Source organism: Streptomyces sp. CB00316 (genome assembly GCF_001905595.1).
GTDB lineage: Bacteria > Actinomycetota > Actinomycetes > Streptomycetales > Streptomycetaceae > Streptomyces.
Genome location: NZ_LIXI01000001.1, coordinates 1 through 57,671, shown reverse-complemented (window position 1 = coordinate 57,671; position 57,671 = coordinate 1). Strand labels below are relative to the sequence as shown.

Annotated in this window: 37 protein-coding genes (1 of these 37 running past the window's edge); 18 read left to right on the top strand and 19 right to left on the bottom strand. The window is 72.2% G+C overall.

Features of this window, described 5'->3' with window-relative positions; genetic code table 11:
* Positions 1-1,493: the 5' portion of a serine/threonine-protein kinase gene (locus tag AMK21_RS00185; RefSeq protein WP_073872793.1), read on the bottom strand. The gene continues 178 nt to the left of window position 1, outside the view; the window shows 1,493 of its 1,671 coding nt (coding positions 1-1,493); its start codon is at positions 1,491-1,493; its stop codon lies beyond the left edge, outside the window.
* 537 nt (positions 1,494-2,030) lie between these two features.
* Between AMK21_RS00185 and AMK21_RS00180 the strand changes: the two genes are divergently transcribed.
* The 5 genes from AMK21_RS00180 (at position 2,031) to AMK21_RS00160 (ending at position 12,161) form a co-directional block, all read left to right on the top strand.
* Complete coding sequence (locus AMK21_RS00180; protein ID WP_073872789.1) at positions 2,031-5,699, top strand: FHA domain-containing protein; 3,669 nt, start codon at positions 2,031-2,033, stop codon at positions 5,697-5,699.
* Between the two features lie 310 nt (positions 5,700-6,009).
* Positions 6,010-7,371, top strand: coding sequence for an ABC transporter substrate-binding protein (locus AMK21_RS00175; RefSeq protein WP_073872785.1), 1,362 nt, complete (start codon positions 6,010-6,012; stop codon positions 7,369-7,371).
* 97 nt (positions 7,372-7,468) lie between these two features.
* The gene (locus AMK21_RS00170; protein ID WP_073874163.1) at positions 7,469-8,755 is read left to right on the top strand and encodes a carbohydrate ABC transporter permease; all 1,287 of its coding nucleotides are present in this window, start codon (positions 7,469-7,471) and stop codon (positions 8,753-8,755) included.
* Between the two features lie 100 nt (positions 8,756-8,855).
* Complete coding sequence (locus AMK21_RS00165) at positions 8,856-9,734, top strand: carbohydrate ABC transporter permease (protein ID WP_073872781.1); 879 nt, start codon at positions 8,856-8,858, stop codon at positions 9,732-9,734.
* Positions 9,735-9,920: 186 nt separating this feature from the next.
* Positions 9,921-12,161, top strand: coding sequence for a bifunctional glycosyltransferase/CDP-glycerol:glycerophosphate glycerophosphotransferase (locus tag AMK21_RS00160; protein WP_073872778.1), 2,241 nt, complete (start codon positions 9,921-9,923; stop codon positions 12,159-12,161).
* Between the two features lie 12 nt (positions 12,162-12,173).
* Here AMK21_RS00160 and AMK21_RS00155 read toward each other — a convergent pair whose 3' ends face one another.
* From AMK21_RS00155 to AMK21_RS00130, 6 genes are all read right to left on the bottom strand, one after another.
* Complete coding sequence (locus AMK21_RS00155) at positions 12,174-13,316, bottom strand: glycosyltransferase (RefSeq protein ID WP_073872774.1); 1,143 nt, start codon at positions 13,314-13,316, stop codon at positions 12,174-12,176.
* Positions 13,313-16,159 (bottom strand): bifunctional glycosyltransferase/CDP-glycerol:glycerophosphate glycerophosphotransferase, encoded by a 2,847-nt coding sequence (locus AMK21_RS00150; RefSeq protein WP_073872770.1) that lies wholly within the window; start codon positions 16,157-16,159, stop codon positions 13,313-13,315. The genes AMK21_RS00155 and AMK21_RS00150 overlap by 4 nt, the downstream gene beginning before the upstream one ends.
* Positions 16,156-19,641: a bifunctional glycosyltransferase/CDP-glycerol:glycerophosphate glycerophosphotransferase gene (locus AMK21_RS00145; RefSeq protein WP_073872766.1), complete on the bottom strand. Its 3,486-nt coding sequence runs from the start codon at positions 19,639-19,641 to the stop codon at positions 16,156-16,158. The genes AMK21_RS00150 and AMK21_RS00145 overlap by 4 nt, the downstream gene beginning before the upstream one ends.
* Before the next feature lie 234 nt (positions 19,642-19,875).
* Positions 19,876-20,775: a TylF/MycF/NovP-related O-methyltransferase gene (locus tag AMK21_RS00140; RefSeq protein ID WP_199863074.1), complete on the bottom strand. Its 900-nt coding sequence runs from the start codon at positions 20,773-20,775 to the stop codon at positions 19,876-19,878.
* Positions 20,776-20,786: 11 nt separating this feature from the next.
* The gene (locus AMK21_RS00135; protein WP_073872762.1) at positions 20,787-21,563 is read right to left on the bottom strand and encodes a methyltransferase domain-containing protein; all 777 of its coding nucleotides are present in this window, start codon (positions 21,561-21,563) and stop codon (positions 20,787-20,789) included.
* A 40-nt stretch (positions 21,564-21,603) separates the two neighbouring features.
* Entirely contained in the window at positions 21,604-22,791 is a 1,188-nt protein-coding gene (locus AMK21_RS00130; protein ID WP_073872759.1) for a CDP-glycerol glycerophosphotransferase family protein, read from the bottom strand.
* Between the two features lie 101 nt (positions 22,792-22,892).
* Between AMK21_RS00130 and AMK21_RS00125 the strand changes: the two genes are divergently transcribed.
* Positions 22,893-26,432, top strand: coding sequence for a bifunctional glycosyltransferase/CDP-glycerol:glycerophosphate glycerophosphotransferase (locus tag AMK21_RS00125; protein WP_073872755.1), 3,540 nt, complete (start codon positions 22,893-22,895; stop codon positions 26,430-26,432).
* 71 nt (positions 26,433-26,503) lie between these two features.
* Positions 26,504-27,736: a hypothetical protein gene (locus tag AMK21_RS00120; protein ID WP_073872752.1), complete on the top strand. Its 1,233-nt coding sequence runs from the start codon at positions 26,504-26,506 to the stop codon at positions 27,734-27,736.
* Between the two features lie 13 nt (positions 27,737-27,749).
* Here the strand turns inward: AMK21_RS00120 and AMK21_RS00115 are convergent, their stop codons facing one another.
* The gene (locus AMK21_RS00115; RefSeq protein ID WP_199863073.1) at positions 27,750-28,358 is read right to left on the bottom strand and encodes a TetR/AcrR family transcriptional regulator; all 609 of its coding nucleotides are present in this window, start codon (positions 28,356-28,358) and stop codon (positions 27,750-27,752) included.
* Positions 28,359-28,512: 154 nt separating this feature from the next.
* On the opposite strand from AMK21_RS00115, the gene AMK21_RS00110 reads away from it, so the two are divergent.
* Both AMK21_RS00110 and AMK21_RS00105 read left to right on the top strand, forming a co-directional pair.
* Complete coding sequence (locus AMK21_RS00110; protein ID WP_073872749.1) at positions 28,513-29,466, top strand: ABC transporter permease; 954 nt, start codon at positions 28,513-28,515, stop codon at positions 29,464-29,466.
* Positions 29,459-30,244 carry an ABC transporter ATP-binding protein gene (locus tag AMK21_RS00105; protein ID WP_073872746.1) on the top strand — a complete coding sequence of 262 codons (786 nt, stop codon included), beginning with the start codon at positions 29,459-29,461 and terminating at the stop codon, positions 30,242-30,244. The genes AMK21_RS00110 and AMK21_RS00105 overlap by 8 nt, the downstream gene beginning before the upstream one ends.
* A 123-nt stretch (positions 30,245-30,367) precedes the next feature.
* On the opposite strand, the gene AMK21_RS00100 is transcribed toward AMK21_RS00105, so the two are convergent.
* Positions 30,368-35,380 (bottom strand): NAD-glutamate dehydrogenase, encoded by a 5,013-nt coding sequence (locus tag AMK21_RS00100; protein ID WP_073872743.1) that lies wholly within the window; start codon positions 35,378-35,380, stop codon positions 30,368-30,370.
* Between the two features lie 440 nt (positions 35,381-35,820).
* Here AMK21_RS00100 and AMK21_RS00095 point away from each other — a divergent pair, with 440 nt between their 5' ends.
* Positions 35,821-36,390: a DJ-1/PfpI family protein gene (locus AMK21_RS00095; RefSeq protein WP_073872739.1), complete on the top strand. Its 570-nt coding sequence runs from the start codon at positions 35,821-35,823 to the stop codon at positions 36,388-36,390.
* A gap of 51 nt (positions 36,391-36,441) precedes the next feature.
* Here the strand turns inward: AMK21_RS00095 and AMK21_RS00090 are convergent, their stop codons facing one another.
* Positions 36,442-37,119: an HAD family hydrolase gene (locus AMK21_RS00090; RefSeq protein WP_073872736.1), complete on the bottom strand. Its 678-nt coding sequence runs from the start codon at positions 37,117-37,119 to the stop codon at positions 36,442-36,444.
* A 56-nt stretch (positions 37,120-37,175) separates the two neighbouring features.
* Complete coding sequence (locus AMK21_RS00085) at positions 37,176-37,682, bottom strand: DUF6912 family protein (protein WP_073872733.1); 507 nt, start codon at positions 37,680-37,682, stop codon at positions 37,176-37,178.
* A 276-nt stretch (positions 37,683-37,958) separates the two neighbouring features.
* Here AMK21_RS00085 and AMK21_RS00080 point away from each other — a divergent pair, with 276 nt between their 5' ends.
* Entirely contained in the window at positions 37,959-38,405 is a 447-nt protein-coding gene (locus AMK21_RS00080; protein ID WP_073872731.1) for an Rv3235 family protein, read from the top strand.
* 68 nt (positions 38,406-38,473) lie between these two features.
* On the opposite strand, the gene secA is transcribed toward AMK21_RS00080, so the two are convergent.
* Positions 38,474-41,290 carry a preprotein translocase subunit SecA gene (gene secA / locus AMK21_RS00075; RefSeq protein WP_073872729.1) on the bottom strand — a complete coding sequence of 939 codons (2,817 nt, stop codon included), beginning with the start codon at positions 41,288-41,290 and terminating at the stop codon, positions 38,474-38,476.
* Between the two features lie 240 nt (positions 41,291-41,530).
* Between secA and AMK21_RS00070 the strand changes: the two genes are divergently transcribed.
* On the top strand, positions 41,531-42,142 hold the full coding sequence (locus AMK21_RS00070; protein WP_073872726.1) for a GNAT family N-acetyltransferase: 612 nt from the start codon (positions 41,531-41,533) through the stop codon (positions 42,140-42,142).
* A 95-nt stretch (positions 42,143-42,237) separates the two neighbouring features.
* Positions 42,238-43,425: a winged helix-turn-helix domain-containing protein gene (locus AMK21_RS00065; protein ID WP_073872723.1), complete on the top strand. Its 1,188-nt coding sequence runs from the start codon at positions 42,238-42,240 to the stop codon at positions 43,423-43,425.
* 24 nt (positions 43,426-43,449) lie between these two features.
* Here the strand turns inward: AMK21_RS00065 and AMK21_RS00060 are convergent, their stop codons facing one another.
* From AMK21_RS00060 to mtnA, 7 genes are all read right to left on the bottom strand, one after another.
* Positions 43,450-44,202 carry a response regulator gene (locus AMK21_RS00060; protein WP_073872720.1) on the bottom strand — a complete coding sequence of 251 codons (753 nt, stop codon included), beginning with the start codon at positions 44,200-44,202 and terminating at the stop codon, positions 43,450-43,452.
* Positions 44,203-44,388: 186 nt separating this feature from the next.
* Positions 44,389-45,078 carry a ribosome hibernation-promoting factor, HPF/YfiA family gene (gene hpf / locus AMK21_RS00055; protein ID WP_073872717.1) on the bottom strand — a complete coding sequence of 230 codons (690 nt, stop codon included), beginning with the start codon at positions 45,076-45,078 and terminating at the stop codon, positions 44,389-44,391.
* Between the two features lie 329 nt (positions 45,079-45,407).
* Entirely contained in the window at positions 45,408-46,136 is a 729-nt protein-coding gene (locus AMK21_RS00050) for a ComF family protein (protein ID WP_073872713.1), read from the bottom strand.
* A 108-nt stretch (positions 46,137-46,244) separates the two neighbouring features.
* The gene (locus tag AMK21_RS00045; RefSeq protein ID WP_073872710.1) at positions 46,245-48,071 is read right to left on the bottom strand and encodes an LpqB family beta-propeller domain-containing protein; all 1,827 of its coding nucleotides are present in this window, start codon (positions 48,069-48,071) and stop codon (positions 46,245-46,247) included.
* 34 nt (positions 48,072-48,105) lie between these two features.
* Positions 48,106-50,133 (bottom strand): MtrAB system histidine kinase MtrB, encoded by a 2,028-nt coding sequence (gene mtrB, locus AMK21_RS00040; RefSeq protein ID WP_073872706.1) that lies wholly within the window; start codon positions 50,131-50,133, stop codon positions 48,106-48,108.
* A gap of 1 nt (position 50,134) precedes the next feature.
* Positions 50,135-50,824 carry a two-component system response regulator MtrA gene (mtrA, locus tag AMK21_RS00035; RefSeq protein WP_007448372.1) on the bottom strand — a complete coding sequence of 230 codons (690 nt, stop codon included), beginning with the start codon at positions 50,822-50,824 and terminating at the stop codon, positions 50,135-50,137.
* Between the two features lie 4 nt (positions 50,825-50,828).
* Entirely contained in the window at positions 50,829-51,971 is a 1,143-nt protein-coding gene (gene mtnA, locus AMK21_RS00030; RefSeq protein ID WP_079181037.1) for an S-methyl-5-thioribose-1-phosphate isomerase, read from the bottom strand.
* Between the two features lie 140 nt (positions 51,972-52,111).
* Here mtnA and AMK21_RS00025 point away from each other — a divergent pair, with 140 nt between their 5' ends.
* The 5 genes from AMK21_RS00025 to AMK21_RS00005 are packed head-to-tail and all read left to right on the top strand — an operon-like array spanning position 52,112 to position 57,583.
* Entirely contained in the window at positions 52,112-53,320 is a 1,209-nt protein-coding gene (locus AMK21_RS00025; RefSeq protein WP_073872702.1) for a hypothetical protein, read from the top strand.
* A gap of 4 nt (positions 53,321-53,324) precedes the next feature.
* A complete protein-coding gene (locus AMK21_RS00020) occupies positions 53,325-54,014 on the top strand; it encodes a DUF4129 domain-containing protein (protein ID WP_073872699.1) in 690 nt (229 codons plus the stop codon).
* On the top strand, positions 54,011-55,243 hold the full coding sequence (locus AMK21_RS00015) for a DUF4350 domain-containing protein (RefSeq protein WP_073872695.1): 1,233 nt from the start codon (positions 54,011-54,013) through the stop codon (positions 55,241-55,243). Before AMK21_RS00020 ends, AMK21_RS00015 begins: the two co-directional genes overlap by 4 nt.
* Complete coding sequence (locus tag AMK21_RS00010) at positions 55,240-56,259, top strand: AAA family ATPase (protein WP_073872689.1); 1,020 nt, start codon at positions 55,240-55,242, stop codon at positions 56,257-56,259. Before AMK21_RS00015 ends, AMK21_RS00010 begins: the two co-directional genes overlap by 4 nt.
* 10 nt (positions 56,260-56,269) lie before the next feature.
* Positions 56,270-57,583: a DUF58 domain-containing protein gene (locus AMK21_RS00005; protein ID WP_073872687.1), complete on the top strand. Its 1,314-nt coding sequence runs from the start codon at positions 56,270-56,272 to the stop codon at positions 57,581-57,583.
* Positions 57,584-57,671 lie beyond the last annotated feature (88 nt).

Below are 57,671 nucleotides of genomic sequence, written 5' to 3'. Positions count from 1 at the left end.
GTGAACAGGCAGCCCTTGAGGCAGCCGAGACCGGGGATGCGCATCGGGCTGGAGCTGCGCTGCCTCGGCGGACGCGGCTCACGCGGCGGGCGCGGGGCCGGCTGCTGGGGCTGCTGCGGCTGCGGGGGCGCGTACTGCTGGCGCTGGGGCTGCTGCGGGGCCTGGTAGCGCTGCGGCTGTTGCTGGTGCTGCTGCGGGTACTGCTGCTGGAGCGGCTGCTGCCGGTGCTGCGGGGGCTGCTGCTGCCGCTGGGAAGGCTGCGGGGGCTGCTGACGCTGGGGGCGGCGGCGCAGGGGGTCCTGGCTGGGGTCCAGGTACTGCACCTGCGTCTGCTCGTTGCGGTCGCGGGCCGCCTGGAGCTGCGACTGCCAGGGGTGCGGGCCGTCCGGCTGCGGCGGCCCGTCGGGGCGCTGCGGTACGGGCGGCATGACGGCCGTCGGGTCGGCGTGGCCCTGGTTGCCGCCGGGGCCGCCGGTCTGCGGGAGCACGCTGGTGGCGGCGCCGGGGTCGTACGAGCCCGCGTTGCTCGGCAGGACCTGGGTGGGGTCGGCGGCGCCGGGGGTCTCGGGGACGGCCGTGGGCGCCGGGTCGGGGGCGAGCAGGGCGCCCACCCCTTCGGCGGCGGCGATCTGGGCCGAGTTCGCGTGGACGCCGATGCCGGCGGCGACCGTACGCAGGCCACGGGCCAGGTTCTCGGCGCTGGGCCGCTGGTCCGGGTCCTTGCGCAGGCAGCGCTCTATGACCGTCCACAGCGGTTCAGGGACGGTGGAGGGGCGGCGGGGCTCCTCGCTGAGGTGCCGGTGCAGGACTTCGAGGGCGGTGCCCCCGGCGAACGGCGGGCGGCCGGTGACCAGCTCGTACAGCAGGATGCCCGCGCCGTAGATGTCCACGGCGGAGGTCTGCGGGCGGCCCTCGGCGGACTCCGGCGCCACATAGGCGGGGGTGCCGACGAACTCGTGCGTCCGGGTCAGGCCCGGGGAGTCGGCGAGCCGCGCGATGCCGAAGTCGGTGAGCATCGGGGTCATGCCGCCGTCCCGCTCGTCGAGCAGCACGTTGGCCGGCTTGAGGTCGCGGTGGACGACGCCGTCGGCGTGGCTGGCGGCGAGCGCGTCGGCGATCTGCGCGGTGAGCAGCGAGGCGGCGACCGGGGTGAGCGGGCCGTTCGCCCGCAGGTAGCGGTGCAGGTCGGGACCGTCGATCAGGTCCATCACCAGGGCGAGGAGATCGCCCTCGACGACCAGGTCGCGGGTGCGCACGATGTTCGGGTGCGTGAGCCGCAACAGGACCGAGCGCTCCCGCAGGAACCGCATCACGACATCGGCGTCGTTGGCGAGCTCCTCCTTGAGGACCTTGATCGCCACGGTCTCGCCGGGCTGACCGGCGACGGCCGCCTCGGCGCCCGCGGTCTCCCGCTGGCGGGCTCGCCAGACGGTGCCCGTGGCGCCGCGTCCGAGCGGCTCCTCGAGCAGGTACTTGCTGCCTACCGGCCGCACGTCATGCGCTCCCTGCTGATCGTGGTGCTTGCGGTCCCCCCGGGCCCGCCCGGATGTTCCGGGGCCGACGCTCCGGCCCATGTTCCGGCCCACTCTAATGCCGCTGGACAAGGGGCCGGGATGTCGTTGGACAAGGGGTTCGGGGGTCGCGTTTCGGGGGAAGACGCGCGGACCGGACAGATGGTTGCCGCGCGGGGTCGACGCTCGGGAATCCACGACTCGCACAACAGTGCGCACGCTCGTCCGGATACCCGTCCGGAATGCACCGGACCATGCTCGTCACACCGTCCTGAGCGGCCGGAACCGGACGCAAGCCGGCACTTTTGCACCCACAGCCGACCATTCAAGATCATTTAAAGGTGACCGCCGGGCGTGTTGTCAGTGGCAGGTGCGAGGATGCCTCCAAGGACGGATCTGACGGGTCGGGAGCCCGGGGTCCGTGACGACCTGTACGGACGACCTGTCCGTGCCGGGTGGGGGGAATCACAGGGCCTTTCCCCTGCCGGGCACCCCGCGCAGAAGGGACCGCCGACGGCGATGCAGATCCGGCTGACCGTCCTCGCGCCGCGCAGCGGCCAGACCCCGGCGCGCGCCTGCGACGTGCTCGTCACCGCCCCCGCGGGGACGGCGCTGGCCGCTGTCGCCTCCGGCCTGGCCCAGGCCGTCTCCGGGCCCGAGGGCTCCCAGGGCGGCGGGGCGGCGGTGCTCTTCGCCGGGCGGGAGCGGCTGGACTCCCAGCGCATCGCCCTCGGTGAGCCGCCGCTGGTGGACGGGGCGGTCCTCTCGCTCCAGGTCCCCGGCGAGGACGAGGCGACGGACGACACCGTTCCGGCCCAGCTCCACGTGGTCGCCGGGCCGGACGCGGGCGGGGTCCATCTGCTGCACGGCGGGCAGATCCGGATCGGCCGCTCCGCCGAGGCCGACGTCCCGCTGGACGACCCGGACGTGTCCCGGCTGCACTGCGCGGTGACGGTCTCCGAGGACGGCCGGGTCTCGGTCGCCGACCTCGGCTCGACGAACGGCACAACCCTGGACGGCGCGGAGGTCCGCGACCGGCCTGTCCGCTTCCCGTCCGGCGCCCTGTTGCGGCTCGGCGAATCGGCCCTCCGGCTCACGGCCGGCTCGCGTACGGTGACGCTCCCGACGGCCCCGGACGGCGAGGGCCACCTGCGGGTGAGCCGCGTCGAGACGGAGCCGCACGCGCCGGACCCCGCGTACGGGGGCCCGTCGTCCGACGCCCCCCGCCCGCAGCCGGTGGGGTACGAGGGCCAGGGTCACGGCCGCGGTCCCGGCTCCCCCGAGGCTGCCGCGCGGCAGCACGCCCACGGCGGCCGGGAGCAGTTCCCGGAAGGCGGCGCGGGTGGGCGTGAGCCGTTCGATCCGGCGGGCCCGCGGGCGAGCGGCCAGGAGCGGGTCGGTCGCGGCGGCCAGGAGCCGTTCGGTGGCGGCGGCCAGGAGCCGTTCCGTACCGGTGAGGCGCCCCGGCGTGGGGGGATAGGCGCCTGGGCCCGGCGGCTCAAGGGCGGTGGCGGCAGTAGGGGCGAGCAGGCGCCGGGCGCCGAGCAGCCGGGCCGGGGCCCATGGCCGGAGGCGGGGGCCGCCCCGTCCGGTCACGCCCACCCCCCGGAGGCCCCGGGCCCCGACCCGTATGCCTCCCCCTCCCCCTTCGCCTCCGCCGGTTCCTTCGGTGACTCCGGGGGGCACCTCGCCTCCCCCGCCTCGCCCCAGTCCCCCTTCTCCGCCGTGCCGTCCGCGCCCGAGGGCACCTGGCCGGATCCGGCGGCCGTGCTGCTGACCGCGCTGGGCCCCGGGCCCCGGCTGTGGGAGCGCCACGACGGGCACCCGGAGGCGCTGGTGGTGCGGCTCGGGACGACCGACCGGGCCGATGTGCCGTCGGTGCCGGTGACGGTGGGGCTGCGGGAGGCCGGTTCGCTGGGTCTCGCCGGGCCGCGCGCCCGGCTGGCGGGGCTCGCCCGCGCCACGGTGGCGCAGCTCGCCGCGCTGCACTCCCCCTTCGACCTGGAGATCGTGCTCATCTCCGCGGACCGCGCCCGCTCCCTGGAGGAGCGGCGGCGCGAGTGGTCCTGGCTGGGGTGGCTGCCGCATCTGCGCCCGATGCACGGGCAGGACTGCCGACTCCTCCTCGCGTACGACCGTGAGCAGGCGGCCGCCCGCACGGCCGAGCTGGTCCGCCGCCTCGACGATGGCCCGCTCGGTACCGGCTGGCCGAACCTGGACCACACCGAGGTCGCGGACGCGGCCCGCGCGCACACGGGCTCGCACACGGTGGTCATCCTGGACGGCGACCCGGGTACGGCGGCGCTGCGCGAGACGACGGCCCGGCTGGCCGGTGCCGGGGCGGCGGCGGGCATCCATCTGATCTGCCTGGCCGAGACCCCGGCCGCCTCCCCCACCTCCCCGGTGGCCGCCACGTACGACGCCGCCTGCCGGGCCTCCATCGCCTTCCGCGAGTGCGGGGCGGTCGCGATGCTCAGCGGCGACGTGGCGACGGCGCTGCGCCTGCTGCGCACGGCGGGCGGTCAGGCGGCGGGCCACGGCACGGTGGCCGCGGTGGACGCGGTGTCGGCGGCCTGGGCCGAGCGGTTCGGGCGGGCGCTGGCGCCCCTGCGCGACGAGGGCTCGGCCGCACTCGCGGGCCGCCCGACGACGGCGGCGCTGCCGCCCTCGGCCCGGCTGCTCGACGAGCTGGGCCTGGCCCGCGCCACCCCGGCGTCGCTGATGGCCCGCTGGGCCTCCACGGCGGAGCACCAGCCGGGCGCCTCGGTGCCCCGGGCCACCACCGCCGTTCCCCCGTCCCGGGCGGACCGGGAGACCCCCGGCTCGGTCCGGACGCCGTACCCGTCGGCCGGCGACCGGGACTCGGGCCGCACGCTGAGCACGGGCCCCCGCGTCGGCCCCCAGCGCTCGGCGGGCGACGGCCACCGCTCCCAGGAGGCCCGGGGCCCGGTAGGCACGCCGTACCCGTCGGCCGGCGACCGGGACTCGGGCCGTACGCGGTATCCGGGAGCGGGAGCCGAGGACTCGGGGCGTACGCCGTACCCCTCCCGCGCCACGCCCCGGGTCGGCCCGCAGGATGGCGAGGCCGAGGCGGGCCGGACACCGCAGGCCGTGCACGCCGGGCGGCCCGTGCTCGTGCTCGGGGCCGGCCCCCGGGGCGCCCTCTGCGTCGATCTCGCCGACGAGGGCCCACACCTCCTCATCGAGGGCCCAGCGGGCAGCGGGCGCACCGAGCTGCTGCGGGCCATCGCGGCCTCGCTCGCCTCCTCCGCCCGGCCCGACCGGCTCGGCATCCTGCTGGTCGACGGCGCCGGCGGAAAGCCCGAGGAGCGCGGCGGCTCAGCACCGGGGCTGCTCCCCTGTACGGAGCTGCCGCACGTCTTCACCCATCTCGTCGCCTCCGACCCGGTCCGGATGCGGGAGTTCGCGCAGGCCCTGGGCGGCGAGCTGAAGCGCCGCGCCGAGCTGCTCGGCCCGCTGGACTTCGCCGCCTGGCACGCCCGGCACGCGGAAGCGGCCCAGCAGGAGGAGTCCCGGCGCATCGTGGGACAGCGTCCGCCGAGCGGCGCCGAGCGCCGGGGCGACCTGGACTCCCCGGCCAGCGGCACCCTGCGGCTGCGCCAGGTCACCGCGCGGGCGTCGGACCCGGGCCCCTCCCCCCTGCCGCGCCTGGTCGTGCTCGCCGACGACTTCGACGCACTGGTCGCTCCGGGACTCGGCAGCCCCGGTCGCCCCGCCGCCGGTTCCGTGGTGCGGGCGCTGGAGGCCGTGGCCCGGGACGGCGGCCGGCTCGGGGTGCACCTGGTCGCCACCTCGGCGCGCCCGGACCGCACGGAGGACACCGAGCTGGCCCGGGGGGCGAGGCTGCGCATCGTGCTGGACGCGCCGGTCCTGCCGCCGTCCCCGGACGAACCGGCCCCGGGCCGGGGCCGGCTGGGGCATCCGGACGGCCGGGTGACCCCGTTCCAGGGGGGCCGGGTCACGGGCCGCATCCCGCGTACGGCGACGCTGCGGCCCACCGTCGTCCCGCTGGAGTGGGAGCGGATGGGCGATCCGCCGACCCGCCGACCGGTCCGCGAGCTGGGCAACGGGCCGACGGACCTGGCCCTGCTCGCCAGCGCCCTGGAGCGCGCGGCCCGCTCGGTGAACGCCGAGCGCCTGCCCCCGCTGATCCCGTTCCCGACGTGAGGCCGTGGACCTGACGAGCCGCTGACCCCGAGTCCGACGTGAACCCGACGAGACCCTGCCCCCGTCCGCCCACCGCCCGGCGACACACGCCCGACCTGACACTCCTGCCCCTGCCCGCCCGTCCCTCACCTCATTCCGCCGCATCCGCGCGCATCTGCTGATAGGACGTCACGAGCCCATCACGATCACTCTGTTGGGCCGGACGGCGGTATTGCGGGGGCCGTGCACCGGGCGTAGGACTGTGCGCACGGACGACGCAGCCCGGGCGACGACGACGCGGTCGGGCGCGTACGGAAGAGACAGGACAGGAATGCGTACAACCCTTTCCATACGCAGGGCCGCACTCGTCTTCACGGCGGTCGGCGCTCTGGCGCTGACCGGCTGCGGGGACGGCGGCGGGTCGAAGAAGTCGGGCGGCGGGACGGACAAGGGCACAGACAGCGCCCCCACCGTCACCCTGCCGAAGCTGGACGGGGAGAACATCTCCGTCGCCGCGGTCTGGACAGGACCCGAGCAGGCCAACTTCACCAAGGTGCTGAGCGAGTTCGAGAAGCGTACGGGCGCGAAGGTCACCTTCGTCCCGGCCCAGGACCCCATCGTCAACTTCCTCGGTACGAAGATCGCGGGCGGCCAGCCCCCGGACGTCGCGATGATCCCGCAGGTCGGCGCCATCCAGCAGGCGGTGGCCAAGAAGTGGGCCAAGCCGGTCGGCGACGAGGCGAAGGCCCAGCTGACGAAGAACTACGCCCAGGTCTGGCAGGACCTCGGGGCGGTGGACGGCACCCAGTACGGCGTGTACTTCAAGGCCGCCAACAAGTCCCTGATCTGGTACAACGCGGCGGCCTTCGACAACGCGGGCGCGGCCGAGCCGAAGACCTGGAAGGACTTCATCACCACCGCGGAGACCATCTCCGCCTCCGGTGTCACCCCGGTCTCCGTCGCGGGCGCCGACGGCTGGACGCTCACCGACTGGTTCGAGAACGTCTACCTCTCCCAGGCGGGCCCGGAGAAGTACGACCAGCTCGCGAAGCACGAGATCCCGTGGACGGACCCGTCCGTCAAGGACGCGCTGACCACCCTCGCCGAGCTGTTCGGCAAGCCGGAGCTGATCGCGGGCGGCGCCGACGGGGCGCTCCAGACGGAGTTCCCGACCTCGGTGACCCAGACGTTCACCGGCGGCGACCAGCCCAAGGGCGCCATGGTCTTCGAGGGCGACTTCGTCTCCATCAACATCGCGCAGACCGAGGCGAAGATCGGTACGGACGCGAAGGTCTTCCCGTTCCCGGCGGTCGGCGCGGACTCTCCCGTGGTGACCGGTGGCGACGCGGCCGTGGCGCTGAAGGACAGCAAGGGCGCCCAGGCGCTGCTGACCTGGCTGGCCTCGGCGGACGCGGCGAAGATCTGGGCCGAGGCGGGCGGGTTCATCTCGCCGAACAAGAGCCTGGACCCGGCCGCGTACCCCAACGACGTGCAGCGCACGATGGCCGAGGCGCTCGTCGCGGCCGGTGACGACGTCCGCTTCGACATGTCCGACCAGGCCCCGCAGTCGTTCGGCGGAACGCCCGGGAAGGGTGAGTGGAAGATCCTCCAGGACTTCCTGAAGGACCCGAAGGATGTCGCGGGGGCCCAGCAGAAGCTGGAGTCCGAAGCGGCCAAGGCGTACAAGAGCTGACGCGGTGGCCACCACGAACACGGAGGGCGCCGGTCCGGCGCCCTCCGCCTCCGCGGACACGGACCCGCGCCCGTCACCGAAGCCCGCGGGCAGGAGCGTGACCGGCACCCGCCGCGTCATCGCGGCGGCGTTCCTGCTGCCCGCGCTGGTGCTGCTCGGCGCGCTGGTGCTCTATCCGATCGGCTACTCGGTCTACCGGTCGTTCTTCGACCAGGCCGGCACGGGCTTCGCCGGGATCGACAACTACAAGACGCTCTTCACCGACGACACGATCCTGACCGCGGTGAAGAACAACGCGATCTGGGTGGTGTTCGCCCCGACCGTCGCCACCGCGCTCGGCCTGATCTTCGCCGTCCTGACCGAACGGATCCGCTGGGGTACGGCGTTCAAGCTGATCGTCTTCATGCCGATGGCGATCTCGATGCTGGCGGCGGGCATCATCTTCCGCCTCGTCTACGACCAGGCGCCCGAGCGCGGGGTGGCCAACGCCGTCGCGGTGAGCGTGCACGACACGTTCAACGAGTCGGCCGGCTTCCCCAAGGCGCGCCCCCTGCCCGTGCACCCGCTGGAGAAGGGTGAGGGCGGATCGTACGTCTCCAAGGAGCCGGTACGGGTCGGCGAAGCCGTCCAGGTGCCGCTGGTCGGCGTCGCCCCGGCCAAGATGCCCGGCGACGCCCGCCCGGCGAAGGCGGCCCCGGCGGCGGACGGGGACCAGATCACCGGCACGGCCTGGCTGGACTTCACCCGGGGCGGCGGTGGTAAGCCCAATGTCGTCGACCCGGAGGAGCTGGGCCTGAAGGGCCTGAAGGTCGAGGCGGTCAGGGACGGCAAGGTCGTCGCCACCGCGACCGCCGGGGCCGACGGGGTGTTCACCCTGCCCGCATCGGCGGACGGGGCCCAACTGCGCCTGCCCGCCGACAACTTCCGCGAGCCCTACAACGGCGTCGACTGGCTCGGCCCGTCCCTCGTGACGCCCGGGATCATCGGGAGTTACGTGTGGATGTGGGCGGGGTTCGCGATGGTGCTGATCGCGGCCGGTCTGGCCGGTCTGCCGCGCGAGCTCCTCGAGGCCGCGCGGGTGGACGGCGCCAACGAGTGGCAGGTGTTCCGAAGGATCACCGTGCCGATGCTGGCCCCGGTCCTGGCGGTGGTGCTGGTGACGTTGATGATCAACGTGCTGAAGGTCTTCGACCTGGTCTTCATCATCGCGCCGGGCTCCAGCCAGGACGACGCCAACGTCCTGGCCCTCCAGCTGTACCGGTCCTCGTTCGGCACGGACGCCGACCTGGGCGTCGGCAGCGCCATCGCGGTGCTCCTGCTGCTGCTGGTGCTGCCGGTGATGCTCTTCAATGTCCGGCGGATGCGGAAGGAGGCGCGGCGATGACAAACCTGGCCCACCCCGCGGCACCTCCCGGCCGGGGGCCCGGGGGTCGCCCCCCGGGAAGACACAGCAATGTCCGGCGGATGCGGAAGGAGGCGCGGCGATGAGTACGCCCACGAGACTCAAGGCCGAGCAGTCCCTCGGCGCCCGGATCGCGGCGCGCCTCGGCGGCGGGGTGATGCGGGTCTTCCTGATCCTGGTCGCTCTGTTCTGGATCATGCCGACGATCGGCCTCTTCCTCTCCTCGCTCCGCGGACCCGCGGACATCGCGGCCACCGGCTGGTGGAAGGTCTTCACCGCTCCCTCCGAGCTGACCTTCGACAACTACCAGCGGCTGCTGGACAATTCGACGATCACCGGATCCCTCCTCAGCACGATCATGATCACCGTGCCGTCCACCGTCCTGGTGGTGGTGATCGGTTCACTCGCCGGGTACGCCTTCGCCTGGATGGACTTCCCCGGCCGCGACTGGTGGTTCCTGCTGGTCGTCGGATTGCTCGTGGTCCCCGTCCAGGTCGCCCTGATCCCGGTCTCCGAACTCTTCGGCACCATCGGGATCTTCGAGACGACGCTCGGGGTGGTCCTCTTCCACACGGCCTTCGGGCTGCCGTTCGCGATCTTCCTGCTGCGGAACTTCTTCGCGGAGATCCCGCGCGAACTGCTGGAGGCCGCACGGCTCGACGGGGCGGGCGAGATCCGTCTCTTCACCCGGGTCGTGATGCCGCTGGGCGGTCCGGCGATCGCCTCGCTCGGGATCTTCCAGTTCCTGTGGGTGTGGAACGACATGCTGGTGGCACTGATCTTCGCGGGCTCCGACTCGCCGCCGATCACCGTGGCGCTCCAGCAGCAGGTACGCCAGTTCGGCAACAACATCGACGTCCTGGCGCCCGGCGCCTTCGTGTCGATGGTGATCCCACTGGTGGTGTTCTTCGCCTTCCAGCGGCAGTTCGTCTCGGGCGTCATGGCGGGGGCGGTCAAGTAACACCCGTAGCACCACCCTCACGTACGACGGCACGTAAAGCCGTACGTCAACCCGAAACGGCCCGGTCCCCCGGAACCGGGCCGTTTCGGCGCGCACTTCGCCCAAATGCCACGCCCGGCGTAACCCTGTCATTCCATCCGACGTTTGCGGGCCACCTGGTTCCCGCGAACGACCCATGGATGTGTAGTGCCCCGGTTCACTGTCATCGTGCCCGCCTTCCGGGTCCAGGCGTATCTGCACGCGTGTCTGGATTCCGTGCTGAGCCAGTCCTTCGAGGACTTCGAGATCGTCGTGGTCGACGACTGCTCCCCGGACGCCTGTGGCCCGATCGCCGACGAGTACGCCCGCCGCGACCCCCGCGTCACCGCGCTCCACCTCCCCCGCAACTCCGGCCTCGGACCGGCCCGCAACGCGGGTATGGAACGGGCGAGCGGCGACTACCTGATCTTCCTGGACGGTGACGACACCCTCCTCCCGAAGTCCCTCCAGGCCATCGCCGACCGGATCGGGGCGACCGGCGACCCCGATGTCCTGATGTACGACTACGCGCGGACGTACTGGTCGGGCCGGAGCGTACGCAACGTCCTCGCGGACCGGCTCGACGAGCGCGGCCCCGCCTCCTTCCGGCTGGCCGACCGCCCCGAGCTGCTCCACCTCCTCATGGTGGTCTGGAACAAGGCGTACCGCCGTTCCTTCGTCGAGGCCGAGGGGTTCACCTTCCCGCCCGGCTACTACGAGGACACCCCCTGGACCTACCCGGTGCTGATGTCCGCCGGGTCGATCGCGGTCCTGGACGCGGTCTGCGTCTCCTACCGGCAGCGGCGGCGCGGCAACATCCTCTCCACCACCAGCGAGAAGCACTTCGACATCTTCGACCAGTACGACCGGGTCTTCGCCTTCCTCGACGCCCGCCCCGAACTCGACTTCTGGCGACCGGTGTTGTTCCGCCGGATGCTCGACCACTTCTGCGCCGTCCACGCCTCCCCCGACCGGCTGCCCCACCCCAGCCGCGCCGCCTTCTTCCGCCGGGCCACCGCCTCCTGCCGCCGCTACCGCACCCCCGGCGCCCCGGCCCCCCGCCGCACCCGGCTCCGCCACGGCCTGCTGCGGCTGGGCGCGCGCCGCACCTACCGGTCCCTGGCGGCGAGCCGGCGGATCGGCGACAGGCTGCGGCGCGGCGCGGCCGCCCTGCGCCGGGCGGTGCGGAGCGCGGCGCTCCGGGCGCACTACCGCGTCCAGCTCCGGCTGCCGCTGCGCCCCCGGGACGCGGTGTTCGCCGCCCACGGGGGCGGGGCGTACGCGGGCAGCCCGGCCGCGATCGAGGCGAAGGCGCGCGACCTGGTCCCGGGGCTGCGGACCGCGTGGATCTGCGACCCCCTCCACGCCCACACCGTGCCGCCCGCCACCCGCACCCTCGCGCCCGGCACCTTCGCGTACTGGAGCGCCCTCGCCCGCTCCACGTACCTCGTGAACGACGTCGCCTTCGACCGCCAGCTGGTGAAGCGGCGCGGCCAGATCCTCCTCCAGACCCACCGCGGCACCCCGCTCAGGACCGTCGGCACCGATCTCCTGGACCGGCCCGCCGCCGCCCGTGACACCGACTTCGAGCAGGTGCTGCGCGATGTCGACCGGTGGGACTTCGCCCTCTCCGCCAACCCGCACTCCACCCTCGTACGGGAGCGGGCCTACCCGTCCGGGTACACGACGCTGGAGTACGGCTCCCCGCGCAACGACGTCTACCACCGCGCCGGGCCCGCCGACGTGGCCCGGCTGCGCGAGACGCTCGGTATCCCGGCGGGCGCCACGGCCCTCCTGTACGCACCGGCCCACCGCGACTACCGCCGCGTGCAGCGGCCCGCCCTGGATCTGGAGCAGCTCATCCGGGTGCTGGGACCGCAGTTCGTGATCCTGGACCGCGCGCCCCGCACCCGGAGCGGCTACGGCAACGGCAACGGCAACCGTACGGGGCATCGCCGGATCATCGACGTCACCGGCCACCCCTCCCTGGAGACGCCGGCGCTCGCCTCGGACGCGCTGATCACGGACTACGCGTCACTGATGTTCGACTACGTCAGCCTGGACCGCCCCGTGGTCCTGCATCTGGACGACATCGAGGCGTACGAGGCGGCCCGGGGAACCTACTTCGACATCACGTCGTTCCCTCCCGGCGTCGTCGCACGCAGTCAGGACGAGCTGTTCGACATCTTCGCCACGGACCACTGGCGGGGCTCGCGCTCGACCCAGCTGCGGGCGGCGTTCCGGGCCCGCTTCTGCCCGTACGACGACGGGAACGCGGCCGAGCGCGTGGTGCGGCGGGTCTTCCTCGGGGAGACGGACGGGCTGCCGCTGCCCGTCCCGCCCTCCGCCCGGCGGGCGGTTCTCCCGGCGCAGCTAAACCCGGCGGGGGCGCGGGTGCCCCAGGGCTGAGCTGGCCCCCACTCACCGCTCCAGGAAAGCGAACAGCTCCTCCCAGCGCCGCCCCACCTCCGGCTCGGAGAACCGCTGGGCTCCGGACCGTGCCCGGGCCCCCAGCGCGTCCCGCAGCCGGGGGTTGCCGGTCAGCCGGAGCAGCCGGTCGGCGAGGGCGGCGGTGTCCCCGGCGGGGGCGAGGAGCCCGTCCTCGCCGTCCCGGACGATCTCGCGGACCCCGGGCGCGCAGTCGAAGGCGGCGCACGGCACCCCGCTGGCCATCGCCTCCAGGAGCGCCAGCGGGAAGCCCTCGCCCCGGGAGGACTGGACGAAGACGGAGGCGCCCGCGAGGGCCGCCTCCACGTCGTCCGTACGGCCCATCCACTCCACGGACCCGTCGAGTCCGAGGTCCGAGCACCGGGCCTTCAGCGCCGCCTCGTCCTCGCCCGTCCCGTACAGGCGCAGCCGCCAGTCGGGTCGCTGCGGGGCGACCAGGGCCCAGGTGTCGAGGAGGAGGTCGATGCCCTTCTGGTCGGTGAGGCGGCCGATGCTCGCCACGGTCTTCGCGGTGCGCGGGGAGGGGACGTGGGGCAGACGGGCGAGCGCGTTGGGGAGGAAGCCGACGTTGTCGAAGCCGTCGCCCGCCCACCGGTCGGCGTCCTCCTCGGTGAGGACGAGCCAGTGGTCGATGTCCTTGTAGTGGTTCTTGATCCAGCGGTAGCGGTGGCTAGCGCGGGAGTAGTCGTAGGACTCGTGGCTCATCCCGATGACCCGCAGCCCGGTGGTGTGGGCCTGCCCGACCCACTCCATCGCCCAGACCTGGGTGACGACGACGACCGCGCCGGGCCGGGCGGCGGCGAAGAGCTCCGAGAGCCGCGCGACGGCCCGCCGCTTCTCCGCGACCCGGGCCGCCTCCCGGCGCCGGGTGGGGATTCGGAGGCGGTCCCGGATGCCGTGGGGCGTCCAGGGGGTCGGCGGGTGGGCCGGGTAGAGCGCGGTGACGGGGTGGCCGGGCTCGGCGGGCAGGGCCATCTTCCGGTCGGAGGCGTGGATGCCGACGGTGTGGACACGGTGGCCCTGCTCGGTGAAGAGGCGGGCGGTCTGGTGCGTCCAGGCGGTGACACCGCCGAGTTCGTCGGTGCTGTTGGAGACGATGAAGATGTCGCGGCTCATCGGCCGGCCCCCTGGCGGTGGTGGTCGGTGGTGCGGGAGGCGCCCTGCGGGGAGAACACCGCGGCGACGACCCGGCGGGCGGCGTCGCCTCGGTCGTAGGCGCCGAACTCCTGGGCGAAGGCGGCCCGTTGCGGGGCGTGCCGGATGTCGGACTTCTTCACCTCGGCCAGTTCGGCGAAGAGTTCCTCCTGCGTCGCGACCACCGGGCCCGGCGCCTTCTCCCGCAGGTCGAAGTAGCTGCCGCGCTCGGCGGCGTACGTGTCGAGGTCGGGGGCGTACAGGATGACGGGCCGGTCCAGCAGCGCGAAGTCGAACATGATCGACGAGTAGTCGGTGACCAGCACGTCGGCCAGGGCCAGGACCTCGCTGACGTCGTGGTGGCGCGAGACGTCGATCACCGTGCCGGGCGGGCAGACGGGGAGCCGGGCGGCCTCCAGGTAGTGCGCCCGGACGAGGAGGGTGTACATGTCCCCGAACCGATCGGCGAACTCCCTTACGTCCAGGAGCAGTCGGCGTCTGGCCTGTTTCCCGCCCGCCGGGCCGCCCCGGAACGTCGGCGCGTAGAGGACGACCTTCCTGTGGTCGTCGATCCCCAGCGCCCCGGCCAGCGGCGGGCGCGGCAGCCGCCCCTCGGTCTCGGTGCGGGCGCGCTCCGCGATCAGGGCGTCGTTGCGCGGGTAGCCGGTGCGCAGGAGCCGGTCCTCGGGGAGGCGGTAGGCGCGGGCCAGGGTGGCCACGTCGTGCTCGGAGCGGACGAGGAAGTGGTCGAAGCGGTGGACGGCCTGCTGGAGGCGTTCGCGCTGGAGGGCGTCCTGAAGGCGTACGCGGGTCTCGTCGAAGCCCATCCTCTTGTACGCGGAGCCGTGCCAGGTCTGGAGGTAGGTGGTGCGGGCGGGCTTGCGCAGGGCTTGCGGGAAGCCCTGGTTGTCGACCCAGTACTCGGCGCGGGCCAGCGCCCACAGGTACCGCCAGGACCAGCGGCGTACCAGGCGGGCGTCGTCCGGGAAGCCGGCCGGGGATGTGTCGTAGGACCAGGTGGAGCGGAGCTTCAGCCCCTGGCGGCGGATCTCCTCGTGGAGGGCGCGCGGGCTGTCGCCGTAGCAGCGGCCCATGTGGCTCTCGAGGACGACGGAGCCCCGGCGCACGGGGAGGCGGGTGAGCCAGGTGTTGTAGGCGGCCGTCTTGAAGCCCCGGGAGCGGTAGCGGTCCAGCCGCTTGCGCAGGGCGCGGACGAGGAGCTTCGCCTTGCGGGCGGGGCGGAAGTGGGTGGCGTACCGCACCAGGCGGCGGGTGGTCCGGGCCGGGCGGCGGCGGGCGGTGAGGCGGAGGGCCAGGTGGTCCTTGAGGGTGATGTAGGGCTCCCAGGTGTCTCCGGCGAGCTGCCCGAGCCGGGGCCGGGCGGTGAACCGTACCGCCCCTTCCACCAGGTCCTGCGGGGCGAAGAGGTCGCTGACGGACCGGATCCCTCCCGCTTCGAGGATCAGCCGCGCGTCCCAGGCCGTGTCGCGGACGCCGAGGGGGCGCAGGAGGCGGGCGACATCGGCGCGCGCCCCCCAAGTGACCCCGTTCCCGTCGCGGCGTACGTCGTCCACCGAGAACACGACGGCGCGCGCCCCGCCCCGGGCCCGGAACTCCAGGGTGGCGGTGAAGGGGGCGTCGGGGGCGGTGCGCGGGGGCAGCACGAGGCGGCCCTCCAGCAGCAGCCGGCCCTCTTCGGCGGTGCAGCGGGTGAGCCGGTTCATCAGCCGGGCCGCGCCGAACTCCCGGTACTGGTAGCCGAGTTCGGTGACGTCGACGGGGCAGCGGTCGTCCCACTCCACCCGCCCGCCCTCGCCCGTGACGACCGGGGCGCAGACGGTGACGGGCCGGCTCAGCGCGTACGCCGCCGTCAGGACGCCCTCCGCGTCGCCCCGGGCCAGCAGGGTGGCCGCGACCCGCTCCAGCGGCGGCAGCTCCCGCGGCACGGGAGCGGTCAGGACGCGGGCGGCCGTGGCTGCGACGCGGGCGCGGCGGGCGGCGGGGAGCCGGGGGAAGGAGCGGGCCAGCGGCACCAGATGCTCCCGTACGAAGGCCCGCTCCCGTTCCTCGCGCAGCGCGGGCAGCCCGTGGGCGTCCAGGGCGGCGGCGACCCTGCGGTGGGCCTCCACCAGGGCGGTGAGGTCGCGGGCCCGGTCGGGTACGGCCCGGCCGGTCACGATCAGCCGCCGCACCAGGGCGATCCGGCCGACGGCCGCGGCGGCGAGGGGGCCGAAGAGGATCTCGCCGTGCGCCAGGTCCTCCTCGTACCGCAGCCCGTGGCGCCGGGCCGCCTCCCGGCGCAGGCAGAAGCCGGTCACCAGGGCGTCCCGGACGACGAGCCCGGGTGCGTCGGCGAACCGGGCGACGGTACGGGAGCGGGCGTACAGCTCGTCCTGCCACGGCGGCTCCTGTTCCTTGCCTCCCTCGCCCACGGTCCGGCTCCACCGCCCGGCGACCAGGTCGGCGCGGCTGCGCTCGCCCGCCTGCCAGAGGTTGCGGCAGGCGTGGCGGTGGAGGCGCTCGCCAGGGGTGAGCACCAGGACGTACCGCCCGGTCGCCGCGTCCAGGCCCGCGTTGCGCAGGGCGCCGGTGGTGCGGGCGGCCGGGTCGGGGCGGATCAGGCGGACCCGGCCGGGGGAGCTGTCGGCCAGGGCGCGGGCGGCGGTGCGGGTGGGCGCGCTGACGCCGGCGGCGAGGACGACGACGGCCTCGGCGCCGCGCAGTGACTGGCCGAGGACGGACGCGACGGAGGCGCGCAGGGCGTCGGCGCCACCTGCCCCTTCGGTGTCCCCGCCGCTGGTGATCACACAGCTGAAGTCGGTCATGACCGCGCCCCCTGCCGCCCCGGGTCGTTCTGCTCAGCCCCGGAGCCGTCCTTGAGCATCCGGTCGACGACCTGCGCGGCCGCGCTCCCGTCGTCGAGATCGCAGAACGCCTCCCGGAACCGCTCGTACGCCTCCCGGTGACCCGCGACGGCGGCCTCCGGGTCGCGCAGGGCGGCCACGACGCCCGCGGAGTCGGGGATCAGGGGCCCGGGCGCCCGATGCTCGAAGTCGAAGCAGAAGCCGCGCAGGGTGTCCCGGTAGTGGGCCAGGTCGTAGGTGTGGAAGAGCATCGGGCGGCCGGTCTGCGCGAAGTCGAACATGATCGAGGAGTAGTCGGTGACCAGGACATCGCTGATCAGCAGGAGTTCGGCGACGTCCGGGTGGCGCGAGACGTCCCGCACGAAGTCGGTGTCGGGGACGCTGCCGCCGACGAGGTAGTGGCGGCGCACCAGGAGGACGTGGTCGTCGCCGAGCGCCTCGCGGGCCTGGTCCGGGCCGAGTCGCAGGTCCGGGTCGTACCGCCCGCCCTGCCGGGGCCGGTCCTCGCGCCAGGTGGGGGCGTACAGGACGACGCGCCGCCCCTCGGGGATCGCGAGCCGCTCCCGTACGGCGGCGGCGACCTTCGCCCGGTCGGGCGCGTACAGCAGGTCGTTGCGCGGGTAGCCGGACTCCAGCACCTCGCCCGAGTAGCCGAAGGCGCGGCGCAGGACGGGGGTGGAGAAGCTGTTCGGGGAGACGAGCACGCTCCACTGGGCGGACCGCTGCTCCATGGAGGCCATGTAGGCGGCATCCGCGTGCGGGGTGCCCGCGAGGTCGCGGCCGATGCGCTTGAGCGGGGTGCCGTGCCAGGTCTGGACGACACACTGCCCCTCTGACCGCTCGAACCACCGGGGCAGGTGGGTGTTGGTGACGACCCAGCGGCTCCGTGCGAGCGCCTCGTGCCACTCGGCGCTGTGCAGGGCGATGGGGCGGACCCCCTCGGGCACGGCCGCCTGCTGGTCGCGGACGACCCAGAGGTGCTCGATGTCGAGTTCCCGGGAGACCAGTTCGCGGTGGATCGCGCGGGGCGAGTCGGAGAACTGGCGGCCGTCGAAGCTGGAGTAGAGGACGGCCTGGCGCAACCGGCCCCGGTCGGCGGCGCGGAGTGCGGCGTACCGCTCGCGCTGGATCCGCTGCCCGTACGGGCCCTGCTCGGTGACCGGCAGGGCGCTGCCCGACTCCACGACGAGGCGGTCGTGGTAGCGCCTCTGGAGGGTGAAGGGCCTTTTAACCGACTCCTGTTGGAGGGGGAGCGTGGCGTGGAGGGGGGTGGCCAGGCGCAGCGGCCGGTACGCGTCGGGGTCGCGCTCGCCCGGCTCGCGGAGGAAGAGGTACCAGCGCCCCTCGGCGAGCGGCAGGGGCCCGCCCGGTCCGTCGACGGCGGCAGGGCGGAGGACGGCCCGGAAGTGGCCACCCTCCGCCAACTCCACGTCCGCCGTGACCTCTTCGCGGTGTCCGCTGTGCCGCAGCACCAACTCGCCGATGGTGCCCGACCGCTCCGGGAAGGCGCCTTCGAGGACCAGCTTTCCGCCCTCGGCCCACTGCACGGAGGCGACGACGGGCTGCACGGCCCGGTCGGTGAGGACGAGGTCGCCGGACGGGTTGGGGGCCGCGTACAGCTCACGTCCGCCGGGGAGCGGGTAGCGGCCGTCCTCGGCGTCGGTCCGGGCGGCGACGGTCAAACTCCCCTTCCCGCCGACCAGTTGCACACCCCAGATCTCGTCCTCGCCGCGGAACGCACTCAGCGGGATCTCGGCGGCGCGAAAGCCCAGCGAGCCGCGCAGGGCGAACTCCTGGGTCTCCTTGGTGCGCCACTCGGTAAGCCGCAGGGCGACGGGCCCGTCGTCGTCGAGGACCTTCACTTCCAGGCGCAGGGCGTCGTCGTCGACCGCCGACTGTCCGGTGAGGACGGCGGCGACGCGTTCGGTGCGCAGCTCCAGCTTGTTGCCGGAGAGGACGGGGACGACCCGGGTCCGCTCGTCGGTGTACAGGGCGGCGGGCGGAGCGGGGGTGCCGGTGAGTCGCATCGGGCCCCGGCGGACGCGGCCCGCGCCGAAGAGGGCGGCCTCCAGCTTCCAGGTCGTACGGGCCCCGTTTCCCCGGGCGGTGATCGCGCGCGGATCAACGACGGCCTCGAATCCGGCGCGCTCGTACCGGTGCAGGGAGCGCCCGGACCGGGCGGTGGCCTCGTCGCCGCCGACGGGGCGCAGGCGCAGCGGGATCAGCCGCCTCCCGGACCGCAGCCAGCCGAGCCGCGGGGGCCCGCCCGGGGCGTTGCGCACGTAGGCGTATCCGGTCAGCCGGAGCAGCCCGTCCCGCCACACGGCCTCGGTGAGGTGGGCGTGGACGGGGAGGTCGGCGGGGGCGAGCGCGGTGGTGGCGGGCGGCAGCGGGTCGCGGACGGCGGGGTGGTGGGCGCGGGGGCGGAGGAGTCCGCGTACGTGGAAGGCGTCCCGGTCCGTCTTCTCCTCCGCGAGCAGCGCGAGGAGTTCGGCGGTCCGGCGCTCCCGGATGAGCTGCCACTTGACCCGCAGGTCCAGCGGCAGACCGGCGAAGACATCGGGGGCGATGGTGGCGGCGAAAGCTCCCGCGTGGTCGAGGAAGGCCTTGTGGAACTCCTCGTCGCCGTCCGGCAGCGCCTCGATGAACAGCCACAGGTCGCCGGAGAGCGCGTGCGCGTCGTAGCGCCGCTTGGCCTCGGCCATCCCGTCCCGGTCGGCGAGGAAGCGGCTGACGGTGGTGACGGCGGTGACCCGGTCGCGGATGCCCTGGGGGACGGCCCGCCGGGTGGTGATCGAGCCGTCGCGGTCGCGCCAGTGGTAGACGGGCTCCTCGACGACGTCGACCGAGCGGGCCAGGAAGTGGGCGGGCAGGACGACGGCGATGTCCTCGTACAGCACGCCCGTCGGGAAGGTGAAGGCGTGCTCGTCCCAGAAGGTGCGGCGGAACACCTTGTTGCAGGCGATGCGGTCGCCCAGCAGGATCCAGTCCCGGGTGACGTGGGTGGCGGGGCGGGCCCTCTCCATCGGCTTGCGGAACATCGGGGACTGTTCGAGCGCCCCGTTCGCCCGCAGCCGCAGCACGTTGCCGGTCGCGAAGTCGGAGCCCGAACTGTCGAGTTCGGCGAGCATCCGGGCGTACGCACCGGGGGGCACGACGTCGTCGCTGTCGACGAACGTGAGGAACTCGCCCTTCGGATCGGCCTCACGGACCCCGGCGTTACGGGCCGCGCCGAGGCCGGCGTTCTCCTGCCGGATCAGCCGGAACCGGGGGTCGCGATCGGCGAACTCCTGTGCCAGAGCGGGCCCGTCGTCCGTGGAGCCGTCGTCGACGAGGACGACCTCCAGGTCCGCCATGGTCTGTTCGGCGAGCGAGGTCAAGCAGGCACCGAGGTACTCCTCGACGTTGTAGAGGGGGACGACGACGGTGAGACGGGGTGCCATCGCAGCGCACGATCCTTCCGGGCGGACGACATTGGGGGATGACCATCAAGGGGGATATGAGGGGCCACGGTGCACAACCCGCTCCACGGGGACCGGTCACCCGAGAGGAGCCATTCGGGTGACATGGAGGGCGGGTTCTCGCGTGCGGGGGCGCGCCCGCGACACGGTCGAGCCCCGCACCGGGAAGGGCACGGGGCTCGCTGCTGCCGTGTGCGTGAGGGGGCGGGGCGGGTGTCAGGGCTTGACGGCGATCCGGCCCTCGTCCATGCGGAGCAGCAGCAGCCGCTCACCGGTCTTGTCGAGGAACTCGTCGACGGCCTGCCGCGACCCCTGCCAGTAGCCGTAGTCGTCGATCAGCAGCACTCCGCCGCTGACCAGCCGGGGGTAGAGGTGCTCCAGCTCGTGCTTGGTGGAGGCGTACCAGTCGGTGTCGAGCCGCAGGATCGCGATCTGCTCGGGCGCCCGGCCGGGGACCGTGTCCTCCACCCGTCCCTGCACGTAGTGGACGCGCTCCTTCGGGTAGGGCACGTGTCCGAACCCGGCCTGTACGTCCTCCAGCGAGGCGACCGCCCAGATCGGCCGGTCCTTGCCCTGGGCGTCCAGCAGCTCCTGCGCCGGGCGGCCGTCCCGCCGCAGGTCCTCGGCGGTGGGCGGGGTCATGCCCTCGTACGTGTCGAAGAGGTACAGCTCGCGCTCGTCCTCCCCGACGGAGAGCAGGGTCCTGGCGCAGGCCTGCATGGAGCCGCCGCGCCAGACCCCGCACTCGACGATGTCACCCGGGATGTTGTGCCGGGCGATGTACCGGGTGGCGAGGATGAAGGCGTTGAGCCGCTCCGGCGAGGTCATCGAGTAGGGCTTGACCGCCCGGATGATGTCCCTGGCCTCGTCGTCGTAGTCCTCCGGGAAGGCCGGGGAGGGCTTCTTCGCCGGGGGCTTCTTGGCCGCGGGCTCCTTCGCCTCCGGCTTCGGGGGAGCCGGGGCGGGGGTCGAGGCCGCGAGGGATTCGGCCGGGGCCGTGCGGGCGGCGGGCACCGTCACGCGCCTGAGCTGGTATCCGGTGAGCTGCTGAAGGACGCCGTTGACGGCGTTGCGCCAAGCCATGCCCCGGGACAGTACGCGCGGCTTGTGTCGCATGTCACTTCTCGTCAACCTGCCATTGATCGGGGCGGATTCTGTTCGAGCGCGGGGGCCGTCTCGGATGCCTGCGCGGGCACGGACGTCGGGCGCCCGCACTGCTCCCGGCCGTCGAGCGGCGGGGGCAGCGGGACGGAGTCCACGCCACCGACCCGGTTCGCCCACCACACCGCCAGCTCCCGGACGGCGAACATCGTCAGGCGTGGATAACGCCGCGGCTTGCGGAAGACCCCCACCGAGTCGCCCCAGTAGGCGGCCTTCCTGTCGATGGCCCGGTAGTCGTGCCAGATACCCTTCCGCGGCGGGAAGTCGGTGTAGGCCTCGCGGAGTTCGAGCCGGCTGTGAGCGGCCAGGGCGCGGAACCCGTCCGGGTAGTAGCGCCAGCAGTCCTGGGCATCGTGGACATGGCCGCGCGAGGGCGCGGTGATGAAGGCGTGGCCGCCCGGCTTCAGAACACGTGCGATCTCCAGCATGGAGGCCCAGAAGAACGGGATGTGCTCGAACGCCTGCCCGGAGAGCACGACATCGGCGCTGTTGGAGCGGGCGGGGATGCGGTACGGCTTCCTCATGACGGCGTCCACGTTGGGCCCGTCCTGCACGTCGACCCCGAAGTAGTCGACGGGGTGCCGGGCGAGGAGCGCCCGGTGGGTCCGGGTCTGCCCGCCGGAGATGCGGGAGCCGAGGTCGACGACCCGGTAGGTGCCGGACGCAGGCCCTTCGGGGGGCCCTTCGACCGGCAGATACTCCTTGATGCAGAGTTCCATCTGTTCGTAGGCGGACCGGTGCACGGACGTCTCCCAACCTCGCTGTGTACGTGAGCTGTCGGAATCAACGACCGCGTAGGGCAAAGGGGACGCCGAAGAACCGCCGTACGACCCGTTCCGCCGCGTGCCCGTCGTCGTACGGGCAGAACCGCTCCCGGAACGCGGTGCGCAGCGCGGCCGACGCGGGCGAGCACCACTCCCCCGTACGGAACACCTCGACCAGCTCGTCGGAGGTGGCGGTGACCGCGCCCGGGGTGTCGCCGGGCCGGCCGGAGAGCAGGTCGAAGTAGGTGCCGCGCGTGGACCGGTAGATGTCCCAGTCGGGGGCGTGGACGACGATCGGGCGGTCCAGGCAGGCGTAGTCGAACGCCAGCGACGAGTAGTCGGTGATCAACGCGTCGGCGGCCAGGCAGAGTTCTTCGACCCGGGGATGCGCGGTGACGTCCCGGACCCGGCCGGTCGGTGTGCCGCCGATCCCGGCGGACCGGCCGTAGAAATAGTGGGCGCGCACCAACACCGCGTATTTGGGGCCGAGTTCGCGGGCCAGGTGCTCGGGGTCGAGGTCGGGGACGAAGCCCTCTCGGTAGTCGCGGTGGGTCGGGGCGTAGAGGAGGGCCGTCTGGTCCGCATGGATGCCGAGCTCGGCGCGGATCTTCGCGATGTCCTCGGCGGTGGCGGTGGAGTAGACGTCGTTACGGGGGTAGCCGAGGTCGAGCCGCTGGTATGACCCCGGGTAGACGCGGTCCCAGACCTCGGTGCTGTGCGGGTTGGCGGAGAGGCTGAAGTCCCACTGGCCCACGTGGGCGAGGATCTTGGCGAAGTCCGCCTTCCGCGCCAGGGCGGGGTAGGCCCGTTGGTCCAGCCCCATGGTCTTGAGCGGGGTGCCGTGGTGGGTCTGGAGGTAGCGCTGGCCGGGGCGTTTGGTGAAGCCGCCGGGGAAGCTGGAGTTGTTGACCAGGTACGTGGCGGTGGCCATCGCCCGCCAGTAGGGGCGCGAGCCCTCGATGACGTACGGAACGCCCGGGGGCATCCGGTCGCGGTGCCGGGAGGAGACGGCCCACACGCCCCTGATGTGCGGGGCGAGTTCGCGGGCCTTGGCGTGGATGGCGGCGGGGTTGCAGGCGACGCCCCGGTTCCAGTACGCGCCGTAGACGGCGAGGTTCGGGTCGAGCGGGCGGTGGAGGTCCGTGCGGTACGCGGCCCGCATGACCTGCCTGCGGACGTACCGCTTCACGGAAGCTCGGGTGGGCATGGCAGCCGAGCGTAGTCCCGGGGGCGAGGTACGGACGGCCCGCGTTCACCCGTTCGGGTCAGCGGTGGTGACCCCGGGACCTGGCCTCTGTTGACCAGGACATGAAGCCACCGCTCCTCAGCGTCGTCATCCCCGTCCACAACGTCGAGGACTACCTTGAGGACTGCCTGCGGTCGGTGGCGGAGCAGAGTCTCGACGCGATCGAGGTGGTGATGGTCGACGACGGCTCCACGGACGACAGCGGGAGGATCGCCGCCGAATTCGCCGCCCGGGACAGCAGGTTCCGGCTGGTGCGGCAGAAGAACGCCGGCCTGAGCGCGGCCCGCAACACCGGCGTCCGGCACACCACTGCGACCGTCCCCTACCTGGCGTTCGCGGACAGCGACGACTTCGTCGTCCACGACGCGTACGAGCGGATGGTGGCCTCGCTGGAGTCGACCGGCAGCGATCTGGTGACGGGCAACGTGTGGCGGCTGACACGGCAGGGGCGGCGGCAGGCATGGCAGTACCGCTGGCTGACCGCCACGCGCCCCCGCACCCACATCACCCGGGACCCGCGCCTGCTCGCCGACCGGGTGGCGTGGAACAAGGTGTTCCGGCGCTCCTTCTGGGACGGCCACGCCTTCGCTTTCCCCGAGGGGAAGCTGTACGAGGACACCCCGGTGATGATCCCCGCGCACTATCTCGCCGGGTCCGTCGACGTCCTGCACGAGCACGTCTACTACTGGCGGGTGCGGGAGGGTTCGATCACCCGGAGGCGGACGGACGTCACCGGCGTACGGGACCGGATCGCCGCGTGCGAGCAGGTCAGCGCGTTCCTGGGCGAGCACCGGGACGCGGCGCAGCGGCGGGCGTACGACGCGTCCTGTCTGCGCGACGATTTCGGGTACTTCCTGGACGGCCTGCCGATGGGCGGCGACGCGTACCGCACGGCGTTCCTGGAGGGCGCCGGGGCGTTCGCCGACCGGGCGGGGGACGGGGTGCTGGCAGGGCTGCCGGCGGAGCTGCGCATCAAGTGGCGGCTGGTGCGGGAGCGGCGGCTGGAGGAGCTGCTGGCCGTCCTCGCCTTCGAACGGGCCAACGGGGCGGGGACGTTCGCGGTGGAGGGGCTGCCAGGTCGGCGGCGGGCGGTCCACCCCGGCGTGCGCGGCGCGAGCGCCCGGCTCGCGCGCACCGACGTACCGGCGGTCGCACGGCTCGTGGAGGCGCGGTGGGGCGCGGACGGGAAGCTCCGGCTGCGCGGGTACGCCTATCTGCGCAACCTTCCGGCCGGGTCGGCGCGACGGCAGCTGAAGGTGGGGGTGCTTTGGGCGGAGGGGGGCCGTCGAGCGCGGATGGTTCCGGTGCGAGTGGTTCCGGTGCGGACGGTCTCCCTGCCCGAGGCGACGGTGAACTCCGGGCAGGAGCTGCACGGTTACGACCACGCCGGCTTCGAGATGGTCCTCGACCCGGTCCGGCTGTCCGCGACGGAGGACGGCAGCGGGAGCGGGGGCCGGCTGGTCGGGCTGGTCGTCGCGGCTCGCGGGGCGGTCCGGCGGGTGGCGGTGCGCGCCCTGGACACGGGCGCGGACCAGCCGCTCGTGCACGACCTGGGCGACGGACGGCGCGCGGTGCTCGACCACCGGGGCGGACGGCTGCGGCTGCGGGTGGAGCGGCTGGGTGCGGTGGTGGAGGGGAGTGGCGGTGCGGAGGGGGGACCGCTGGAGCTGAGGGGCCGGGTCTTCGGGGGCCCTGAGCCGACGGCCCTCCTTCTGACGCGCGACGGGGAGGAGGTACGGCCCGATGAGCGGTCCGAGGAGCGTTCGTTCCCGGTGGAGTGCGGGCAGGGCGGGGACCGTGGGACGGCGTTCACGGTACGAGTGCCTCTTGACGGCCTCGCCGCCGTGCCGCCCGCCCCGCACCGGGCCCCCCGCGAGGTCGAGGCGGAGACCGGCGCGCGCTGGCGGGCCCGCCTGCTGCTCGCCGACGGGACCCGTGCCCCGCTGCCCGCCGCCCCGGACCTGCCGCCGCCCGCGTGTGCGGACGCGTTGGGGAACCTGGTCGTGGAGCTGGGCGGGCTGCCGGTCGTGGACCGGGTGGAGCGAGCGGCGGACGGGTCGCTGCGGATCTCGGGGACGTACGCCCCGGCGTCCTCCGGTCCGGGGGCGTACACACCACCGGCCTTCTCGGACCCGGGGACGGTGTCCTGCGCGGCTGCCCGGCTCCTCCTCCGGCACGAGACCCTGGACGAGACGGTCCCGGTCACGGAGGTCACCGTCGAGGCCCGCCCCACCGGCCGCTTCTCCGCCCGGATCGCCTCGCCCCTCCCCGAAGGCCGCTGGGCCCTCCACCTGGACGGCCACCCCGTCCGCGTCCTCACCTCCCTCGCCGGGCACCTCCCCTGCGGCGACTCGGCCCTCGCCCTGGAGCGGCGCAACGGCGACCGGCTGACCGTCCTGGCTGCTCCGGCGCTCCCGGTCGCCGAGCGGAGCGCGTACAGCAGGCGGCTCCTGCGCGGCTCGCACTACCGCGCCCGGCGCACCACCCTCCCGCTCCTGGACACCGTCCTCTACGCGGGCGGCGACTCCCCGCGCGCCGTGCACGCCGAGCTCCTGCGCCGGGGCACGGAGACCGAGCACCTGTGGGTCACCGGTACCACCCCCGGCCGGACGACCCACGTCCCGCCCGGCGCGCGGGCCGTCCCCGTGCACAGCGCCGCCTGGTACGAGGCGCTGGCCCGCTCACGCCGGATCGTCACGGACGAGCAGCTGCCCGCGTGGTTCGAGCGGCGCCCCGGGCAGAGCGTCGTCCAGACCTGGCACGGCTCCCCGCTCGGCCGCTTCGGCACCGGCCTGACCGACACCCTCTACGCCGACCACCAGCATCTCGCCACCCTGGCGCACCGATCGGCCCAATGGTCGGTACTGGTCTCCCCGAGCCGCTTCGCCACCCCCTTGCTGCGCAGGTCACTGGCGTACGGAGGCGAGGTGCTGGAAGCCGGATCGCCGGCCAACGACGTGCTGTGTGCGCCCGACCGGGACAAGGCCGCCGAAGAGATCCGGCGCACGCTCGGCGTACCGGAGGACCACCGCGTCGTCCTGTACGCGCCGACCTACCGCGACCACCTGGCCCACCCCCCGTCCGCATCCCGCGACTCCCCCGACCGCACGGCCCCCGGCCCGTACCGCTGGGATCCGGCCCTCGACCTGCCCGCCCTCGCCCGCTCACTGGGTCCCGGCCACACGGTGCTGGTGCGCCGGCACCCCCGGGTCACGGGCGGGGTCCAGGACGGGCCCGGCGTCCTCGACGTCTCGGGCCATCCGGGCGCGGCCGGGCTGCTCCTGATCGCCGACGTCCTGGTCACGGACTACGCGGGGCTGATGTTCGACTTCGCGCTGACGGGCCGCCCGATGCTCTTCCACACGTACGACCTGGAGCACTACCGCGACACCGTGCGCGGCTTCTGCCTGGACTTCGAGACCCGGGCACCAGGCCCTCTGCTGGTCACGACGGACGAGGTGGCGCAGGCGCTGCTCGGCCTCGGGGCGGTGGCGGCCCGGCACGCCGACGCGTACGCGAGCTTCCGCCGCGACCACTGCGACCTGGACGACGGCGGGGCGGCGGCGCGGGTGGCGGACCGGCTGCTGGCGGACGCCCCGTGAGCGGACCTCCACGCGTCCCCCGGAAGAGTGGCGGCCGGGAGGGACGGCCCCGCGCACGGAACCCATGACCTGTGTCCCTCTCCTCTCCCACACCCGCCTCGCCCGAGACCCCTACCTCCACCACCTCCGACCCTCCTCCCACGGCGGCCGAGGACGACGAACTCGTCGTAGCGCCCCGGTGGCTTCCCTCGCCCTACGTCCTGCTGGGCGGTCTGCTGTGGGCGGTGCTGTCGGCGGCGGCCTGGCGGGTGCCGATGTGCTGCGAGGCCGGGCTCAACGCGGCCGTCGTCGAACGGCTGCGGGCCAGCCTGCTGCACCCGGCGTTCCCGATGACGGACCTGCCCGCCGTGGCCAGTGCGCACTACTCCCCGTACGCCGTCGTGCAGGGCCTGACCGCGCGGGCCGGCGGACTCTCCGGACAGACCGTGCTCGCGCTGTCGGCCGCCGTGAACCTGGCGCTGCTGCTGACCGGGATCGGCCGGCTGGCCCGGTTGCTGACCCCGAACCGCTGGGTGCCGGTCCTCGCGCTGATTCCCCTGGCCCTGATCCACTGGGCGGACCCGGGGCGGTGGAGCGCGCCGGGCACGTTCGCCGTCGCGGTCACCCTCCATCTGTGGGCGTGGACCGGTCACGCGGTCACCCGTCTCCCCCGCGCGGGCGCCGGGCGCCCGCCGGGCCGGGCGCCCCGGTGGGTGGAGGCGGCCGGGATCGGCGTCCTGCTCGGGCTCGTCCTGCTGGTCCATCCCCCGACCGCGCTGGGTGCGGCGCTGGGCGTGGTCGCGCTGGTCGCGGTGAGGCAGCGGACCCGGATCAGGCCGACGTTGCGGAGGTGGGCGCTGGCCGGGCTGTGCGCGGTGGCCGTGGCGGCGGTGTGGCCGTACTACAACGGGCTCACGGCCGTACGCCCCCCGGCGTCCGCCGGGGACACGGCCCGCCCGGAGACCGACGGGGCCCCGGTGACCGGGGAGCCGTACACCTGGGCCACCGCGCACGTCCCGCCCGGCGATGTGGTGCTGACGGACAGCGTCCCGGCGATGTACGCGCTGGCCGGGCACGGGGCGTACATCCTCGCGGACGGGGTGCCGGACGCGGGGCTTCTGGCGGCGGAGCGGCGCGAGCGGAGCCGGGCGGTGGCCACGTACCTGGACGCGGCGACCGCGCAGGAGGAACGGGACCGGATCACCGGGCGGTACGGGGTGCGCTGGGTGCTGCTGACCCGGTTCCAGAAGCTGCCGGGGGACGCGTCGGTGCTGGCGTACAGCCCGCGTACGGGCGAGGTGCTGGCGCGCGTACCGGAACGGTGAGGTCCTCTCCGCCTCAACCGTTGCGCAGCGCGGCGACCGCCGAGGCGGCCAGGTCGTCGAGGTACCCCTCGGGCAGCTCGCCCCGGACCACGACCAGGCGCCAGTACAGCGGCCCCACGATCAGGTCGAGGGCCCGGTCCGGATCGCTCCCTTCCGGCAGCTCCCCCCGGGCCACCGCCTCCCGCACCACCACGGCGGCCACGCCCTGCTGCTGGTCGAGGAGGGCGGCCTTGATGGCCTCTGAGATCTCCGGATTGCGGGCCGCCTCCACCAGCAGATCCGGGATGACCTGCGAGGCGACCGGGTGGCGCAGGGCGTAGGCGGCGAGTTCGAGGACGGCGCGCACATCCCCGTACAGCGAACCGGTGGCCGGCGCGGGCATCCCCTGAGAGGCGACGGCCGCGACCAGGTCGAGGACGAGGGCGAGCTTGGACTTCCAGCGGCGGTAGACGGCGGTCTTGCCGACCCCGGCGCGCCGCGCGATGCCCTCGATGGACATCCGGGCGAACCCGGCCGCGGCCAGTTCCTCGAAGACGGCCGCGCGGATGGCGTCGGTGACGTCCTCGCGCAGCACGGCGGCGCCCGCGGGGGCGCGGCGGCGGGTTCCCCGTTCGGTGGTCATGACCCGAATGATAGTCGGCGACGACGGAACGGTTGCGTTGCGACGTACAAGCGTCCTACTCTCGGCGTTACGACGATACGGTCCCGTCCCTACGAGGGCGTCCCTACGGGACCGTACCGTTCCCCCCTCCCGCATCCGTCGAAAGTGATCGTTCGTGGTGAGCCAGACAACCGCCCCGCCACCCCCGGTGAGCGCTCCCGCCGCGGCCGCCCACGCCCTGGACGCTCCCGCCTACGCGCCCGGCGAACTGGCCGCCCTCGCCGCCCGGCACGGCCTGACGGTCAGCGGCGCCCGACCCTCGCTGCCCGCCTACATCCGGCAGCTCTGGGGGCGGCGGCACTTCATCGCCGCGTTCGCGACGGCCAAGCTGACGGCCCAGTACAGCCAGGCGAAGCTCGGCCAGATCTGGCAGATCGCGACACCCCTGCTGAACGCGGCGGTCTACTACTTCATCTTCGGCGTCCTGCTGGACACCAGGCGCGGGGTGGAGGACTTCGTTCCGTTCCTGGTCACCGGGGTCTTCATCTGGACCTTCACCAGCAGTTCGATCACCGCGGGCACACGCGCCATCAGCGGCAACATCGGGCTGGTGCGGGCCCTGCACTTCCCCCGCGCCTCGCTCCCGGTGGCACTGGCGCTCCAGCAGTTGCAGCAGTTGCTGTTCTCGCTGGGGGCGCTGACCCTGATCCTGCTGGTGTTCGGCCAGTTCCCCCGCCCGTCCTGGCTGCTGGCGATCCCGGCGCTCGCCCTCCAGGCGGTGTTCAACACCGGTGTGTCGATGGCCGTGGCCCGGCTGGCGGCGAAGACCCCGGACATCGCGCAGCTGATGCCGTTCGTGCTGCGGACCTGGATGTACTCGTCCGGCGTGATGTGGAGCCTGGACCACCTCCTCAAGGGCGAGCGGGTGCCGCACGCGGTGCTGGTGGCGCTGGAGTACAACCCGGCGGCGATCTACATCAACCTCATGCGGTACGCGCTGATCGACAGCTACAGCGCGGCACAGCTGCCACCGCACGTGTGGGCGGCGGCGGCCGGCTGGGCGCTGCTGTGCGGCGCGGCGGGATTCGTGTACTTCTGGAAGGCCGAGGAGACGTACGGACGTGGCTGACCTCAAGGATTCCCCCGAGCGGGTGCCGACCGTCGTCGTGGACGACGTCCACATCACGTACACGGTCAACGGCGCCCGCACCGGCAAGGGCAGCGCGACCTCGGCGCTGAGCCGGATCACCTCGCGCCGCCGTACCCCCGGCGCACGCCAGGTGCACGCCGTGAAGGGGGTCAGCTTCGCCGCGTACAAAGGCGAGGCGATCGGCCTGATCGGCTCCAACGGCTCCGGCAAGTCGACCCTGCTCAAGGCGATCGCGGGCCTGCTCCCGCCGTCCCACGGCAAGGTCCACACCCAGGGCCAGCCGTCGCTGCTGGGGGTGAACGCGGCCCTGATGGGCGACCTGACCGGCGAGCGCAATGTGGTGCTGGGCGGACTCGCGATGGGCATGACGCGCGAGCAGATCCGCGAACGTTACGACGACATCGTCGACTTCTCCGGCATCAACGAGAAGGGCGACTTCATCACGCTGCCGATGCGCACGTACTCCTCCGGCATGGGCGCCCGGCTCCGCTTCTCCATCGCGGCCGCCAAGAGCCACGACGTACTCCTGATCGACGAGGCGCTGTCCACGGGCGACGCGAGGTTCCAGCGCCGCAGCAAGGACCGCATCCAGGAACTCCGTGCCGAGGCTGGCACGGTCTTCCTGGTCAGCCACAGCAACAAGTCCATCACCGAGACCTGCGACCGGGCGCTGTGGCTGGAGGCGGGCACCCTGAGGATGGACGGCCCGGCGAAGGAAGTGGTGGCGGAGTACGAGGCGTTCACGAAGCGCAAGTAGCGCTCTCCTGCCCGCGCAACCCCCAGCCCGTCCAGCCGCATCCAGCCCGTCCGGCGTCTGAGGGCGCAACCCCACGCCAGGGGGGCCGGCGCCACAACGGCACCGGCCCCCGTAGACGTACCCCTACGCGTGCGTGCGCAACATCGTCCGCATCGTCCGCATCGCCACCGACAGATTCGCCAGGTCGAACGCGTCCGACCCCTGGATCTCCTCCAGCGTCGACCGCGACCGCGCCAGGATCGCCGCGTTCTTCTCCTCCCACGCCCCGAACCGCTCCTCCGGCGTGGCCGTGTCGTCGCCCACGCTCAGCACGTCCGACGTGAGCGCCGCGTGCGCCGCGTACAGGTCCTCGCGGATGGAGGCGCGGGCCATGGACTGCCAGCGGTCGGCCCGCGGCAGGTCGATGATCCGGTCCATCAGCTGGGTGATCCGCAGCCGGTCCGCGAGGTCGTAGTAGACCTCGGCGACCTCCAGCGGGTCCTTGCCCGTCCGGTCCGCGATGGCGACGATGTCCAGCGCCGGGAAGGCGGAGGAGAACCCGGCGACCCGGACGGCCAGCTCGCTCGGGACACCCGCCGAGGTCAGCTCGTCCAGGATCGAGTGGTACCAGTCCAGGTCGGCGCCGCGCAGCAGCTTGGGCAGCTCGTTCCAGACCTGCTCGACCCCGTCCCGGAACCCCTCGATGGTCTCCGCGATGGCGACGGGCTGCGGCCGGTTGCCCAGCAGCCAGCGCGAACCGCGCTCGACGAGGCGCCGCGAGTGCAGCCGGATGCGGGTCTGGACATCGGCGGCGACCTGGTTGTCGAGCGCCTCGACCGCGTCCCACACCGAGGACAGCCCGAAGATCTCGCGGGCCGTGAACTGAGCCCGCACGATCTCCTCGATCGACGCCCCGGTCTCCTCGCGCAGCCGGTGCAGGAAGGTCGAACCCGCGGTGTTCACCGTGTCGTTGACCAGCACCGTCGTGATGATCTCGCGGCGCAGCGCGTGGCCGTCGACCGCCTCGGGGAACCGCTCGCGCAGCTCGCTGGGGAAGTAGGCGTGGACCAGGCCCTGCAGGTGCGGGTCGTCCGGCAGGACGGTGGCGATCAGCTCGTCGGCCGTCGTGATCTTCGTGTAGGCGATCAGCACGGCCAGCTCCGGCTGGCTGAGCCCCTTGTCGTTGCCGAGCAGCTCGCGGATCTGCCGGTCGGCGGGGAGGAACTCCAGCGCCCGGTCGAGAGCCCCGTCGCGCTCGAGGCGCCGCATGAAGCGCTGCTGGGCGTGGAGCAGTGAGGGCGCCTGGGCGGAGGCGTTGGAGAGGGCGACGTTCTGCGCGTAGTTGTTGCGCAGGACGAGCGCGCCGACCTCGTCGGTCATGTCGGCGAGCAGCTTGTTGCGCTGCTTGACGGTCATGTCGCCGTCCCGGACGAGACCGTTGAGCAGGATCTTGATGTTCACCTCGTGGTCGGAGGTGTCCACACCGGCGCTGTTGTCGATCGCGTCGGTGTTGATCCGGCCGCCGTTGCGGGCGAACTCGATGCGGCCGAGCTGGGTGGCGCCGAGGTTGCCGCCCTCGCCGACGACCTTGGCCCGCAGGTCCTCGCCGTTGACGCGGATCGCGTCGTTGGCCTTGTCACCGACGTCACCGTTCGACTCGGAGACGGCCTTGATGTACGTGCCGATGCCGCCGTTCCACAGCAGGTCGACGGGGGCCTTGAGGATGGTCTGCATCAGGTCGGCGGGCGTCATCTTGCTCACCGACGCGTCGATGCCGAGCGCCTCGCGGATGTGGTTGTTCAGCGGGATCGACTTGGCGCTGCGCGGGTGGATGCCGCCGCCGGCGGAGAGCAGGTCGGTGTCGTAGTCGGCCCAGGAGCTGCGGGGCAGGTCGAAGAGGCGGCGGCGCTCGGCGTACGAGGTCGCCGCGTCCGGGGCCGGGTCGATGAAGATGTGCCGGTGGTCGAAGGCGGCGACCAGGCGGATGTGCTCGGAGAGCAGCATCCCGTTGCCGAACACGTCACCGGACATGTCCCCGACGCCGACGACGGTGAAGTCCTCGGTCTGGGTGTCGTGGCCCAGCTCCCGGAAGTGCCGCTTGACGGACTCCCAGGCACCGCGCGCGGTGATGCCCATGCCCTTGTGGTCGTAGCCGGCCGAGCCGCCGGAGGCGAACGCGTCGCCGAGCCAGAAGCCGTACGCTACAGCGACCTCGTTGGCGATGTCGGAGAAGCTCGCGGTGCCCTTGTCGGCGGCGACGACGAGGTAGGTGTCGTCCTCGTCGTGGCGGACGACGTCGGCGGGCGGCACCACCTCGCCGGCCACCATGTTGTCGGTGATGTCCAGCAGCGCCGAGATGAACGTGCGGTAGGCGGCGATGCCCTCGGCGAACCAGGCGTCCCGGTCCACGGACGGGTCCGGGAGCTGCTTGGCGACGAAGCCGCCCTTGGCACCGACGGGCACGATCACGGTGTTCTTCACCATCTGCGCCTTGACCAGGCCGAGCACCTCCGTACGGAAGTCCTCGCGCCGGTCCGACCAGCGCAACCCGCCGCGGGCGACCTTCCCGAAGCGCAGGTGGACGCCCTCCACGCGCGGCGAGTAGACCCAGATCTCGAACGCCGGGCGGGGCGCGGGCAGGTCCGGGATGGCCTGCGGGTCGAACTTCATCGAGACGTAGGCGTGCGGGGTGCCGTCGTCCGCGTTCTGGAAGAAGTTGGTGCGCAGGGTCGCCTTGATGACGGTGAGGAAGGACCGCAGGATCCGGTCCTCGTCCAGCGAGGCGACCTGGTCCAGGGCCCCGTCCAGCTCCTCCAGGAGCCCGTCGGTGAGCTCCGTGCCCGCGCGCTGGCGGCCGGGCGACATCCGGGCCTCGAAGAGCGAGACGAGCAGCCGGGTGGTGTGGACGTTGTTGCGGAGCGTGGACTCCATGTAGTCCTGGCTGAACGTCGAACCGGCCTGCCGCAGGTACTTCGCGTAGGCGCGCAGCACCACGGCCTGGCGCCAGTTCAGCCCGGCGCCGAGCACGAGCGCGTTGAAGCCGTCGTTCTCCGCCTCGCCCTTCCAGACCGCCGCGAACGCCTCCTGGAAACGGGCGCGGGCGTCGTCGGCGAGGTGGCCGGTGTGGCCGTCGGTCTGCGGCATCCGCAGCCCGAAGTCGTAGATCCAGGCGTGCGTACGGTCCGCGCAGCGCAGCTCGTACGGACGCTCGTCGACGACCTCGACACCGAGCTGCTGGAGGGCCGGGAGGACGGCGGAGAGGGAGACCTGCTCCCCGGTCCGGTAGATCTTGAAGCGGCGCTCGCCGGGGCCCGCGCCGACCGGCTCGTACAGGCTGAGGGCGAAGTCCTTCTCGCCCTCCTTCAGGGTCTCCAGGTGGACCAGGTCGGCGACGGCGGCGCGCGGCGAGTGGTCGGCCTTGTACCCCTCGGGGAAGGAGTGGCCGTACTGGCGCTGGAGCTCGGCGGCACGCTCCTCGCCCAGCTCGGCGTTGAGCGCCTCGCCGAAACCGTCGGCCCAGGAGCGGGCGGCCGCGACGAGACGGGCCTCGATACGGTCGGCGTCGGCGTCGGTGAGGTGTGCCAGCTCGGTGCCCGGCGGGACCCGGATGACGAAGTGCAGCCGGGAGAGGATCGACTCGGTGTTCCAGGCGGTGAAGTCGACGTTGGTGCCGCCGAGCTCCTCCTTGAGGATGTCGATCAGCCGCAGGCGTACGCCGGTGGTGTACCGGTCGCGCGGAAGGTAGACGATCGCCGAGTAGTAGCGCCCGTACTCGTCCTGTCGCAGGTAGAGCCGCAGCCGGCGGCGCTCCTGGAGGTAGAGGACGGAGGTGACGACGGAGCGGAGCTGGTCGACGGGGGTCTGGAACAGCTCGTCGCGCGGGTAGGTCTCCAGGATCTGGAGCAGGTCGCGGCCGTCGTGGCTGTTGTACGAGAAGCCCGCGCCCTCCACCACTTCGGCGACCTTGCGGCGGATGACGGGCACCCGGCGCACGGACTCGGTGTAGGCGGCGGAGGAGAAGAGGCCGAGGAAGCGGCGCTCGCCGACGACGTTGCCCTTGGCGTCGAACTTCTTCACGCCGACGTAGTCGAGGTAGCTGGGGCGGTGCACGGTGGCCCGGCTGTTGGCCTTCGTCAGGACGAGGAGCTTGTGCTCACGGGCCTTGGCGCGGACGTCGGCGGGCAGCCGGTCGAAGGACGGGCTGACCGGGTGGTCCTCGCTCTCGCTGTGCTGCGGGTCGGAGCGCAGGATGCCGAGCCCGGTGCCGGGTACGGCGGCGAGCGCGTCGCTGTCCTTGAGCTCGTACTCGCGGTAGCCGAGGAAGGTGAAGTGGTCGGCGGCAAGCCAGCGCAGCAGCTCGCGGGCCTCCTCGACCTCCTCGTCGGCGAGGTCGTCCAGCGGCTCGCCCGGCAGGTCGTCGGCGATCCGGAGGGCGGCGTCGCGCATCTTCCCCCAGTCCTCGACGGTCTCCCGTACGTCGGACAGGACGCGGCGCAGGTCGGCGGTGATCTGGTGGAGGTCGGCGCGGTCGGTCTCGCGGTCGATCTCGACGTGGATCCAGGACTCGACGAGCGCGTCGTGCTCCAGCTCGGCCTGGGCTGTCTTGCCGCCCCTGTCCTTGCCGCCCTTGGAGGTCTTCGGGGTGCCGGGGCCGCCGGAGAGGACCTCGATGAGCTTGCCGGTGACATCACGGCGGACGGTGACCTGCGGGTGGATCACGACATGGATGCCGCGGCCCTGCCGGGACAGCTCGTTGGTGACGGAGTCCACCAGGAACGGCATGTCGTCGGTGACGACCTCGACGACGGAGTGGCTGCACGTCCAGCCGTTCTCCTCGACGGTCGGGGTGTGCACGCGGACGTTGGCGGTGCCCTGCGGGCGGTTCTCGGCCAGCCGGTAGTGCGAGGCGGCGGCGCCGTAGACATCGACCGGGTCCCGGCCGTTGAGGTCCTCGGGAGCCGTATGCAGGTAGTAGCGCTGAAGGTAGGCGAGCGCCGCGTCCTGACCTGGACGGGCGTCCTCGTCGGCCCCGGAGGCGGTGACCCGCACCCGGGGGGTACCGCCCGGGCCACCGACACCACCGCCCGGGCTGTGGTCAGCTACCTGGGCAGCCCGTGCGAGCAGCTCGGCCTTGGCTTCGTCCAGCTTGGTCTGCATGTCCTCTGGCTCCTGTCGCGCGCCGTTGCGTGACGTAGGTGAGAAAAACGACGTACCGCCACGACACGGGGTTTCCGGTCTGGGTCGACGCTATGCCGCTTCGAGAGTCACCCGGGACCACATGGGCCGTTTGTGACGGCCGGTCCGGGGTCGGGAGATCGCGGATCGCCCGGGTGCGGTGGCACTCCGGGCGGCGGCCGGGGGCTTCGCTGCCCCCGAGGCGTATCGCGCTGATCACGGCACCAGGCTATCGCCCCTGCACCCCACCCCGTCATGGGCCGCATGTGTACAAAAGAAGACATCGAACTTTGACACTTCGGACAGTGCGGCGCCTTGCCCGGCCGAACTGACGTTTCGCCTTGGCGAACGCGCGGGAACCGGGGGAACCTGTCCCTAGAGCACGAGAGTCGGCCCCCCGCCCGAGCCCCGAGGAGCGCGTCATGCCCGAGAAGATCCTCATCGTCACCGGCGACGCCGCCGAGTCCCTCGAAGTGCTCTACCCCTATCAGCGGCTGCTGGAGGAGGGGTACGAGGTCCACATCGCGGCCCCCGAACGCAAGACGCTGCGCTTCGTGGTCCACGACTTCGAGCCCGGCTACGACACGTACACGGAGAAGCCCGGCTACACCTTCCCCGCCGACCTGGCCTTCTCCGAGGTGGACCCGGGAGCGTACATCGCTCTGGTGATCCCCGGTGGCCGCGCCCCCGAGTACCTCAGGAACAACGCGGAACTGCGGAAGATCATCGGCGCCTTCTTCTCCGCGGACCGCCCGGTCGCCCAGATCTGCCACGGCCCCCTGATCACCGCCGCAACCGGCAATCTCAGCGGCCGCCGCGTCACCGCGTATCCCGCCCTGGAGCCCGACATGCAGAGCGCGGGCGCGACGTTCCAGGACACGGAGGCGGTGGTGGACGGCCCGCTGATCTCGTCGCGTGCATGGCCGGACCACCCTGCGTGGATGAGGGAGTTCCTGAGGGTGCTGCGCGGCCAGTCCAGCGTGTCGGACTGATATCCAGCCCGTCCAGCCGCATCCAACGCGTCGGGCGCTTGAGGACGTCCTTCAGGCGGAGAACGTCTGTGCCAAGGCCACCGCCTCCCCCAGGCTGTCCACCACCGGCACCCCCGCCGCCAGCAGACTGCTCCGGCTGTGCGACCCCCCGGTGTACAGCACAGAGCGCGCCCCCACATGCGCCGCCGCCACCGCGTCGTCCACCGCGTCCCCGATGACCACCGAGTTCTCCGGGGATATCCCGCCCACCCCTGCCAGCGCCTCGAAGTGCCGCTCCATGTGGAGCGCCTTGCTCCCGCCCGACGGCCCCGTGCGCCCGTCCACACGGACGAAGTGGGACTCGATCCCGTACCCGCGCACGACCGGCACGAGGTGCTCGTGCCCGTACATGCTCAGCAGCGACTGGCTGTGCCCGGCCAACTTCCACTGCGCCAGCAGGTCCTCCGCCCCGGCGGTGAGCCCGCAGGCGACCCGGCGCTCCGCGTAGTACCGGTGGAAGATGTCGTCCATCCGCTCCCACTCGGCCTCCGTGGGCAGCCGCCCCAGGAGCCGCTCGTAGAAGCGGGGTATGGGCACGCAGTACATCTCCCGGTACTGCTCCAGCGTGAGCGGCGCCAGCTCCACCTCGGCGAAGGCGGCGTTCGTCGCGTGGATGACGGCGTGGATGTCGTCGAGCAGCGTGCCGTTCCAGTCCCAGACCAGATGGGTGCGTGTCTTCCCGGGTGTCATGGAGAAAAAGTACCCGCCGGGTCTGACAACGCAGAAGAGCCGGCCGCGCGAAGGGTTCAGCCGACGAGCTGCGGAATCTCCTGGACGCCGAACCAGAGCAGCTCGTGGTCCTCCGCCCCGTCCACCGTGAACTGCGCGTCGTCGTCGCCGAGGTCCGCCGCCCCCAGGGCCGCCGCCGCCGCGGCCACGTCCTTCTCGGCCTCGTCGGCGTCCACGTGCACCGCGGCGGCCTTGGCCAGCGGCAGGGCCGCGGCGAGGCGCACCTCGCCGAGCGAGACCGCGCTCAGCCCGTGGTCGGGGTCGGCGGTGGCGGCCCCGTCGGGGACGTCGACGGCGACGACGATCCGACGCCGGGCCTCGTCCGGGTCCCCGGCGATCAGCCGGAGGGAGGCGGCGGCGGCCCGGGTGAGCGCCGCGTACTCCAGCTCCTCGATGTCGTCGGAGACGTACCACTCGCGCAGCCCGGGAGTGACCGCGTAGGCCGTCAGCGGCCCCGGGCCGACCTCGCCGACCGCGTGTGCCGCTGCGAGACCGGAGAGGGTCAGGGGGACGTACACGCGCATGGCAGGCCGCTTTCGTAGTCGGAGACGCCTTCAGGATACGTGGGGACCGTCCCCTTTCGGGTTTCGGCAACCGGGGGCCAACGTCCACCCGCGACGCTCCGTCACCCCCGCGCCGGCCCTTGCGACACCTGGCCCGCGCCCCGGATAGGTGAATCCCGCCGAGCCCCTGACCGGGCGCGGGAGCCCCTTGCGGTGTTGTCGGCCGTCCCCGTAGAAGATCCCCAGCACAAGTTACCGCCCGGTACTTCCCGGGCCCGGTTCACGGGGGCGACGAACATGAGCACGAACAGCACGAGGCCCGCCGGCCGTAGCGACCAGCGTCGGCCCAGGGTCGTACCTCCCCAGCGGTCCCGGCGGCTCCAGCCGCACCGCCCGCCGCGGCCCCACCAGTGGTTCGCCGAACGGCTGCTCGCGGTCCTCAGCGGCCAGCGCCCGGTGCACTGGATGCTCGGCCACACCATCGGCGACGCCTACGACCAGCTCGCCGAACTGGCCCCCAGCACCCCGCTCGGGGCCGCCCGGGGCCACCGCCCGGTTCTGCGCCACTGCCACGGCGCCCAGCCCGCCACCGGGGTGGTCGAGGCGTTCGCCAGCATCGCGGCGGGCGACCGGGTGCAGGCCATGGCCTTCCGCCTGGAGCAGGGCCCCGACCAGCGCTGGCGCTGCGCGGCCGTGGAACTGGGCGGCGAACGCCTCGTCCCCGCCCGCCCGGCCCCGCGGTGACGCTCACAACGCGGCCGGGGCCGGACACCCTGCGGTGTCCGGCCCCGGCCGATGCGGCGCCGCTGGTGCTATTTCTTACGACGGCGACCGCCGCCGCCACCGCTCTTCTGCGCCTTGCGGCGCTCGGCACGCGTCATCCCGTCCGAGGAACCGGACGGCGCACCGTCGGTGGCGAAGTCGCCCTCGACGACACCGCCCTCGCCGTCCACCGTGGGAGCGGAGAAGTGCAGCCGGTCCGGACGCTGCGGGGCCTCCAGGCCCTTGGCCCGGATCTCCGGACGCGCGGCGGGAGCACCCTCCTTGGAGAGCGAGGTGCGCTCGGCCGCGTCCCGCACGGGAACCTCCTCGACCTGCTGCTCGACCTGGACCTCCAGGTTGAACAGGTAGCCGACGGACTCCTCCTTGATGCCCTCCATCATGGCGTTGAACATGTCGAAGCCCTCGCGCTGGTACTCGACCAGCGGGTCCTTCTGCGCCATGGCCCGCAGGCCGATGCCCTCCTGGAGATAGTCCATCTCGTAGAGGTGCTCGCGCCACTTGCGGTCCAGCACGGAGAGGACCACGCGCCGCTCCAGCTCACGCATGATGTCGGAGCCGAGGGTCTTCTCGCGCTCCTCGTACTGCTCGTGGATGTCGTTCTTGACCGACTCGGCGATGAACTCGGCGGTGACGCCCGCCAGGTCCCCGGCCGCCTCCTCCAGCTCCTCGACGGTGACCTTCACCGGGTAGAGCTGCTTGAAGGCGCCCCACAGCCGGTCCAGGTCCCACTCCTCGGCGAAGCCCTCGGAGGTCTCCTGGCCGATGTAGTCGTCGATCGTGTCGTCCATGAAGTGCCGGATCTGGTCCTGGAGGTCCTCGCCCTCCAGAACGCGGCGGCGCTCGCCGTAGATGACCTCGCGCTGCCGGTTGAGCACCTCGTCGTACTTCAGGACGTTCTTACGCGTCTCGAAGTTCTGCTGCTCGACCTGCGACTGGGCGGAGGCGATGGCACGGGTGACCATCTTGTTCTCGATCGGCACGTCGTCCGGGACGTTCGCCATCGACATGACGCGCTCGACCATCTGGGCCTTGAACAGGCGCATCAGGTCGTCGCCCAGCGACAGGTAGAAGCGGGACTCGCCCGGGTCGCCCTGACGGCCGGAACGGCCGCGCAGCTGGTTGTCGATACGGCGCGACTCGTGCCGCTCCGTGCCGAGCACGTACAGCCCGCCGAGCTCCTTGACCTCTTCGAACTCCGCCTTCACGGCCAGCTCGGCCGACTCCAGCGCGGCGGGCAGCGCGGCCGCCCACTCCTCGACGTTCTCCACCGGGTCGAGGCCGCGCTGGCGCAGCTCCGCCTCGGCGAGGTCGTCCGGGTTGCCGCCGAGCTTGATGTCGGTGCCTCGGCCGGCCATGTTCGTGGCGACCGTGACGGCGCCCTTGCGGCCGGCCTGGGCGACGATCGTCGCCTCCCGGTCGTGCTGCTTGGCGTTGAGGACCTCGTGCTGGACGCCGCGCTTGGAGAGCTGCTGCGAGAGGTACTCGGACTTCTCGACCGAGGTGGTGCCGACCAGGATCGGCTGGCCCTTCTCGTGCTTCTCGGCGATGTCGTCGACGACGGCGGCGAACTTGGCGACCTCGGTGCGGTAGATCAGGTCCGACTGGTCGGCCCGGACCATCGGCCGGTTCGTCGGGATCGGCACCACGCCGAGCTTGTAGATCTGCTGGAACTCGGCGGCCTCGGTCATCGCCGTACCGGTCATGCCGGAGAGCTTGTCGTAGAGGCGGAAGAAGTTCTGCAGGGTGATCGTGGCGAGGGTCTGGTTCTCGTCCTTGATGTCCACCCCTTCCTTCGCCTCGATCGCCTGGTGCATGCCCTCGTTGTAGCGGCGGCCGGCGAGGATACGGCCGGTGTGCTCGTCGACGATCATGACTTCGCCGTCGATGACGACGTAGTCCTTGTCCTTCTTGAACAGTTCCTTCGCCTTGATGGCGTTGTTCAGGTAGCCGACGAGCGGGGTGTTGACCGACTCGTAGAGGTTGTCGATGCCGAGCCAGTCCTCGACCTTGGCGACACCGGTCTCGTGGATGGCCACGGTCCGCTTCTTCTCGTCGACCTCGTAGTCGCCGGTCTCCTCGATGCCCTTGAGCTGGTTGCCCGCCTCACCCTTGGTGAGACGCGTGACCAGCTTGGCGAAGTCGCCGTACCACTTGGTGGCCTGGTCGGCCGGGCCGGAGATGATCAGCGGCGTACGGGCCTCGTCGACCAGGATCGAGTCGACCTCGTCGACCACGGCGAAGTTGTGGCCGCGTTGGACGAGCTCGTCCTTGGACCACGCCATGTTGTCGCGGAGATAGTCGAAACCGAACTCGTTGTTCGTGCCGTACGTGATGTCGCGGGCGTACTGCTCACGGCGCTGCGCCGGCGTCATGTTGGAGACGATGCAGCCGACGGTCAGACCCAGGAACTTGTGGACGCGTCCCGTCAGCTCGGAGTCACGCTCGGCGAGGTAGTCGTTGACCGTGATCAGGTGCACGCCCTTGCCGGAGAGTGCGTTGAGATACGCGGGCAGGGTGCCGACGAGGGTCTTGCCCTCACCCGTCTTCATCTCGGCCACATAGCCGAGGTGCAGGGCGGCTCCGCCCATCATCTGTACGTCGTAGTGGCGCTGTCCGAGGACGCGCTTCGCGGCCTCACGGACCGTGGCGAACGCTTCGGGAAGCAGGTCGTCCAGGCTCTCGCCGTCCGCGTACCGTTCCTTGTACTCGTCGGTGAGCGCCCGCAGCTCGGCGTCGGAGAGGTTGACGAAGTCCTCTTCGATGGAGCTGACCTGGTCCGCGATGCGGTGCAGTTTGCGCAGGATCTTGCCTTCGCCTGCACGCATGAGCTTGTTGAAGACGGACACTGAGGCTGGTCTCCTTGCCGGTCGGGCCTGGCACTGGGTCGTGTAATGGACTCTGGCGCGGGCACGGCAGGTGGGCCCCACCGCAACGGCCATCGTAAGCGAGGACACCACCGCGCCGGGAGGGCTGCCGCCGCGTGGACCTCGCCGCACCCTCCAAGGACAACGGCCCAGAGGCGTGGAAGGTGCCGGGAAGCCCCAAAAGTGCTCGCATCGCGGCTGCCCGCTCACCAGAATCACCTTATGGAGCCGATCACTCTCACCACGCGACGACTTCTTCTGCGGCCGTTCGGTCCGCGGGACACCTACCGGGTGCACGCGGCCTGTCAGGACCCGGACATCCAGCGCTGGACGGTGATCCCCTCCCCGTACCGGCTCACCGACGCCGAGCTCTTCACCGCGAAGCTCGCCCCGGCGGGGTGGCGGGACGACTCCGCGTACAGCTTCGCCCTGGTGCTGCCGGAGACCGGGACGCTCGTCGGGGCGCTCGGCATCGACCGCCGCAGCCGGCCGGGGACGTACGAGGTGGGCTACTGGTCCACCAAGGAGCACCGCGGTCGCGGATACGTAACCGAGGCGGTGCTGGGCTCCGCCCGCTGGGCCTTCACCGCGCTCCGGGCGGACCGGCTGGAGTGGCGGGCCGAGATCGGCAACGTGGCCTCCCGCGCCGTCGCCCTGCGGGCGGGGTTCCGGCTGGAGGGCGACCAGCGGTCCGGGCTGCTCAACAAGGGGGTGCGGCGCGACGCCTGGACGGCGGCACTGCTCCCGTCCGACCTGGGGCTTCCCGGCGGCCACCCGTATCTCCCCGAGCGACAGGCCGAACGGCCCGGGGGAGCCCCGGACTCCGGACGGTGAGGCGGCGAGGCGGCGAGGCGGTGCAGCCGTGCAGCCGTGCAGCCGTGGCCGGATTCCCGTTCTCGCTGTCAGTGGTGCGGTCTAGGGTTCGACATATGACGCCTGTGCCTCCTCCCGCAGTCGAACTCTCCGCCGACCAGGCCCGCCGCATAGCGCTGCGCGCCCAGGGCTTCCTGGGGGCGCCGGACCGCAGGGCGGGGGTGCCGGGGGTGCTTCGACACCTCGGGGCCGTCCAGCTGGACACCATCTCGGTGCTGGCCCGCTCGCACGAGCTGATCCCCTACGCGCGCCTCGGCGCGGTCGGCCGGCGCGCGGTGGAGGAGGCGTACTGGTCAGGCGGCCGCTCCTTCGAGTACTGGTCGCACGCCGCGTGCATCCTGCCCGTCGAGGAGTGGCCCCACTTCGCGTTCCGCCGCCGCGCCTACCGCGCCCGTCCGCAGTGGCACCACGATCTGCCCGACGGCGTGTACGACACGGTGATCAAGCAGCTGAGCGCCGAGGGCCCGTTGACGGCCACCGAACTCGGCGGCGCGAAGAACGGCGGGGAGTGGTGGGACTGGTCGGCCTCCAAGGTCGCCGTCGAACGGGCCCTGATGTACGGCGAGGTGGTCTGCACCGAGCGGCGCGGCTGGAAGCGGGTCTACGACCTCGCCGAGCGCGCCATCCCGGACGCCGTGCTCCACGACGACCTGAGCGACACCGAGTGCCGGCGGCGGCTGGTCGCGCTGGCGGGCAAGTCCCTGGGGGTCGGCACCCGCAGTGACATCGCGGACTACCATCGGCTGCGGGGCGAGGAGTTCGACGCCGTGGTGGCGGACTCGGGCCTGGTTCCGGTGGCGGTGGAGGGCTGGGCCAAGCCGGCCTGGGCGGACCCCGAGGCGCTGGCCACGGAGCCGCGCGGCCGCCACCGTACGACACTGCTGTCGCCGTTCGACTCGCTGGTCTGGGAGCGGGCGCGCACCGAGCGGATCTTCGGCTTCACGCACCGGCTCGAGGCGTACGTCCCCAAGCCGAAGCGGATCCACGGCTACTTCGCGATGCCGCTGCTGGCGGGCGGGAAGCTCCAGGGCCGCGTCGACCCGGCGCGCGAGGGCACCACGCTGATCGCCCGGCAGGCTTCTCTGGCCGGTCCGAAGGCGGTGGTCCCGATGGCCGAGGCCCTGGTGGAGGCGGCGGCCTGGGTGGGCTGTACGGACATCCGGCTGGAGCGGATCGACGCCCCGGAGCTGCGCGACCCGCTCAGGGACGAGATCGGCCGGGCGTTGCAGCGGGCCGGCCGCTGAGGGGCCGAGCGGGCCCAACGGCGCCTACCTGATCTCCAGGATCTTCTCCCGCATGGCATAGACCACGGCTTCCATGCGGGAGTGCAGCTGGAGCTTCTCCAGGATATTGCGGACGTGGTTCTTCACCGTGTTCTCGGAAATGAACAACTCCTTGGCGATATCCCGGTTGTTCATACCGGTCGCCACGAGTTTGAGGACTTCCAGTTCCCGTTCGGTGAGCCGGGGGGCGGGGACGAGCCGGCGCTCGTCGGTGCGCTGGATCATCGATTTGAACTCGGTGAGCAGCTTGGAGGCCATGGAGGGGCTGATCTGGGACTGCCCGTCCGCGACGGCACGAATGGCCGTCGCCACCTCGTCGGTGGAGATCTCCTTGAGGAGGTATCCGGTGGCGCCCGCCTTGATCGCGTCGTAGAGGTCGGCCTCCTCGTCGCTGATCGTCAGCATGATGATCTTCGCGCTGGGCGCCACCTCCTTGATGGAGGTGCAGGCTTCGATGCCTCCGCGTTTAGGCATCCGCACATCCATCAGAATGATGTCGGGCAGCAGGTCGGCGGCCTTGTCGACCGCCTCAGAACCGTCACCGGCCTCACCGACGACCTGGATGTCCTCCTCCTGGGCGAGGACGATCTCCAGACCCCGGCGGAAGAGCGCGTGGTCGTCGACCACGAGGACCCGGATGGGCTCCCTGCGCGAGGTGCCGTCCGATTCGTCGTCGGTGCGAACACCGGCGTCGTCGGAACCCATCGCACCGCGCACGGGCCCGAAGGTGTCCACCATCGTTCCTCCCCCTGAAGGCCACGGCCTGATAGTCATCAGGCGTCCGCCAACGGCGTTTCACCGAACCCCGATTGGCTCGGAACGCCATGATTCCATGCCGGGACGCCCGAGCGGTGATCCTGTGATCGCGCGCAGGTGCCCCTGGTGGCGTGAAAGCGCTCCAGGGGCACCTGTGACGGTGTGGCGTCAGCCGCCGAGCGCACCACCCGCGCCGCCTGCTTCATCAGCGGCGAGCGGGTCGGTCCTCAGGTGGATGACGCCGTAGTCGTAGGCGTGTCGCCGGTAGACGACACTGGGCTCCTTCGTCTCGGAGTCGACGAACAAGTAGAAGTCGTGCCCGACCAGTTCCATCTCGTAGAGCGCCTGGTCGAGCGCCATGGGTGCGGCGGTGTGGGTCTTCTCGCGCATCACGAGAGGCCCTTCGCCCTGCACCTCGATCGATCCGACCTTCTTGGTCGGTACGGGTTCCGACGGCTGCTCGCCGACCAGTTCGCCGTCCTCGTCGAACGAGGCGACACCCGGCACCACGTCCCCGACCTCGGCGGCCGACAGACGGCCGTTGCCCCTGCGGCTGTAGCGCTTGTCGTGCTGCTTGCGCAGCCGGGCCTCCAGCTTTCCGGTGGCCAGGTCGAGCGCTGCGTAGGGGTCGCCCGCCGCCGCTTCCGCCCGGATGACCGGGCCGCGCGAACGGAGCGTGATCTCCACCCGGTCGGAACGGTCGGCCTGACGGGGATTCGGCTCCTTGGACACCTCGACGTCGAGGCTGATCACCTTGCCGTCGAACTTCTGGATCTTGTCCAGCTTCAGCTTTTCGGCCACGTGCTTGCGGAACCGCTCGGGCACCTCGGTCTTGCGGCCCTTGACGACGATGTCCACGCAGAACTCCGTTCCCGGATCGCCCCGCTTCGGCGGCGGGGCATCTCCCTTTTGCACCAGCCCCCGGTGTCCCCAGGGGCCTCGGACTCGGTGACTTCCGCCTCCTCCTCCCCCGTCGGAGAGGTCGCTACCCCACCGGCTCGATCGCTTCCGGTCCATCGGTGAGTTACCTGCCCGAAACCTCACGGTGCATTCATCGAGGTTCGGCCTTCACCGTTCCTCACAACTGAACATAGCCTGCGTACCGGGGTATCGGCACCCGCTACCGGTACTTACCTCCGCTCAGGGGGTTTTGCCCTGCCATTACCTGCAACGATGCAAGTTCTTGGTCAGTTCCGGTTTATTTCGAATGCAGACGGAGAAGCAGAGACGACCGCCGCCGCGCACACCCCGTGACCGAAGCGTCTCCCGTCTCTCCCAAGCGCCTCGGTGACCGCCCGCGCCGCCTCGGCCAGCGTCGATCCCGTGGTCAACAGGTCGTCCACCAGGACCACATTCCCGAGGGCGAGCAGCCGCTCTCCCCCTCCGGCCACTCCCAGCGCCCCGGCGAGATTCGCCCGCCGCCGGTGTGCCCCGAGACCTGACTGGTCGGCGACCGCGCGGCGCTGGCGCAGCACCGGGAGCACCCGGGCCGGCCGGGCCGTCCGCCGCAGCTCGCCGGCGGCCGCCCGGGCGATCCGGAGCACCGGATCATGCCCGCGCGCCGCGGTCGCGGAGCGCGCGGAAGGCACGGGCACCAGCAGCAGGGGCCCTACGGCCCCCGCCTGCCCCGTCCCGGCCCGCACGGACGCTGCCAGGGCCCGTCCCAGGGGCCCGGCGAGCCCGAGTGCCCCGCGCTCCTTGTGGGCCAGCAGCACCGCACGTACGGCGTTCTCGTAGGGCGCCGCCGCGTGCACCGCCGGAAGCCCCGCGGGCCGGGGTGAGGGTCGCACCCTGCGGGCCGGCACCCCGTTCAGAGCGGCCCCGCACACCGAGCACAGCTCCGTACGCGGCCTGCCGCAGCCCGCGCAGGCCACCGGCAGGACCAGTCCGGAGAACTCCCGCCACAAATCCCACATGGATCCACCGTGTCCGACCTCCGGGCAACGGACCACCCCTGTGGAAAACCTGCCGGAACCCGCTCCGGGTGCGCAGAGACTCATCCGGAGACGTCGGAAGACGTCGGGTCAGCCCGGGTAGACCAGCGAGGTGCCTTCCTCCAACACCGTCTGCCAGTTGTCCCCCGGCGAGAGCTTCACTATGCCGTCGCCCTCGGTCTCCGCCATCAGCGGAAGCAGCTCGTCGTCCGCCGCGGCGACCGCCTGGACCTGGTTCACACCGGGCAGCACTCCTGAGGCCCCGGAGGACGGCGTGGAACCGTCCGCCTGCACGTACCGCACCTGCTGGACACCGCCCGCCTCCTTGCCGACCACCACGAGACGGCTGCGGCCCGACCAGGAGATGGCCGTCACGTCCGTGAGCTGCGGCGCGGCCTGGCGCAGGTCCTCGACCGAGATCTCGGGCGCCTCGTCGGTCCCGCGCCGCTCGACCCTGCCGATCTTGAGCGTCGTATGCCCGTCCTCCGTCACCAGCAGGGCGATCCGCACCCCGTCCGCCGACAGCCGCAGCTCCTCGATCCGCCCGCCGTCCAGGCCCGGGACCCGGACCTCCTGCGGATCGCCCTCACCCTCGACCAGCCGCAGCAGCCTCGGACGCTCCCTGTCGCGGTCGGCGACCCACAGGTCACCCCGCCCGTCCCAGCTCGGCGACGACAGCCGGTCGGCGGTCTTCTTCCCCGCGCTGGTCACCACGGGAGGCGCCAGCTCACCCTCCACGTCCAGGGAAGCGACGTAGAGGTTCTGCCCGGTGGCCGAGACCGCGGCGGCCCGCTGTTCGTCCCGGGCCACCCCGACGGCACCCATCGCGACCGTGCCGACGCCCAGGGGACCGTGCACCGCCTCGGGGGTGCCGTTGCCCTCGGAGGCGCTGGGGATCCGCTGGACCCTTCCCTTGGCATCGATGAAGTACTGGCTGTCGGGCCCGTCGGAGCCGCTGTCGGAGGAGAACTTCGCCGCCTCGTCCGCGTCCAGCGCACAGAGCCGGCCCCGCCCGCCCTCCAGCTCCACCTGTTCGACCCGCGCGGAGGTCAGGTCCCTCAGGGTGAAGAGCACCTGGGCGGCCATCATCCGGCAGGCTGCCCGGCCCGCCTTGTCGGCCTTGCCGTTGAGCGGCACCTTCAGCACGTTCTGGTCGTCGGGTGCCAGCGCGACGACGTCCTTGCGCAGGGCGGTCCCGGTGGGGAACCGGGAGTCGACCACGGGCCGCAGCCAGTTCGTCGGCCCCTCCAGCAGCGTCCTGACCGTCTGCGTCGCCGTGCTCATCCGAGTGACCGGATCGGTGCCGGTGCGTACGTAGACGGGGTCGGCGACGAGCGTCGGCTGTCCGTCCGTCCGCCCGCTGGCGAAGTAGTACTTGTTCACGGAGCGGTAGAGCCGCTTGAAGTCGGACTGCCCGAGGACCAGCCCGTCCGGCACGGTGTCGATGCGCCACTCGGCCTTCCCGTCCGCCACCTTCTCCCGCACCAGGTGCAGCACCTGGGAGTAGTCGGTGGGGGCGAGCGGCTGGTACGAGCTCTGTGCGTCGACCGCCGCCACCTGCTCGCCGGTCAGCGTGTAGGAGGTCTCGGAGTCCCGTCGCTCCTCGTCCTGGAGCGACGGGCCGCTGCGGTTGGGTGCCTGGGTGAGGACCGTGGTGCCCTCGCCCGGCTGCCAGGTCTCGGCCGCGTCCTTGCTCAGGTACTTGCGCGTGGTCCGGAAACCGGGGTCGTCGCTGGTCATCGACTCCAGAAAGCCGTCGACGATCTCGCTGGGCGCCGCGCCCTCACGCGGCTCCACCGCGTACACCTGCACCTGGGAGTCCCCCGGCTGCGAGGCATCGACCGCCTTGACGTCCCCGGTCACCGGCATCGACCCGCAGCCTGCGAGCACGATGACGGAGCCGAGGAGCGCGGACATCCGCACGCCGCGTCCGGGGCCACCACGACGGCGGTCAGTACCCACGAGTGGTGTCCTCCTGGTCGCAATTCTGCGCTGCGGAACCCGCACCACCGAAACGCTCCGGTGCCGGGCGCGCCACCACACGGGCCCCGTTGCCGGGCAGCGACGCCGGGTGCACCGAGGCGGGGGCCGGGTGCGGAACCGTGGAGCCGCGGGCCGGCACGGGCAGCGGCGGGCGGGCCGCCGAGCCGGGCTGGTTCGGCACGGACACCAGCCGGTTGTCCCCCGCAAGCGCCTCGTCGCGCTCCCGGCTCTCCCGGTTGCGCCGGGAATCCTCGGGCTCCAGCGGTATCGGCGAACCGCGCAGCGGCTCGTCCGCCGTACGCGGCAGGGTCAGCCGGAACTGGGATCCGCCTCCCGGCTCGCCCCACGCCTGGAGCCAGCCGCCGTGCAGCCGGGCGTCCTCGACGGCGATGGAGAGCCCCAGACCGGTCCCGCCGGTCGTCCGGGCCCGCGCCGGGTCGGCGCGCCAGAACCGGTTGAAGACGCGGGTCGCCTCGCCGGGCTTGAGCCCGACCCCGTAGTCCCGTACGGCCACGGCGACCGCGCCCTGGGCCACGCCCATCCGCACGACGACGTCCCGGCCCTCGCCGTGCTCGACGGCGTTGACCACGAGGTTGCGCAGCACCCGCTCGACGCGCCGGGCATCGGCCTCGGCGATCACGGGCTGGTCATCGCCGACGACCAGGATCCGGCTGCCCTTGCGCTCGGCGAGCGGTTCGGCACCTCCGATCACCCGGTGCACCACGGCCCGCAGGTCTATCGGCTCGGCCTCCAGCGCGGCTGCGCCCGCGTCGAACCGGCTGATCTCCAGCAGGTCCGAGAGCAGCGACTCGAAGCGGTCGAGCTGGTCGCCGAGCAGCTCGGCGGAGCGCGCGGTGACCGGATCGAAGTCAGCACGCGCCTCATGGATGACGTCGGCGGCCATCCGTACGGTCGTGAGCGGGGTCCGCAGTTCGTGCGAGACATCGGAGACGAAACGGCGCTGCATCCGGGAGAGCTCCTCCAACTGCTGGATCTTCAGCTGAAGGTTCTGCGCCATCTTGTTGAAGGCCTCACCGAGCCGGGCGATGTCGTCCTCGCCGGTGACCTTCATCCGTTCCTGGAGCTTCCCGGCGGAGAGCCGCTCGGCGATACCAGCCGCCATCCGCACCGGCGTGACGACCTGCCGCACCACGAACCAGGCGATGGCTCCGAGCAGCACGACGACGAACAGCCCGGCGGTCGCCAGGGTCGTCTTGACCAGCGCCAGGGACTTCTCCTCCTGCGTGAGCGGGAAGAGGTAGTAGAGCTCGTAGGCCTGCTGGTCGATGTCGTAGAGCCGCTTGCCCACGACGAGGCCGGGCTGGGACTCGTTGCCGTTGGAATACCGGATCAAGGAGTACGTCTGGAAGGCGCCCTGCCCCTTGCCCACGTCCTTGCGCAGGCGCTCGGGCACGCTGGCGGCCTCGACGCTGCCCGAACCACGCGGGGCACGGCTGCCCGCGCCCGCACTCACCGAGTCCGCGCTGAGCGCGACCACGTTGAAGGCGTTCTTGCCGCCACTGGCCAGCTGGTCGACGAGCTCGGTGCGCCACGAGGTGTTGGCGGTCATGCCGTCAGGCCCCTCGGTGCCCTGCCCGCCCGGCGCCAGGGAAGCGTTCGCCTTCTCCTGGGCCGCGGCGAAGCCACCGGCGGCCTGGGTCTGGGCGGCCTTGCCCTTCGCTTCGAGCAGACCGTTGCGGACCTGCCCGATCACGACGAAGCCGAGCAGCAGCACCACACCCATCGACATGAGCAGGGTGCCCGCGACGACGCGGAGCTGCAGATTGCGCCGCCACAACCGCACGGCGGGCAGCAACGGACCGCGGACCCACCGCATCAGCAGACGCGGTACGGGCCCGCCGGGCGTCCGGTCCTGGAACAACCGGCCGCCCTGCAGGAAACGGCTCATACGAGAAGCCTTCCGTCCCGGACCGGCAGCCCGCTCCGCACGGACTCCCGGCTCCCCGGGGTACGGAGCAGCGCCGCCCTCGGCCATGTCAGCTCGGTCCGGCCTTGTAACCGACCCCTCGGACGGTCACGACGATCTCCGGCCGCTCCGGGTCCTTCTCCACCTTGGAGCGCAGCCGCTGGACGTGCACGTTCACCAGCCGGGTGTCGGCCGCGTGCCGGTAGCCCCAGACCTGCTCCAGCAGGACCTCACGGGTGAAGACCTGCCACGGCTTGCGGGCCAGGGCGACCAGCAGGTCGAACTCCAGCGGCGTCAGGGCGATGGACTGCCCCTCCCGCTTCACGGAGTGACCGGCCACGTCGATGACCAGGTCACCGATGGTCAACTGCTCCGGCGCGGGCTCTTCGGACCGCCGCAGGCGGGCCCTGATCCGGGCGACCAACTCCTTAGGTTTGAACGGCTTGACGATGTAGTCGTCGGCCCCTGATTCCAGGCCGACCACGACATCGACGGTGTCACTCTTGGCGGTGAGCATGACGATCGGCACGCCGGACTCGGCCCTGATCAGCCTGCACACCTCGATGCCGTCCCTTCCGGGCAGCATGAGGTCGAGCAGCACCAGGTCCGGCTTGGCCTCACGAAATGCGGCCAGTGCCTTGTCGCCGTCCGCTACGAACGACGGCTCGAAACCTTCTCCACGCAGCACAATCCCGAGCATCTCGGCCAGTGCGGTGTCGTCGTCGACGACAAGGACGCGTCCCTTCATAATCGACATCATCCCATTAGCTAATCGTTACCTGCGATGACCTGGCACACAGCTCTGCCAGTCCGACCCCCGTGACCGGGGAAATGACGCCCTCCTCGGTGACGATCGCCGTGATCAATTCCGACGGCGTGATGTCGAAAGCCGGGTTGTACACCGGGGCCCCGAGGGGTGCGACGACCTTCCCACTCCCGGCGCCCCCCGATGCGCTTCCCGGCGATGTGACCTCCGTCACTTCTTGCCCGGAACGCTGCTCGACGATGATCGATGTGCCTTCGGCCGTCTCCATGTCCACGGTCGTCGTCGGCGCCACCACGATGAACGGCACATGGTGGTACTTCGCGAGCACAGCCAACGGATAGCTCCCCACTTTGTTGGCCACCGAGCCGTCTGCGGCAATGCGGTCCGCCCCAATGAGTACGGCATCCACCTCCCCCGCGGCGAACAGGGAGCCCGCCGCACTGTCCGTGAGCAGGCTGTACGCCATCCCGTTGCGCGCCGCCTCGTACGCCGTCAGCCTCGCCCCTTGGAGCAGCGGCCTGGTCTCGTCCACCCACAGCCGGCGAAGCCGCCCCTGCCGGTGCACCCTCAGAGCCACCGCGAACGCCGTCCCCTCGCCCCCGGAGACCAGCGCCCCGGTGTTGCAGTGGGTCAGCAGCTGATAGCCCCGCCCCGGCAGCAGCTCCTCCAGCAGCGCCGTCCCGTACTCCGCCATCCGCCTGCTCGCCCGGGCGTCCTCCCGGTGCAGCGCCTGAGCTTCGGCCAAGGCCACAGCCGCGGCCTCGGTGAGCCCCGCCCCCTTCTCGGCGGCCGCCCAGTAGGCCCTAGCCACCCGTCGCACCCCGTAACCGAGATTCACCGCGGTGGGCCGCGCCCGCTCCAGCAGCCCGGCCGCCTCCGCCACGTCGTAACCCCGGGCCGCCGCGAGCGCCACCCCGTACCCCCCGGCGATCCCGAGCAGCGGTGCCCCCCGTACCGCCAGCGTCCGGATAGCCCGCACCAGCGCGGGCACATCCGTACACACCAGCTCGACCTCCTCCACGGGCAGCCGCGTCTGGTCGAGGAGCACCAGTACGGGACCTTCCGGAAGGTCGTCCCAACGGAGTACGAGAAGCGCGGAAGGCTCGCTGCCCACCGGCGTTTGCGCGTCCTGATCAGCCATCCACCCAGTCTGCCCGGTGACCCGCCCACAAATGAAGGCACGAAGGAGAGAAGGCTCCCCGCCCGCACCGCACCGGCCCGTGGCACGATGGCTGCCAACCTGCCGCCCCGATGAGCGGACAGGACGGTGAAGGAGCGAGAATGAACGACTCTCCGGGCTGGGCGACGCCCGGATCTGCCCCCTCGGACGGCCAGGAGGCGGCCATTCCCCGCCCCTCCGCACCCCAGGACGGAGGCGCATCGACGGGACAGTGGTCCCCCGAGCAGCCGCCTCCCGGGCAGTGGTCCCCGCCGAGCAACCCCGGCAGCGGCCCCGGCACCCGCCCGCCCGCCCCCGGCTGGGGCGGTCCGCAGCCACCGGTCTGGGGCACGAAGCCACCGGCGGTGAAGCCCGGCGTCATCCCGCTGCGCCCCCTGGGCCTCGGCGAAATCCTCGACGGCTCGGTCTCGGCCTTGCGCGCCCACTGGCGCACCGCACTCGGCTTCAGCCTCGCGGTCTCCGTGGTCGTCCAGGTCGCCGTCACCCTCATGCAGCGCTACCTCCTGCCCAAGCCGACCACCGTCGACCCGAACGCCAACGGCGCCGAAGCCCTTCGCCAGGCCTCCGAATCCGCCCGGACGACGCTGCTCTCCCTCGCCCCGGCCTCGCTCCTCACGATGATCGCCACGCTCTTCACCGCGTCCATCGTCACCGTGGTGATCAGCCGCTCGGTGCTGGGCCGCCCCGTCACGCTCTCCGGCGCCTGGGCCGAAGCCCGTCCGCGGATCCTCCCCCTGATCGGGCTGACCCTGCTGGTGGCCCTGATCACCGCCACGGTCATGACCGTCGGTGTCGGTCCCGGGCTGCTGGTGGGCGCCGAAGCCGGCGCGGCGCTGGCGCTCCTCGGCTTCACCGCCGCCTGCGTCGTGATCCTCTGGCTCCAGGTCAGTTTCGCCCTCGCCGCCCCCGCCCTGATGCTCGAACGACAGAGCATCCTCGCCGCGCTGCGCAGGTCGGCCAAGCTGGTCCGCGGTGCCTGGTGGCGCACCTTCGGCATCCTCGCGCTGACCTACCTGCTCGTCTTCCTGGTGAGCTTCCTCGTCTCCATCCCCTTCGGCGTCATCGCGGTCATCGCCGACGGAACCGACATCAGCGAGTTCTTCGAAAGCGGCGGCCCCTCCCTCGGCTGGCCCTTCCTGATCATCACGGGCATCGGCGAAGTGATCGTCTCCACGCTGCTCTACCCCTTCGTCGCCGGCGTGATGGCACTGCTCTACGTGGACCAGCGCATCCGCCGTGAGGCGCTCGACCTCGACCTCGCCCGGGCCGCAGGCCTCTCCGGCGACGACGCCGAACCCCCTAGGAGCTGATGCGGTGTCGGGGGCGGGGGGCACCACAGCAGCACGGCAGGCCACCGGCGCGGGCGACATACCCGTGGACACTCCACGTGTCCCCGCCCGGGAGGCGGCTGAGAGCGAGCTGTCCAAGCCGATGTACCACGAGAACGATCCGAACGTTCTCCAGCGCGGCCTGAACCACTTCTGGGACTGGGTCGCCGGCGTCTTCGACGCCGCCGCGGGCGCCGCCCCCGGCGGCCCGGCCGGACTCGCCGTCCTGGCCCTCATCGTCATCGGCCTCGCCGTCGCCCTCTGGTGGCGGCTCGGCACCCCCCAACGCTCCTCCCGGACCTCGGACGCCCTCTTCGAGAGCGATGGCCCCCGCAGTGCCGCCCAGCACCGTGCCGCGGCCGACGCGCACGCCGCCGCTCTCCGCTGGACCGAAGCCGCCCAGGAACGCATGCGGGCCATCGTCCGGTCGTTGGAGGAACGCGCCCTGCTCGACCCCCGCCCCGGCCGCACGGCGGACGAAGCCGCGACGGAAGCAGGGCGCGCCTTGCCCGGCCACGCCACCCGGCTGCGCTCCGCCGCCCGGGACTTCGACGACGTCACATACGGCGGCCGCAGGGCGGACCAACCCACATATCTGGCCCTGCGCGCCCTGGACACCGAACTCGACGAGGCCAAGCCCGTGCTGCCCGGAGCCTCCCGAGGAGTCGCCGGATGACCACGGCCACCGCCCCTTCCCCCACCTCGACAGCGCCCACCCCGCACCAGGTCTGGAAGCGGGCACGAGGGCTGCTGATCGCCGTGCTCGTCCTCGTGATCGCAGGCGTCACGTTCGCCGCCGTCCGCTCCGGCACCAACCACGGGCACCTCGACCCCCGCTCCGTCGACCCGAAGGGCAGCCGCGCCGCAGCCGAGCTTCTCAAGGCGCGCGGGATATCCGTCACCGTCGCGACGACCCTCGACGAAGCCACCACCGCGGCGGGACCCGACACCACGCTCCTGGTCAGCGGCCCCAATCTGCTCACCCCCGCACAACAGCGCCGGCTCCACGAGGCAACCACCGCCTCCACCGGCCGCACCGTCCTGATCGCCCCGGGCCCGGCAGCCGCATCTCGCCTGTCCCCCGGCGTACGCACCGAGCCCCACCGCCCGGTGAGCCCCCTCGCCCCGTCGTGCACACTCCCCGCCGCCCGCAGCGCCGGAACAGCGGACATGGGCGGTGTCCGCTACACGACGCCGGACTCCACCGCCAGCGCCTGCTACTCCAGCGACGGCACCCCCAGCATGCTGGTCCTCAAGGACCGCGGAGACGGTGACACCGTCCTTCTCGGCTCCCCCGACTTCCTCCACAACGAACGTCTCGACCAACAGGGAAACGCCTCTCTCGCCCTGCAACTCCTCGGTTCGCGACCCCATCTCGTCTGGTACCTCCCCTCTCTGGCCGATCCTTCCGCCACCAGCGATGACGGCTCCCCCGACGACAACGACACCAACGGCGGCGGCAACGGCGAGGAGACCAGCTTCCTCGACCTGATCCCCTCCGGCTGGCTCTGGGGAACGCTCCAGCTCACCCTCGCCGCAGCCCTCGCCGCGATCTGGCGAGGCCGTCGCCTCGGCCCCCTGGTCACGGAACGGCTGCCGGTCTCCATCCGCGCATCGGAGTCAGCCGAAGGCCGCGCCGGCCTCTACCGCAAGAACAACGCCCGGGACCGGGCAGCCGAGTCACTCCGGGCCGCCACCCGGACCCGCATCGCCCGCCTCGCCGGCGTAACCGCCCGCGAGGCGCACATCTCCGACGTTCTCCTCCCTGCTGTGTCCGCCCGCACCCCCACCGCAGGCGACGACCTGAGCACCCTGCTCTTCGGCCCGGCCCCTGCCGACGACGCGGCCCTTGTCCTGCTGGCCGAGCACCTCGACACCCTCGAAAGAGAGGTACGCACTTCATGAGCGCCCCGACCCCCGAGCCGGCCGAACTTACAGCGGTCCCCGCGGCCCCTGCGGCTCCGGAGCCCGCCGACGGCGCCCGCGCGTCCTTGGAAGCCCTCCGCTCCGAGATCGCCAAGGCAGTGGTCGGCCAGGACCCGGCTGTCACCGGACTCGTCGTCGCGCTGCTCTGCCGCGGACACGTACTCCTCGAGGGCGTCCCCGGCGTGGCCAAGACCCTCCTGGTCCGGGCCTTCGCCGCCTCCCTCGAACTCGACACCAAGCGCGTCCAGTTCACCCCCGATCTGATGCCGAGCGACGTGACCGGTTCACTCGTCTACGACGCCCGCACCGCCGAGTTCTCCTTCCAGCCGGGCCCGGTCTTCACCAACCTGCTGCTCGCCGACGAGATCAACCGCACCCCTCCCAAGACGCAGGCATCCCTCCTGGAAGCGATGGAAGAGCGTCAGGTCACCGTCGACGGCACCCCTCGCCCGCTGCCGGACCCCTTCCTCGTCGCCGCCACCCAGAACCCCGTCGAGTACGAGGGCACCTACCCGCTGCCGGAAGCCCAGCTGGACCGCTTCCTGCTCAAGCTGACTGTGCCTCTGCCCTCCCGGCAGGACGAGATCAACGTCCTCACCCGTCACGCCGACGGCTTCAACCCCCGCGACCTCAAAGCAGCAGGCATAAGGCCCGTCGCAAGCCCCGCCGATCTGGAAGCGGCCCGCTCGGCCGTCGCGAAGACCACGGTCTCCCCCGAGATCGCCGGCTACGTAGTGGATATCTGTCGTGCCACGCGCGAATCCCCCTCACTCGCTCTAGGCGTCTCCCCCCGAGGCGCCACCGCACTGCTTTCGACCGCACGCGCCTGGGCCTGGCTCACCGGCCGGGACTACGTCACCCCGGACGATGTGAAGGCCTTGGCGCTCCCCACGCTCCGCCATCGCATCCACCTGCGGCCCGAGGCAGAAATGGAGGGAGTCACCCCCGACTCCGTCATCACCTCGGTGCTCGCCCACGTCCCCGTACCCCGATGAGGCGGTGACCATGGCCCTCACCGGACGTACCGCACTGCTGGCCGCGCTGGGATCACTTCCCGTAGGCATCCTCGCTCCGAGCTGGGCCGGGATGCTCGCGGTCAACGCACCGCTCTCACTAGCGATTCTGTGCGACTACGCCCTGGCAGCACCAGTGCGAACGCTCCGATTCACTCGATCCGGTGACACATCCGTTCGACTTGGTGACGCGGCCGATGTGCAACTCACGGTGACCAACAGGTCGCGACGGCGGCTCCGGGCCCAGATCCGCGATGCCTGGCCGCCGAGCAGCTGGCCCGCCGGCACCGAACAGTCCGCATCCCGCCACACGTTGACGGTCCCGCCCGGTGAACAGCGGCGCCTGACCACCGTTCTGCGCCCCACCCGCCGCGGCGACCGCCAGGCCGAGCGCGTCACGGTCCGTTCGTACGGCCCGCTCGGCCTCGCCGCGCGCCAGGGCAACCACCGCGTCCCATGGACCGTGCGGGTGCTGCCCCCGTTCACCAGCCGGAAGCACCTGCCGTCCAGACTCGCCCGGCTCCGCGAACTCGACGGCCGTACCAGCGTCCTGATGCGGGGTGAGGGTACGGAGTTCGACAGCCTGCGGGCGTACGTGCCGGGAGACGACACCCGTTCCATCGACTGGCGGGCAACGGCACGCCAGTCGGCCGTCGCGGTCCGGACATGGCGCCCCGAGCGCGACCGCCACATCCTGATCGTTCTGGACACCGGACGCACCTCCGCGGGCAGGGTGGGCGACGTCCCACGCCTCGATGCGGCGATGGACGCCACGCTGCTCCTCACCGCGCTCGCGACGCGTGCCGGCGACCGCGTGGACCTCCTCGCCTACGACCGCCGCGTCCAAGCCCGGGTACAGGGCCGGACGGCCGCAGGCGACGTCCTGGCAGCCGTCGTCGATACCCTCGCCTCACTGGAGCCCGAGCTCGTCGAGACGGACGCCAGGGGTCTCAGCACCACAGCGCTCTCCGCTGCCCCCCGCGGCTCGCTGATCGTTCTGCTGACATCTCTGGAGGCCGCCCCCATCGAGGAGGGCCTCCTTCCGCTGCTCCCTCAGCTCACCCAGCGCCACACGGTTCTGCTGGCCGCTGTATCCGATCCGCGGATCGAGGAAATGACGAAGGCCCGGGGAACGGCGGATGCGGTGTACGACGCCGCCGCGGGCACTCAGGCCCAGGCAGAACGCCGCAGCACGGCGGAGAAACTCCAGCGCCATGGCGTCGTCGTCGTGGACGCCAACCCGGACACCATTGCCCCCGCACTCGCCGACGCCTATCTGGCCCTCAAGGCCGCAGGCCGCCTCTGAGGCTCTCCGACTTGGGCCTCTGGTGATGCATCGCTCACGAGAGGCCCAAGGTTCGGGACATCTTCAGAACGCAGGAAAGCCCCGCACC

Coding starts and splice junctions, on each gene's coding strand:
- AMK21_RS00180 (WP_073872789.1), top strand. CDS start 2,031: ATGCAGATCCGGCTGACCGTCCTCGCGCCGCGCAGCGGCCAGACCCCG.
- AMK21_RS00175 (WP_073872785.1), top strand. CDS start 6,010: ATGCGTACAACCCTTTCCATACGCAGGGCCGCACTCGTCTTCACGGCG.
- AMK21_RS00165 (WP_073872781.1), top strand. CDS start 8,856: ATGAGTACGCCCACGAGACTCAAGGCCGAGCAGTCCCTCGGCGCCCGG.
- AMK21_RS00155 (WP_073872774.1), bottom strand. CDS start 13,316: ATGAGCCGCGACATCTTCATCGTCTCCAACAGCACCGACGAACTCGGC.
- AMK21_RS00150 (WP_073872770.1), bottom strand. CDS start 16,159: ATGACCGACTTCAGCTGTGTGATCACCAGCGGCGGGGACACCGAAGGG.
- AMK21_RS00145 (WP_073872766.1), bottom strand. CDS start 19,641: ATGGCACCCCGTCTCACCGTCGTCGTCCCCCTCTACAACGTCGAGGAG.
- AMK21_RS00140 (WP_199863074.1), bottom strand. CDS start 20,775: ATGCGACACAAGCCGCGCGTACTGTCCCGGGGCATGGCTTGGCGCAAC.
- AMK21_RS00130 (WP_073872759.1), bottom strand. CDS start 22,791: ATGCCCACCCGAGCTTCCGTGAAGCGGTACGTCCGCAGGCAGGTCATG.
- AMK21_RS00125 (WP_073872755.1), top strand. CDS start 22,893: ATGAAGCCACCGCTCCTCAGCGTCGTCATCCCCGTCCACAACGTCGAG.
- AMK21_RS00115 (WP_199863073.1), bottom strand. CDS start 28,358: ATGACCACCGAACGGGGAACCCGCCGCCGCGCCCCCGCGGGCGCCGCC.
- AMK21_RS00100 (WP_073872743.1), bottom strand. CDS start 35,380: ATGCAGACCAAGCTGGACGAAGCCAAGGCCGAGCTGCTCGCACGGGCT.
- AMK21_RS00095 (WP_073872739.1), top strand. CDS start 35,821: ATGCCCGAGAAGATCCTCATCGTCACCGGCGACGCCGCCGAGTCCCTC.
- AMK21_RS00090 (WP_073872736.1), bottom strand. CDS start 37,119: ATGACACCCGGGAAGACACGCACCCATCTGGTCTGGGACTGGAACGGC.
- AMK21_RS00085 (WP_073872733.1), bottom strand. CDS start 37,682: ATGCGCGTGTACGTCCCCCTGACCCTCTCCGGTCTCGCAGCGGCACAC.
- AMK21_RS00080 (WP_073872731.1), top strand. CDS start 37,959: ATGAGCACGAACAGCACGAGGCCCGCCGGCCGTAGCGACCAGCGTCGG.
- AMK21_RS00070 (WP_073872726.1), top strand. CDS start 41,531: ATGGAGCCGATCACTCTCACCACGCGACGACTTCTTCTGCGGCCGTTC.
- AMK21_RS00065 (WP_073872723.1), top strand. CDS start 42,238: ATGACGCCTGTGCCTCCTCCCGCAGTCGAACTCTCCGCCGACCAGGCC.
- AMK21_RS00060 (WP_073872720.1), bottom strand. CDS start 44,202: ATGGTGGACACCTTCGGGCCCGTGCGCGGTGCGATGGGTTCCGACGAC.
- AMK21_RS00050 (WP_073872713.1), bottom strand. CDS start 46,136: ATGTGGGATTTGTGGCGGGAGTTCTCCGGACTGGTCCTGCCGGTGGCC.
- AMK21_RS00045 (WP_073872710.1), bottom strand. CDS start 48,071: ATGTCCGCGCTCCTCGGCTCCGTCATCGTGCTCGCAGGCTGCGGGTCG.
- mtrB (WP_073872706.1), bottom strand. CDS start 50,133: ATGGCCGAGGGCGGCGCTGCTCCGTACCCCGGGGAGCCGGGAGTCCGT.
- mtrA (WP_007448372.1), bottom strand. CDS start 50,824: ATGATGTCGATTATGAAGGGACGCGTCCTTGTCGTCGACGACGACACC.
- mtnA (WP_079181037.1), bottom strand. CDS start 51,971: ATGGCTGATCAGGACGCGCAAACGCCGGTGGGCAGCGAGCCTTCCGCG.
- AMK21_RS00025 (WP_073872702.1), top strand. CDS start 52,112: ATGAACGACTCTCCGGGCTGGGCGACGCCCGGATCTGCCCCCTCGGAC.
- AMK21_RS00015 (WP_073872695.1), top strand. CDS start 54,011: ATGACCACGGCCACCGCCCCTTCCCCCACCTCGACAGCGCCCACCCCG.
- AMK21_RS00010 (WP_073872689.1), top strand. CDS start 55,240: ATGAGCGCCCCGACCCCCGAGCCGGCCGAACTTACAGCGGTCCCCGCG.
- AMK21_RS00005 (WP_073872687.1), top strand. CDS start 56,270: ATGGCCCTCACCGGACGTACCGCACTGCTGGCCGCGCTGGGATCACTT.